This window comes from Gordonia sp. CPCC 205515 (assembly GCF_048537925.1).
Classification (GTDB): Bacteria; Actinomycetota; Actinomycetes; order Mycobacteriales; family Mycobacteriaceae; genus Gordonia.
Genome location: NZ_JBCLVJ010000011.1, coordinates 114,781 through 171,573, shown reverse-complemented (window position 1 = coordinate 171,573; position 56,793 = coordinate 114,781). Strand labels below are relative to the sequence as shown.

Here is a 56,793-nt window from a genome sequence, read left to right as displayed (position 1 = left end):
GTCTGGTCCTCGCGGCAGGTGACGAACCTCGTCACGCCGTCTTCGAAAGCCAGTGCTATCTGGTGGGTTTGGGCATCGGCGCCGGTCGAGGCCGACGCATTCCGATCGGTGGTGACAGTCATCACCCCGCCTCCTTTAGAAGTGGTAGACGTCGACGACGTGGTGGATGTAGTCGTTCTTGAGCACCACCGTCTTCCGTCGGATCAGCGGGGCGTCACCGGAGAAGTCGATGGTGTAGAACGAGGTGCCGTAGTACGGGTCGACGGTGTTGTACCGGAAATACATGGTGTGCCAGTTGAATCGGACGTCCACGAGATCGCCGCGTCGTTCGATCACCTCGACGTTGGAGATGTTGTGGCTGGTCCGCGGTTCCGGCAGTGACGTCGCGGACGACCGCTCGGTGCGGATACGGAACACCCGGTCCTCCAAGCCGCCCTTGTTGCCGTAGTAGATCAGCGAGATCTCGCGTTGCGGGTCCTCGGTGAGGCGGTCGCGGTCGTCCCACGACGGCATCCAGTAGACGACGTCGTCGGCGTAGCACTCGAGCCACTTCTCGAACTCGCGGTCGTCGAGGTAGCGCGCCTCACGGTAGAGGAACTGCTCGATCATGTTCTGGGTGATGAGTTTTGCGCCGGTCTCGGTCGTGGCGGGTGTGGGTTCTGTGGTGGTCATCAGTGGATCCCCTTGGTCGCTGCGGCGGCTTCTTCGGCGTCGGCGGCCTTGCGCATGACCTCGAGCCAGTAGCCGTGCTGGATCGGGTAGAGGCCCTCGTCCTCGTTCTTCACGCCGGCGGAGATGACGCCCTCCATGTCAAGGCTTTTCGCGACCGGGTCGGGCCCGGTGAGCCAGTGCTCGGCGCCGCGGCTCATGTCGTTCCACGGGGCGGCCTCGGCGCGAAAGGTCAGCTGGCAGGAGCGGAACTCTTCGAGGTCGTCGGGGGTGGCCATACCGGAGGCGTTGAAGAAGTCCTCGTACTGTCGGATGCGGTGTGCGCGTGCGGCATCGCTCTCGCCCTTGGGGGCAATGCAGTAGATGGTGACCTCGGTCTTGTCCGGGGCGATCGGCCGGAAGTGGCGGATCTGCGTCGAGAACTGGTCCATCAGATAGACATTCGGGTAGAGGCACAGGTTGCGCGAGCCCTTGACCATGAACTCGCCCTTGGCGTCGCCGAACTGCTTCTTGAGGTCGTCCATCTTGTCCCACAGTGGACGGTCCTGGGGGTTGGCGGCCCAGGTCCACAGGCACAGATGGCCGTTGGGGTAGGACCAGTAGCCGCCGCCGGACTTGCCCCAGCCGCCGGCGTCGAGGGCCTTGGTGTCGTTCTTGGACTCACCGGTGTTGCGGCGGGAGGTGGTGGCCGCGTAGTTCCAGTGGGTCGCGGTGACGTGGTAACCGTCGGCGCCGTTCTCCGCCTGCACCTTCCAGTTGCCGTCGTAGGTATAGGTCGACGCGCCGCGGACCACTTCGAGGCCCTCGGGGGACTGGTCGACGAGCATGTCGATGACCTTGGTGGTGTCACCGAGGTGGTCCTCGAGCGACTGCACGTCGGGGTTGAGGCTGCCGAACAGGAAACCGCGGTAGTTGCCGAACTGCGCGACCTTGGTCAGGTTGTGCGAGCCGTTGACGTTGAACGTCTCCGGATAGCCGGCATCGTCGGGGTCCTTCACCTTGAGAAGGGTGCCGTCGTTGCGGAAGGTCCAGCCGTGGAACGGGCACGTGAGGGTCATGCGGTTGTCGGTCTTGCGGCGGCAGATCATCGCACCGCGGTGCGCGCACGCGTTGATGAGGCAGTGCAGTTCGCCGTCTTTGTCGCGGGTGATGACCACCGGCTGGCGACCGATGTAGGTGGTGAAGTAGTCGCCGGGATTGGCGATCTGGCTTTCATGTGCGAGGTAGAGCCAGTTGCCCTCGAAGATGTGGCGCATCTCGAGCTCGAAGATCTCCTCGTCGGTGAAGATCCGGCGGTTGGCCCGATAGATTCCGGCGTCGCGATCGTCGATGACGGCATCCGCCAGGACGGACTGGACGTGGTGCAGGTTGTCGCTGATCGACGCGGTCATGGACGTACCTCCTGTATGTGGGCTGTATCTGCACTCTTCCACCACGTGGCGGTCATCACACCGGGTTTGTTGCTAGTCCTGACCTAGCATCAGATTCATAAATACCGGCGATTAATCACGGGAATACGTGTCCTTGTCTCGTATGTATCGACGGCTTACGGTGGATACCGACGTGGTGACGATCACAAGAGCGCACCATGGGTGAACAGAGACGGGAAGCGTTCTGACATGGAGCTACGGCACCTTCGCTACTTTGCGGCCGTCGCCGACACCTGCCATTTCGGGCAGGCGGCGGCGGTCCTGCACGTGGCGCAGCCCGCGCTCTCCTACGCAATCCGACAGCTCGAAGCCGAACTCGAGGTCACCCTGTTCACCCGCACCACTCGGCAGGTCGCACTCACTCCTGCCGGTGAGTACCTGCAGGGCGAGGCCGAACGAATTCTCGCCAGTGTCGACGACGCGGTCCACGGTGTGCAACGCATCGCGGCCGGCCGCAGCGGACTGATCCGGCTCGGCCTGACCGGTATCGCCGCCTTCTCTCACCTGCCCCGCATCGCCCGCGTGGTCAAGCGGGAACTGCCCGACGTCGACCTCGAGATCCGGTCCGACATGCTGACCCCACCGCAGTGCGACGGACTGCGGGCCGGATCGCTCGATCTCGGGGTGCTGCGCCCGCCGGCGGTGGGCGAGGACATCGAGATGCGCACCATCGACGTCGACCCGCTCGTTCTGGTGGTGGCCGCCGATCACCGGCTCGCCGTCGAACCGGTGGTGTCGATGGAGGATCTGCGCAACGAGCCGTTCGTCATGTACGACGCTCGTGACTCCGCAGTCAACGACGCCGCGATACGCAGCTGTCGGGCAGCCGGATTCGTGCCGCAGCGGGCACACCACGCACCCGGTACCGCCGTCCTGCTGGCGCTGGTTGCTGCTGGTCTCGGGGTGGCGGTGCTGCCGGGTTCGGTGCGCTCTCTGCCGCTCGAGGGGCTGGTGATCCGTGACCTCGTCAATGCCGAAACCACCGAAATCGCACTTGCCTGGCGAGCGGGGAACGACAATCCCGTCGTCGGCGCCGTTGCCGACGTCATCGCCCGGGCGTTCGCACTCGTGAATGTTGGAGAAGAACTGTGAAGATCACCCAGATCGAAGCGATCCCTTTCGCCATCCCGTACACCAAGCCCCTGAAGTTCGCGTCCGGCGAAGTCCATGCGGCAGAGCATGTTCTGGTGCGGGTGCACACCGACGACGGAGTGGTCGGCGTCGCCGAGGCGCCGCCTCGGCCGTTCACCTACGGCGAGACCCAGGACGGGATCATCGCCGTGATCACCAAGGTGTTCGCCCCGCAGGTGATCGGCTTGACACTGCTCGAGCGTGAGGTCGTCGCCGGTCGGTTGGCCCGCACCGTTGGCAACCCGACCGCCAAAGCCGCTGTCGACATGGCGATCTGGGATGCGCTGGGCAAGACCCTGGAGTTGCCGGTCAGCGAACTGCTCGGCGGTTTCACCGACCGCATGCGGGTCAGCCACATGCTCGGTTTCGACGAGCCCGCCACCATGGTCGCCGAAGCGGAAAAGATGGTGGAACGCTACGGCATTCGCACCTTCAAGGTGAAGGTCGGACGACGACCGGTCACCCTCGACACCGCCGTCGTCCGCGCGCTGCGGGAGCGGTTCGGTGGCGAGATCGAACTCTACGTCGACGGTAACCGCGGGTGGACCGCCGCAGAGTCGTTGCGCGCCATGAAGGAAATGGCCGACCTGGACCTACTGTTCGCCGAAGAGCTCTGTCCCGCAGACGATGTCCTCGGCCGCCGATGGCTCGTCGGGCAACTCGACATCCCGTTCATCGCCGACGAATCCGTCCCGACAGCGGCCGACGTGACACGCGAGATCCTGGGCGGGTCGGCCACCGCGCTGAGCATCAAGACCGCCCGCACCGGATTCACCGCCTCGCGGCGGGTGCATCACCTCGCCGAAGGTCTCGGCCTGGAAGTGGTGATGGGCAACCAGATCGACGGTCAGGTCGGCACGGCCTGCACGCTCGCCTTCGGTACGGCGTTCGAATCGACGTCGCGTTATGCCGGTGAGCTGTCGAACTTCCTGGACATGAGCGACGACCTGCTGGCCCATCCACTGCAGATCCGCGACGGCCACCTGCACCGGTCCGCGGCGTCCGGGATCGGGGTGGAGATCGATCCCGAAAAGCTCACCAAGTATCGGCTCGACAAGTAACAGTAAGTAGTCGGAGAGGAGTACGACACGACCATGCTTTTCCACGTACGGATGGATGTCAACATCCCGAACGACCTGGACCCCGACACGCGGGCCGACACCGTCGCGCGGGAGAAGGCGTATTCGCAGGATCTGCAACGTTCCGGCAAGTGGCCGCACATCTGGCGGATCGTCGGCGAATACTCCAACTTTTCGATCTTCGACGTCGAGGACAACGACGAACTCCACACCATCCTGTCCGGTCTACCGCTGTTTCCCTACATGACCATCAAGGTGACCCCCCTGGCCACCCACCCATCGGATATCGCTGCGGGCTGACGGCCCTCACCCACAGTGTCAGCCCCACAAGGGCCAACGAAGAAGGAGTACCCAATCATGACCAACACCACCAGCTTTGACAGCGAAGTCACTGCGAAGCCCGCCGAATCCGGCGCCAACGCGTCGCCCCAGTTCGCCGAGCGCATGGCGGCGGCCGGCGCCCGCTCCGGCGTCGTCGACACCGCCCGCGTCAATTACCTTGCCTCGAAGGTGATCAAGGGCCTCAACGACATCGTGCTCGAGGACAAGGTCAGCTACGAGGAGTACAACGCGCTCAAGGCATGGCTGATCAAGGTCGGCACCGACGGCGAGTGGCCGCTGTTCCTCGACGTGTGGCTCGAGCACTCGGTGGAAGAGGTTGCCAACGCGCACCGCGAGGGCAGCAAGGGCACCATCGAGGGGCCGTACTACATCCCGGATTCGCCGGAACTGGAGTGGAACGGCACCATTCCGATGCGCGATGACGAGCCGGGCAACCCGCTCGTGTTCTCCGGTCAGGTGCGCGCCGTCGACGGCATCCCGCTCTCGGGCGCCAAGATCGAACTGTGGCACGCCGACGACCTCGGCTTCTACTCCCAGTTCGCGCCCGGCCTGCCCGAGTGGAACCTGCGTGCCACCTGGATTGCCAACGAGGATGGCCGTTTTGAGATCAACACCCTGCGTCCCGCCCCGTACATGATCCCGACCGACGGTGCCTGCGGACAGCTCATCTCGGCGGCCGGCTGGCACGCGTGGCGTCCGGCCCACCTGCACTTCAAGGTGAGCGCGCCCGGCCACCAGCTGATCACCTCGCAGCTGTACTTCCCGGGTGACCCGCACAACGAGGACGACATCGCCTCGGCCGTCAAGCCGGAACTGATGCTCGACCCGCACGACAACCCGAACGGCGAAGGATTCGTCGTCGAGTACGACTTCGTGCTCGATCCCGAGGCCTGATCCTCCGCACACGACAAGAGCGGGTCCCTTCACTTGTGAAGTGGCCCCGCTCTTGTGGTTTCGTGGTTTCGTGGTTTCGTGGTTTCGTGGTTTCGAGGTTTCGACTCGCGTCGGTCTCCCTTCGGTCGCTCGTCGCGGCTCAACCGGCGGTGGAGCCACGACGAACGGGCTCATCCGGAGGTGGAGCGTTGATTCGGCGGAAGATAGTGCAGCCCACGGAAAGCCGCGCTGCTGGCGAACACCGACGGGTCGAGGTCGGTGCCCCGATGCTTGGCCATCCGCAGCGCGAGGCGCAGCAGCATCTTGATGTCGCGGGGGGTGATCTCCGGGAAACCGCCGACCAGGTCGTCGAGGAGAGCCTCGTCGAGGGTGACATCGTTGCCGGCGGCGAGGATCTGCCACACCTGGCGGGCATCCTTGGGGCCGGGCGGCTGGTACTCGATGACGGCGGCACAGCGGGCGAGGATCGCCTCGTCGACACCGTCGATCCGGTTGGTGGTGAGGAACAGTAGGCCGTCGAAATACTCAAGAGTGCGCAGGAATTCGGCGACGATCGCGTTCTGTCCGAGGTCGAGTCCGCGTTCCATGACGAAGACGTCGGCCTCGTCGAGCAGCAGGACGGCGTCCCAGCGCTTGGCCCGGTCGAAGATCACCTCGAGGTTCTTGCGCACCAACTCCGCAGTGATACCCAGGGATCCGGAGTGGATCGAATAGAGCGGGCGGCCGGTGACTTCCGCGTAGACCTCGGCGGTCAGCGTCTTGCCGACGCCGGGGCGACCCATGGCGAGGATGACGTTGCCCGCCGACTTGCCATCGATGATGTCTCCGGTGAACACGGAGATGTCGGTGGTCAGGATGTTCAGCAGTTCGCGCTGATCGTCGGGCAGCACCAACTTGTCCTGCAGATGCGGGTCGTAGACGTACGGGGTGAGGTCGCCGGTGTTCACGTCGAGGAAGTCCTGCGCCCCGAGGTCGAAGACGCGGACCGCGGTGATCACCGGAACCGAACCGTAGGAGTCGCCGTCGAACAGGATCGATGCGGCGACCATGCGCAGCGCTGCGATCTCGCTCGGCGCCACATCGTGGACGACCTTGCGGTTCTCCCGCTTGTTCGGTGAGCGGTAGTCGTCGGTGCGGATCGCGCGGCCGGTGAACCGGTACTGCCGGCCGAAGCCGTCGTCGATGATCCGCTGGTACTCGTCGCGGCGAGCCTGGTACTCGGCCTTGAGTTCCGGGGTTTCCTTGTAGGCGCCGCCGGCGATCAAGACGTCGGCCGGACTCTTGCCGACAATCTCGGTCTCCTCGAAGTACAGGACCCGGGGCTTGCGGGACGGCCGCTTGACCGTCGCGTTGTCGGCCTCCATGGTGAACTTGATGCGCGGGCCGTGGGTGCGGTCGGCGTGTTCCATCACGACGTCCATCACGAGATACGGGTGCAGGTAGCCGTCGGATTCGCGGACGTAGAGCCAGCCGTCGATGAGGTCCTGGCGCAGAAAGCTGCGGAAGATCTCGGTGGCCGCATCGACGTGCGGGATCGTCGGGAACTGCCCGGCGCGCGCCGACTGAATGGCGGTGACCGCGCGGGCGAAGGATTCGTCGGCGGTCGCGTCGGCGGTGGCGACCAGGTCGGCGAGGGCGGCATCGGTGAGGTCGCGGTCCACGATCGCGATCTCCGGGGAACGCCACGACTGGGCTTGTCGGCGCGCTGCCGCAAGGTCGTCCGAGGAGGTGGCAGCGACGAGTTCGGTTGGTGCGACAAGCATACTTACCAGGCTATCGACGGCATTTGACCTGCGCCAGTACCCAATTTGCTCTCATTGAGAACTGCTGTTTATGAATGGTTTGCACCGTTACGCTGGCCCGGTGGAGTACCGCTTCGAAGTCGTGTCGTTCGTGGTCTCGCCGGCGCACGCGTACTTCGGGCGGCCCAAGGACGGTCCCGCCGACGACGTCGTGACGGCGACGCCGGAGACGGTGGAGGTCGTGGCCGACAAGGGGATTCGTGGTGACCGGTTCTTCGGCGTGCGCGCGCACACCGAGGCGGCGGTGACCTTTCTCGCGATCGAGGCGTGGGAGGCGGCCGCGGGTGGCGCGGACCCCGTGGTGGCACGACGCAATGTGGTGGTGCGCGGGCTCGAACTCGATCCGCTGCGTGGCCGCGAGTTCGAGATCGATACCGGCGACGGTGCGGTGGTGTTCCGCGGTGGCCGCCCCGCCCACCCGTGCTCGTGGATGGACACGATGGCCGGCGACGGAGTGCGCAAAGCGCTCATCGGGCGCGGCGGTCTGCGGGCACAACCGCTGACGTCCGGGACGCTGCGGCTGGGGCCTGCGGTCATTCGGGTTGACGCGGACCTCGATGCGGCGCGTGCTGCCGAGCAGGTGCGGCGCGCGCAGCCGTTGTCCGATCAGACAACCTGCGGGGGACATATTTGACCTAACGAACATAGTGGACGGCTACCTGCCGTGATGCACTGCTCACATGGATGCCATCACCACCCCGCCGCGCCCGGCCAATGAACCCGTCCACACCTACGCCCCCGGCACACCCGAACGCGCGCGAATCCGCGCCGAACTCTCCGCCCAGACTGACGCCGCACCCCGCGAGTTCCCGCACATCATCGGCGGTGCACCGCATCTCGGAGACGGAGAGCGGATCGACGTCGTCCAACCCCACGCACACCGCGAGGTGTTGGGCACCATGACCAATGCCACGCACGACGACGCCCGAGCCGCCGTCGACGCGGCGCTCGCCGCCCGAAACGACTGGGCTGCCACCTCCTTCGACGACCGGGCTGCGGTCATCCTGCGGGCCGCCGATCTGCTCAGTGGCCCGTGGCGTGAACGCATCGCGGCGGCCACCATGCTCGGGCAGTCGAAGACGATTCAGCAAGCCGAAATCGACGCGCCGTGCGAACTCATCGACTTCTGGCGGTTCAACGTCGCATTCGCCCGCGAGATCCTCGCCGAACAACCGATTTCGTCGTCCGGAGTGTGGAATCGCCTCGACCACCGACCGCTCGACGGGTTCGTCTACGCGATCACCCCGTTCAACTTCACCGCGATTGCCGCCAACCTGCCCACCGCGCCGATCCTGATGGGTAACACCGTGGTGTGGAAACCATCACCGACACAGGCATTCTCGGCGCACCTCACGATGCAGCTGCTGCAGGCGGCCGGCCTACCCGACGGCGTGATCAATCTCGTCCACGGCGACGGACTCGCCATGTCCGACGTCGCGCTGTCCGATGAGAACCTTGCCGGCATTCATTTCACCGGCTCCACCAAGACCTTTCAGCATCTGTGGCAGGAGGTGGGCACACACATCGATCGCTACCGGAACTATCCACGACTCGTCGGTGAGACGGGCGGTAAGGATTTCGTCGTCGCCCACGCGTCCGCCGATCCGGATGTATTGCGCACCGCGCTGATTCGCGGTGCCTTCGAGTATCAAGGGCAGAAGTGTTCGGCCGCGTCCCGCGCCTACGTCGCCCGGTCGGTGTGGGACCGGATGGGCGATGACTTCCTCAGCGAGGCAGCCGAACTGACGTACGGCGATGTGCGCGATCTCGGCAACTTCGGCGGCGCTCTCATCGACCGCCGAGCATTCGACAAGCAGGTCGCCGCGATCGACCGCGCCAAGACCGTGGCGTCGCTGACGGTGGCCGTCGGTGGGGAGTGCGACGACAGCGACGGCTACTTCGTCCGGCCCACGGTGCTGCTCTCCGACGATCCGGGAGACGAGGCGTTCTCCACCGAATACTTCGGACCCATCCTGAGCGTCCACGTCTACGACGACAGCGAGTTCGAATCAGTATTGACGCTGGTGGATTCCACCGCCAAATATGCGCTGACCGGGTCGATCATCGCCACCGACGTCGCGGCAGTCGACACCGCGCAGGCCGGCCTTCGCCAGGCCGCGGGCAACTTCTACATCAACGACAAGCCGACGGGAGCTGTTGTCGGGCAGCAGCCATTCGGCGGCGCCCGCGCGTCGGGCACCAACGACAAGGCAGGCTCCAAGGCCAACCTGATGCGCTGGACCTCTACCCGAACCATCAAGGAAACCTTCGTTCCGCCAACCGCATCCGGCTACCCGCACATGGCACAGGAGACCCCATGAGCAAGATCTTCGACGCCACGCTCCGTCCGGCAATAATGGCGGCCGCAGCCAACGAACGGATCAAGGAGTCCTCCCAACGCCTTCCGGTGACACGACGCGTCGTCGAACGATTCGTGCCCGGTGAAACCGAGAGCGATGTCCTTGCGGCGATCGCCGCATCGCTACGAGACGGTTTGTCGGTGACCATCGATCATCTCGGTGAGGACACCACCGACGAGGCCCAAGCGGCGTCGACCGTGGAGGCGTATCTGTCTCTGCTGCAATCCATGTCGGTAGCGACCACGACGATGCCCGGGCAACTCGAGGTCTCACTCAAGCTGACCGCGCTCGGACAGACCCTGCCGCGCCACGGCCGCAAGATCGCCGAGGAGAACGCCCACACGATCTGCACCGCGGCCCGCAACGCCGGCGTGCTGGTGACCGTCGACGCCGAAGATCATCGCACGGTCGAAGAACGACTCGACATCGTCGGGTCGCTGCGCCGCGAGTTCGACGACCTCGGTACCGTGCTGCAGGCGTATCTGCGTCGAACCGAGGACGACTGCCGGGATGCGGCCGCCAATGGCGCGCGCATCCGGCTGTGCAAAGGCGCCTATGCCGAACCGGCCACCGTCGCCTTCGCCGATCGCACCCAGATCGACGAAGCCTACCTGCGATGCCTGCGAATCCTGTTCAAGGGCAACGGCTATCCGATGGTCGCCAGTCACGATCCGATGATCATCGGCGCCGCAGGAGAACTGGCGACCGAGTTCCACCGGCTCCCTGACTCGTGGGAACACCAGATGCTGTACGGCATTCGGGCCGACGAGCAGCGTCGCCTTGCAGCGGACGGACGACGTGTGCGTGTGTACATTCCGTACGGCACCGAATGGTACGGCTACTTCGTTCGCCGTCTTGCCGAGAAGCCCGCCAACCTACGGTTCTTCCTGCGGTCGTTGGTTCCTGATCGGGGGTGAGATTGCTGCTCAGCTGACAGTGGCGCGGGTGCGGACCCGGCTGAGCAGCGCCAACGCGATCAGGGTAGCGGCCAGCAGTACCGAGGTGCACGCGGCAGCGGAGAAGACCTGACCACGGTCGGAGAGCCCGAAGATGGTGACCGGCAGGGTCTTCCACGTCGCTGGATACACCATGACCGTCGCACCGAGTTCACCCATGGACAGCGCGAAGGCCAAGCCGGCGGCGGCGCCGAGCGCGGGCAGCAATAGCGGGAGCGTCACCCGGGTCAGCACGCGGAACGGACTGGCGCCCAACGATTCCGCAGCCTGACGATAGGCCGGATCGAGTCGGGCCAGGGCCGCCGAGACCGCGCTGAACGCGAACGCCAACACCAACACCGTGTGCGCGACGATGACGATCCATTTCGTGCCACCGAGCAGTAACGGCTTCTCGTTGAACGAGATCAGCAGACCGAGTCCGATGGCCACCGACGGCACGGCGATCGGCAGGTGAAAGACCCCGTCGACCACCCGGCGCAGCGGTCCGACCGCGTCCTGCGCGGCCAACGCCGCCCACGTCCCCACGATCAGGGCGGCCACGCCGGCGATGAACGCGGTCTGCAGGCTCACCGACAGGCTGGCCATATTGTCGCCGGAGAGCGCCTCACCGAAGTGCGCCAGACCAAGATCCGACGGCAGGGGACCGGTCCACGAACCGGCGAAGCCGGCCAGCACCACCGTCGCGATGGGCGCCACGAACACCACCAGCACGACCACCGCGAACACCGACCACACGACGGCCCGGCCGCCTCGAGTCCAGCACAACATCAGACGTCCCCTCCTCGGATCGCGCCGCTGCCCATCCGCGCGAAGATCAATCGGTACGACGAATACAGCACCAGCGACAACACGACCTGCACCGTCGCGATGACCGCGGCACCCGGCAGGTCGAACGTGACGATGCCCCGGGTGTAGATCAGCACCGGCAGCGTGACGACGTCCTTGGCGCCGGTGAACAACACGATCCCGAACTCGTTGAGCGTCAACAACAACACGAGACTGCCACCGGCCATCAGGGCCGGCAGTGCGTCCGGCAGGACCACCGAACGGAAGATCCGCCACGGCGAGGCACCCAGGCTCGCGGCGACGTTGAGCTGGTCACGGGAGAACACGGAGAACGCGGCCAGCAGCGGACGTACGACGAACGGCGTGAAGAAGGTGATCTCCGCGGCCACGACACCGGCCGGCGTCGTCACGAAATCGATGGGGCGACTGCCGGTCATCTCGAAGATCGCCGCATTGACCGCACCCGCCGAGCCGTAGAGAAAGGTGAACGCGAGCGTGATGAGGAACGACGGCAACGCCAGCACGGTGTCGATCATCCGGGCCACGATCGTCGATCCGGGAAACGGCACGAAGGCCAACACGACCGAGATGAAGGTGCCGAGGACGACGCAGCCGATCGTGGCGCACACGGCGATCCCGATCGTGGTCACGAATGCCCGCTGGAAGCCCTCGCTGCCCAGGACGGCACCCCACGTGCTGTCGCCGCTGCCGGCAGTGGAGTCGGTCAGCACCCGCACGAGCGGGTACACGGCGATGACCGTGATGATCAGCAGCGGCGGGAGCACCCAGGCGGTGGAGCGCCAGATGCGGCGTGGGGGATTCGGCTCCGGCGATGACTCGTCGGACGACGGAATGAGCGGCGTCAGGACCGCGCCGGTGCTCACCGCGGCGTCCTAGGGGTCTCCACCAGCACACCCACGGGATCGGGCAACCGGATGCCGACCCGCTCGCCGGCCGGATGGTCGACGTGCCCGGGGACGTCGGCCTCGAGGAGTTGATCGGGCAGGCCGTCGACGGCGAGCGTCAGCCGCGTCGAGGGGCCGCGCCAGACCGACGCGGTCACGCGGCCAGCGAGGGTGCCTGCCGCCCACAATGCCGTCACCTCGATCTCGTGGGGCCGCAGGCAGATTGCCGCCTTGGCGCCGGGTGCCCACCGCCGGATCGGGGCCGGTGCGGTGGCGGTGAGCATGCGTTCGCCCACGGCGACCAGCGCGGTGGTGCCGGACACGCGACCGACGACACAGTCGATGAGGTTGGCGCCGCCGAGGAAGTTGGCGGTGAAGGTACTCGGCGGCCGTGACCAGAGCTCCGACGCCGTACCGATGTCGACGAGTCGCGCATCACGCATCACCCCGACCCGGCTGGCCAACGCGAGCGCCTCGGACTGATCGTGGGTGACATAAAGCATCGTGGTGTCGGGCAATGCATCCCGCAGTCGCTGCAATTCCATCACCATCGACTGCCGCAACGCAGCGTCGAGGGCGGCGAGCGGTTCGTCGAGGAGCAGGACGTCCGGGGCGATCGCCAACGCCCGGGCGATCGCCACCCGCTGCTGTTGCCCACCTGAGAGTTCACGCGGCAGCCGGTGCGCATAGTCGGACATGCTCACCATCGCCAGGGCGTCGGAAACCCGTTGGGTGATCGCATCTTTGCCCAGGCGACGTGCCTTGAGTCCGAACGCGACGTTGTCGCGCACCCGCATGTGCGGGAACAGGGCGTAGGACTGCACGACCACCCCGATACCGCGCTTGGCGGGTGGGAGGTCGGTGACGTCGTTGCCCGACAGGCGAACCCGACCGGAGCTGGGGCGGACGAAGCCGGCGAGTGCCTTGAGCGCGGTGGATTTGCCGGAACCGCTGGGGCCGAGCAGGGCGATGGTCTCGCCCCGCTCGGCGCGCAACGTGAAGTCCACCAACGCATCCGTGGACTTCTTGCCGCGCCCGTAGGTGACCGTCACCCGGTCGAAGGCGATGCTTGGCTGCTCGCCAGCAGTGGTCGTGGTGCCGGTGGACGTGCGATTCCTCGCGGAGGTCAGCGGATTGGACATGTCAGCTCCCGGTGGCCTTCTGGTAGGCGGCGACATCGGCATCGAGGGTGGTCAGGACAGCATTCCAGTCCGGACGCCAAATGGTGACGCCATTGAGCACCGACGCCGGAGTCGGTGTGCCACCCGTTGCGGCGGTCGGGGTGATGTCGCTGCGCACCGAGACTCCGAGTGCGTCGGATCCGACCGTCTGCTGAACGTCCTTGGACAGCAGGAACTCGAGCAGCTTCGTGGCGTTCTCGGCGTGCGGTGCGCCCTTGGTGACACCAGCCACGTACGGCAGTGCGACGGTGGTGCGTGAACCGTCGGGCATCGCCGGGAAGAACAGGTTGAACTTGGAGCCGTCGTCGCGGATCGAGGCGAGGTTCATCTGTACGTCGCCGTTGGCCACGAGCAGTTCGCCGTTGCTGACCTTGGGTTGCAGTTTGCCGGTGGAACTCGACGGTCCGACGTTGTTCGCCTCCAACTGGGAGAGGTAGTCGAGCGCGCCCGCATCGCCCATGAGGTGTTGCAGGAGAAGGAGAACCGCGGTGCCGTCACCGGCCTGGCCGGGTGTCGAGTACTGGATCTTGTCTTTGAAGCGGGGTGCGAGCAGGTCGTCCCACGTTGTCGGTGCGGGGGTCGTCGACGGGTTGGCGATGAACGACAGATAGTTGTCGACGATCGCCACGTACTTGCCCGCGGCGTCCTTGTTGCCCGGTCGGACGGCCGCGGTGTCCACGCCGCTCTCCACGAGCAGTCCTTCGCCGTCGGCTTTCTGGATGAACGGTGGCAGCGTCACCAGGAGATCGGCCTGCGGATTCGACTGTTCCTTCTGCACCCGCGAAACCACCTCTCCCGAACCGGCTTCCACGATGTTGACGGAGATCCCGGTTTGTTGCTTGAAGGTGTCGAACTCGCTCTTGTACCAACTGCCGAGGCCGTCGGCGGTGTAGAGGGTGACGGTCTGGTCGCCGGAGTCCGAAGATCCGGTGCCGCCGCAGGCAGCCGTCGCCAGAACGGTGGCGGCGGTGACGGCGAGAACTGCGGCCCGCAGCGATCGGTGTCGAAAGGTGTTCATACGCATGATGTTCTCCTTGTTGTCGAGTCGAGGTGTCGAGAGAGTGGTGGTGATTCAGTGGGTGAGAAGGTCGCCGAACTCGGTCACCGAGGACACGATGTGCGTGGCCCCGGCGGCCCGGAGTGCGGTGTCGTCGTGGGCGCCGGTCAAGGTGCCGGCGACGATGCCGGCTCCCGCCCGCACGCCGCTGGTGATGTCGTTGGCGGTGTCGCCGAGGACCGCGACCTCGCGGACGTCGTCGATCTGCAACGCCATCAGGGCGGTCAGAATCATGTCCGGGTACGGGCGACCGCGGACCTGCGTCGACGGGGCGACGACGAGATCGGCAATGTCGTTCCACCCCAGCGCATTGAGCAGCCGATCGCGGGTTGCTGCGCTGAAGCCGGTGGTCAATGCGACCTTGATGCCCGCGCGACGCAATCGGCCGATGGTCTCGGCGGCCCCGGCGATCTCGGTGGCACCGCCGTCGGCCACGGCTGCGCCGTAGGCGTTCTCGAACGCGGCGTTGGCCTGCTGTGCGCGGTCTTCGTCGCCGCCGGTGAGGGCACGGAACACGACGATCTTGGATTGGCCCATGGTGTCGAGGACGTACTGGCGGGCCCGGTCGTGCTCGGGGCCGGTGGCGGGAATGCCTGCGGCGGCGGTGGCGGCCTCGAAGGCATGCATGACCAGGCCGTCGTCGGCGACGGTCGTGCCGGCCATGTCGAGGACGGCGAGTCGGAGGGTGAGATCGGACATGGGAATGCCTTTCGGTGCGAAAAGTGTTGTGCTGGTCAGAGGTTCATGAGATCGGCGGTGTCCTGGCCGATTTGCGGGCCGAGGGTCATCCCGCGACCGCCCGGGCCGGTCACGATCCAGATGTTGTCGGCGACCTCCCGGCGGAAGGCGAGTGCGTCGGGGGCGAGGCACTGGGAGTAGACCCCGGCCCATCGCCGCACGACGCGGGGGAGCGGCCGCCCGAGCAGTTCGGCGACGACGCCGGTGAGGTGATCGTAGGGGTCCTCGGTGACGTCGAAGGCAAAGGCCTCGTCGTGCTCGGCGAGTTCGTCGTCGTATTCGTGGGTGTCGCCGATGGTCAGTCCGCCGTGCAGTCGCTGGACGCAGAGCAGCTGCATGCGATGGGTGGCGGCGGTATCCGGTTGGGGCTGTGCGGAGTTGAGATTGGTCAGGGATTCACCTGCGAAGGCCGGGTAGTAGCGGAAGCTGTCGGCGTCGGCGATTGCGGTGGTGAGCTGTTCGTCGAGCGGTGCGGTCTGCATCATCTGCAGTCGCACCCGGCGAACGGGCAGCGCGTCGCCGGCGAGTTCGCGGGTCAGACCCCCGTGGACGGCGCCGGGGCAGTGGATGACGGCGTCGCCGTGATAGGTGACGCCGTGATCGTCGGCGACGGTCACGCCTGACGCCGAGAAGATCGCGCGAACCTCATGTCCGGCAACGAATTCGTAGCGGCCAGTGGAGGCGAGGTGTGCCCGGATCGCCGGCAGTGCGACACGCGATTCGACGGCTCCGTCGCGACTGCAGTGCAGCCCCGCGAGGAACTCTCCACGCAGTGCGGGATTCACCGAGCGGACGGCGTCCGGATCGAGGAGGGTGAAACCGCGGTCCGCGGCGTCGGGGCGAGCACAGACTTCTTCGGCGACCGCGAGTTCAGCAGCGGTGCGGACGAGCGTCATCGATCCGCAGGCCCGGAATCCGATGTCGGGGACTACGGCGCCGATCTTCTCCCAGAGGTCGCGAGAACGTTGCGCGGCAGGCAATTCCGGGCCGGACCGGCCGGAGACCCACACGAGGCCGAAGTTGCGGACGGTCGCGCCCCGGGCCTGGCGTTCGCGTTCGAGGTGCACGACGTGGTGGCCGCGTTCGACGGCGGCCCATGCGTGGGCGGTGCCGAGAATGCCACCGCCGATGATGATCAGTTGCATGGTTCTTAGCGTGACATTTGGTCTAGACCAATGCGTGCCACCCGCGTAAACCCTGGATGAACAATTGGTATAGACCAAATGCGGCTATGCTGCACTCATGGATGCCCAATGCGCGGACATGAATTCGGTGCTCGCCGATGTCGAGTCGATCCTGCGGTCGCTGAGGGGTGTATGGGACGAGGAGGCCGTCGACGAACTCGACCATGCACTCCAATGCGGCCACCAGGCGTCTCGCGACGGTGCCGACGATGAATTGATCCTTGCGGCAGCCTTGCACGACCTCGGTCACAGCCCGAACGTCGATCGACACCGTCACCATGACGTGGCTGCGCGTGACTGGCTGACGCCGAGATTCGGCGCACGGGTGGGATGGCTCGCCGGCGCACACGTTGCGGCCAAGCGGTTTCTCGCGGCGACCGAGCCCGGTTACGCGGCCGATCTCTCCGAGACGTCGGTGATGTCGATGAATCAGCAGGGTGGACCGGGCGTCGACGTGGACTGGACCACGCATGAGTGGTGGGCTGACGCGGTGCGACTCCGACGTTTCGACGATGCCGCAAAAATGCCTGGAGCTCCGGCGCTGTCGGTCGACGACGTGCTGGTGGTGGCCCGACGAGTGCTCGAGCACGAGACGGGCGCGCGCTGATGGCGACCGCCGATCTCCCCAAGTATTACCGGGTGCGTACCGAACTCGACACCATACTCGACACCCTCGACATCGGCGACACCGTTCCGCCCGAACGGACACTCTCCGAGCGATTCGGGGTGTCGCGGGAGACGGTACGCCAGGCTCTGCACGACCTGCTCGTCGAAGGCCGGATCGAGAGACGCGGTCGCGGGACCGTGGTATCGTCGCCGAAGTTGTTGCAGCCGTTGTCGTTACGGTCCTACACCGAGGGCGCCAAGGAGCAGGGGCGGGTGCCCGGCCGTGTCCTCGTCACCTTTGAGGAGATCGTCGCGAGCGAAACACTCTGTACCGAACTCGATCTCGAAGCGGGCGGGACAGTGCTGCACCTCGAACGCGTACTGCTCGCCGACGGCGAGAAGCTCGGCCTGGAGAGCACCTACCTGCCGACGCATCGGTTCGCCGGCTTCCTCGAGAGCTTCGACCCGGAGACATCGCTGTATGCCGCCATCCGGGCGACCGGTGTCACGTTCGGCGTCGCCGAGGAGCGCATCGAGACCGTGCTCGCCGCGCCGCGTGAGGCGGGACTGCTCGAGACCACCACGGCGATGCCGATGATCCTGCTCAACCGGCGGTCACTCGACGTCCACGGCGATCCAATCGAGCGGGTGCGGTCGCTCTATCGCGGCGACCGGATGGCGTTTCGGGCGATTCTGCGCGAGTGACCCCCGCACGACGACCGCGCCGGTGAGCAGTTTCGTCTGATCAGACAAGTTCGTCGGCCATACTTGTCCTTGTGACCACATCGGCAGGCGTGACGCTCGGTCGCCTCCTGCTGGCCCTGGACCGTACGGTGGCCACGCTCGTCACCGCGCCCGGTGGACTCGACGCCCGCGTCTCGTCAGTCGCGTTGCTCGATGTCGACGACGTGCACCTCGGGATGGGTCGCGCCGCGCGGGGCGCCGAACTGTTTCTGCTGGTCGGGATTCCCGAGGACGCCATCCTCACCTGGCTCGGCGGCCTGGGTACGCATGTGCCGGTGGCGATTCTCGACAAGTCACCGTCCGAACGAGTGGTGGCGCGCGCCGAGGCTGCGGGCATCGCGGTGGTCGCCGTCGACCCGCACGCCCGGTGGGAACGCATCTATCACCTGGTCACGCGGGTACTCGACCGGTCGGTCGGCGACCTCGACGCCGACGGAGAGTCCATGCGGTCCGGGGCGACCGGCGACCTGTTCGACCTCGCCGCCGAGGTCGCTCGGCGCACCAACGGGTTGGTGAGCATCGAGGACGAGCGATCGCACGTACTGGCCTACAGCAGCGCCGGCGACGAGGCCGACGAACTGCGGCGTCTGTCCATCTTGGGGCGAGAAGGACCGACCGAGATGATGGTGTGGCTGCGGCAGTGGGGTGTCATGGACGTGCTGCGAAGTACTGCCAAGGTGGTCGCGGTGGAGGAGCGGCCAGATCTCGGGGTGCGACCCCGCCGGGCCGTTGCCATCCGCGCGCCGGCAATCGGTGAGCGGGTCGGCGAGTTCCTCGGTGCGATCTGGATTCAGCAGGGCAGCGCCGCGCTCGCGCCGGACACCGATGAGGTGATCGTCGGTGCGGCCGCCGTTGCGGCGCGGATGATCTCGCGACGACGATCGGTGAGCACCGCACACGACGAGGTGGTGCGTCGGCTCCTGGGGGCCCGTGGCGAGGTGATCGACGCCGAGTATCTGGGCACCCAGCTCGGCATCCCGGTGACCATGCCGGTACTGGTAGTGGGATTCGCGGCGACAGAGGGATCTTCGGCGTTCCGCGGCCAGGGTGAGGTGTCCGCGCTGACTCTGCACGCCAGCGCATTTTCACCGTTGTCGGTGACCGCCACGATCGGCGGCCGTGCGTATGTGGTGCTGCCACAGGTCAGTATCGAGGCGACGGTGTCGTGGGCAAAGGTGACCATCGAATCCGCGGCCCGTCAGTTCACTGTCGGGCTGCGCGCCGTGGTAGCCGGTCCCGGCGCCGACCTGAGTGCAGTGCCCGACCTACGAGCTCAGGTCGACCGAGTGCTGGACGCCGCCGAACGGGAAGGTGAACTCATCGCCGATGTGACGACGGTCGGGGAGTCGCAGACCGGTGTGCTGCTCGGCGAGATCGTCGCACACCTTGCGGCGAACCCCGAACTCGTCGACACTCGCGTCGTCGAACTCGCCGACCTCGATCGCGACACCGGCAGCGAGTTCACCAGCTCGCTGCGCGCCTACCTTGATCATTTCGGTGACGTCCGTTCGGCAGCAACCGAACTGCACGTGCACCCGAACACCCTGCGCTACCGGATTCGTCGGGTCCAGGCCCTCACGGGCATGGACCTCGACGATCCGGCAACCAGGTTGGTGGTCGCGTTGAGCCTGCGCGTCTAGAGAATGGTCAGCATCTCGTTGTAGGTCGCCAGCGGCCAGAGGTCGTCGGCGACAACACCTTCGAGCTTGTCCGCGATGGTCCGGACATCGGTCATCGCGGGGATGAGCGCCTTGAGGGCGTACTCCGATTCGGCTTCCACGGTGTCGCCGTGGAACTCGTCGATCGCCTCCTCGAGCGTCAGCAGTGCCGAGTAGAGATCCTTGATGCTCTTGGTCAGCGACATGAGGACCGGGTGGTCGGTCTCGATGCCGGCCGCGCGCAGGCTGGCGACCGTGCTCGCGAGTTCACCCTGGTAGCGGTTGGCCGCGGGCAGGATCATCGTCTTGGCGATCTCGAGGGTTTCCTTGGCCTCCACCAGCAACGCCAGTGCGTACTGCTCGAGCACAACCTCCTTGCGGGCCTTGAGTTCCCGGTTGCTGAGGATGCCGTAGGTGCTGAGCACCTCCATGATCGCGGGCTCGTCGTACTGCGCCATCGCATCGACCGTGGTGCGCAGGTTCAGCAGGCCGCGCGCGGCGGCCTCCTCCTGCCATTCGTCGGAATAGCCGTTGCCGTTGAACACGACCTTGCCGTGTTCGACGATGATGTCCTGCAACAGTTTCGCGACCGCCGCGTTGAACTCGGTGCCGGCCTCGATCTCCTTGTCCAGGAACGTCGCAACGTAATCCAGCGAGTCGGCCATCATCGCGTTGATGGCGATCATCGGATCGGCGATCGACTGGTTGGAACCGGGTGCGCGGAACTCGAATCGGTTGCCGGTGAAGGCGAATGGGCTGGTGCGGTTGCGGTCGCCGGCGTCGGCCTTGAGCGGCGGCAGGGTGTCCACACCGAGTTCGAGGACACCGGTCTCCTTGCTCGACTTCGCGCCACCGCCCTTGGCGATCTGATCGAACACATCCATCAGCTGTTCGCCGAGGAAGATCGAGATGATCGCGGGCGGAGCCTCATTGGCGCCGAGGCGATGATCGTTGGAGGCCGACGCGATCGAGGCGCGCAGCAGCCCGCCGTACTTGTGTACGCCGCGAATGATGGCGGCACAGAAGACCAGGAACTGCTCGTTCTCGTGCGGGGTGTCGCCCGGATTGAGGAGATTGCCCTGATTGTTGTTGCCCAGCGAGAAGTTCACGTGCTTGCCCGAACCGTTGACGCCGGCGAACGGCTTCTCGTGCAGCAGACAGACCATGCCGTAGCGCTCGGCCACCTTCTTCATGGTGGTCATCATCAGCTGCTGATGGTCGTGGGCGAGGTTGGACTTCTCGAAGATCGGCGCGAGTTCGAATTGTCCTGGTGCGACCTCATTGTGCCGGGTCTTGGCCGGGATGCCCTGCTTGAACAGCTCGCGGTCGAGCTCGATCATGAAGGCCAGCACTCGATCCGGGATCGCACCGAAGTAGTGGTCGTCGAACTCCTGGCCCTTGGACGGCTTGGCGCCGAACAACGTCCGGTTGGCCGTCATCAGGTCAGGCCGGGCGAAGAAGAAGTGCCGGTCGATGAGGAAGTACTCCTGCTCGGCGCCGGCGTAGGAGACGACGGTGTCGATGTCCTTGTGCCCGAACAGCGACAGCACACGCATTGCCTGCTTGCTCATCGCCTGTTGGCTGCGCAGCAGCGGAGTCTTCTTGTCGAGTGCCTCACCGGTCCACGAGATGAAGATGGTGGGGATGCACAGCGTGTTGCCGTTGGGGTTCTCCAAGATGTACGCCGGACTGGTGACATCCCAGCCGGTATAGCCGCGGGCCTCGAAGGTGCCGCGCAGACCACCGTTGGGGAAGCTCGACGCGTCGGGTTCGCCCTGCAGCAGCGTCTTTCCGGCGAACTCCGCCAGCGACGCACCGCTGCCGTCGGGCTCGAGGAACGAGTCGTGCTTCTCCGCGGTGAAGCCGGTCAGCGGGTAGAACACGTGGGCGTAGTGGGTTGCGCCCTTCTCGATCGCCCAATCCTTCATCGCCGACGCGACGTAATCGGCGAGTGTCGGGTCCAGCGGCGCGCCCTTGTCGATGGTCGCGGACACGGCTTTGAACACGTGCTTGGGCAACCGGGACTTCATCACCGATGTGGTGAACACGTTGCGGCCGAAGGTGTCCGCCAACGGTTCGGGGAACCCGTCGGTCTCCACCGAGTAGGTTGTCACGGCTTCGATCGCCTGACGGCGGGACATGCTGCCACTCATTGCTTCTCCTGGGTTCGCGAGGTGTTACAAGCGATACGACGCTATGGGCGAGAGGTACCCGCGTCGTTTCCCTTGTGTGACGGCCGTGCTAACAGGCGTCGCCCAGGTGAATTCTGCGCCGCGAACTCTTACGCGGTGCGTACGGAGGTCAGGGCACGCAGGTCGCCTCGGGTGATGGTGAGTGCGGCGACGACAATGCCGATGACCACTCCGATCAGCGTGTCGGCGATCCGATCGACGGCGGCCGCGGGCGTCAGACCCGCGCTCAGCGCGGTGAGCAGCAGCGCCATCGGCGTGACCGCCATCGAACAGAGCGCGTAATTCACCGTCGACATGATCTCGGCGACCACCTGGAAGATCACGATCGCGATCACCGCACCCCAGTAGCCGAGACCGATTCCCAGGAGGATCGCGGCGAGCGCAGCACCGGCTATGTTGCCGAGCAGCCGTTGTACCCCGCGCTGCACGGTCACGTGATAAGCGATGCCCTGCAGGGCGGTCATGGCGCCCATCGCTGCCCACATCGGGTGCGAGAGTCCGAGTGCGGTGGCGGCCGCAGCGCTGGCCGCACTGGCGACGACAATGCGTACGCAATTCGACACCAGTTCCTTCTGCGGGGCCCGCGTCAACATCCGCCACACGGATTCGTACTTCGTGTGCTCGGACCTGGCCCGACCGAGCAGCCACGGTGCGAGCGAGGCGATCGCTCCGACGATGGCGCCGAGCGCGGTGGCGATGACCGCGCGCCGCAGCATGTCTGTATCGTGCACCGAGCCGACCGCGGCCGCCGCGGCGAAGACGAAGATCACCGCGCCCGGCCCGACGATGCGAAGCATGCCCACCAGCAGCGCCGCGAGGCCCGCGAGCACCGCAACGGCGATGATTTGCACCGAAGCCGGTGCATGGAGAGTCCCCAGGACGCCACCGGCGGCGGTGGCCGCCACGATCCCGACGCCGATCGCGAACAGTCGTCCGGCGCGTACCCGATAGGGGTCGGGCCGGCAGAACGCGGCTATCACCGCACCGAGGGCGGCGAACCCCGCGATGTCGCGGTGCCCGGTCAGTCCACCGACGATCAGCACCACGGCGATGGCGATGCCGACCCGGATCGGCGCGGCCACCGCGGCCCGGCTCATGTCGATCGTCAGCGCCGCCCGCCATGTCGTCGGGCGCACACTGTGTGCGAGTGCGCTGCTCCGGCCGCGGACATGGGAGGTGAGAGAGGCGGTGGTCATATGACTACTTTATCACTATTTTACTAGTGAAATAAATATGAGGGGCATTACCATGACTGGGTGAGCATCCCCGCCGTGCCCGACATCGTCGACCGGATACAGCAGGAGTGGGCGCAGGCGTATCCCCAACTCGATGCTCAACCGATCGGGGTGCTCGGCCGGATTCAGCGCATCGCCACAGTGGCCAGTCAGCGCCTCGATCGGAACCTGGAAGTCCATGGGGTGACGCGATCGGAGTTCGACGTCCTCGGGGCACTGGCGCGCGCGGACCGCCCCCTGCGAGCCAGCGAAGTGGTCTCCACGACGATGCTCAGCGGTGCCTCGATCACCAAGCTGACCGAGGGCCTGTCACGGCGCGGCTTGCTCGAACGTCGGAAGTCCGAACGCGATGGCCGGGTTGTGCTGCTGGCGGTCACCGATGAGGGCCGCGCTCTGGTCGATGCCGAGATCCCGCGACGACTCGCCGACGACGAACGCATCCTGGCAGACCTTGCGCCCGACGAACGCGAGCTGCTCGCCAGCCTGCTCCGCCGGATCTCGGTTTCGATGGGCGAGTAGCGCACTCATGCGAATCCGGTTCGCGCGGCTACGCGATGCCTTCTGGTTTGTGCCCCTGCTCCTCGTGATCGCCGGCATCGTGCTGGCCGAGGTGCTGGTAGCTGTCGACCGCCATCTCAACCGGCACCTGAGTGGCGGCTGGGGACTGCTGACCTTCCACGTCGGCGTCAGTGGCGGACGCGACATCCTCGGCACGATCGGCGGCTCGATGCTGGCCGTGGCCGCCACATCGTTCTCCATCACCATCTCGGTGCTGGCCACCGCCAGCTCCACCTATGGGCCTCGGCTCGTCCGCAACTTCATGAACGACCGGGGCAACCAGGTCGTGCTGGGCATGTTCGGTGCCACCTTCGTCTATTCACTGATGGTGCTGCGGTCCATTCGTGGCGGCGCATCCGTCGAAGCCGATTTCGTTCCCGACCTCGCGATCAACGTCGCGGTGCTGTTGGCGGTCATCGACGTCCTCGTGCTCGTGTACTTCATCAACCACATCGCGGCGTCGATCCAGGTATCGACCCTGTCGGCGCGCGTGCGTTCAGAACTCGACGCGGTGGTGACCAATCTGTATCCGGCCGAACAGCCCGACAACGCGCAAGCGGCACCGACGCCGGCAGGTGGCCGGGCGATCATCGCAAAGGCCTCCGGCTTCGTCGTCGGCATCGACGAGACAAGGTTGCTGCGGACGGCCGGCCGCTGCGACGCGATCCTCGCCGTGCGGGTCCGACCGGGAGATCACGTGGTGAGCGGTGACGTGATCGCGAGCGTCCACCCGTCGGATCCGCACACCGGAAACGTCGACGACGACACCTTCGAATCCGTGGAAACCACCACGTGCCGCACCATCGAGCTCGGGGACACCCGCACCCCCCATCAGGACATCCAGTTCGCCGTGCAGCAGCTGACGGAGATGGCGGTGCGGGCAGTCTCGCCGGGGACCAACGACCCGTACACCGCGCACAACGCGCTCAACGAGTTGGCGGCCGGGCTGGTGCCCCTCGTGCGTCGGCCGACACCGGACCTGGGCCGGGTGGATTCCGACGGCACGGTGCGGCTCATCGTGACCCGACTGCCGGCGACCGAGTTGATCGACGACGTCTTCAACGCGATGCGGACCTACGCCCTGGATGCACCCATCGCGATGACGGCGGCAATCCTGCTGGCCCGACGGCTCGGGCAGGCTGCGCACGACGACGTGGTTCGTGATCGCGTGATGCACCATCTGGAGCTCATCGATGCGAGTCTGAGCCGCGTCGAGGACCGCGAGAACGCCGAGTTCATGCACGGCGAGATCGTCGAGGCACGACAGGCTGTCATCGCGGCGGCTTCGTCGGACTGACGTCGAGCCGGTCGCCCCGGCGCATGTCTGCGTGCGGGGTACGGCGGTTACCTACTGTGGAGACATGGAACTCTCCGACGTCATGCGCGCGACGTTCGCCGCGCGCGAGTTCACCGACGACCCGCTGCCCGACGACGTGCTCTACCGCATCCTCGACAACGCGCGATTCGCGCCCAGCGGCGGTAATCGGCAGGGCGCGCACATCGTCGTCGTCCGCGACGACGCCACCAAGGAGCGCATCGCCGAACTCGGCAAGCCGTGTGTGCGGCACTATGTCGCGCAACGGAATGCGGGGGAGAAGCCGTGGAACCCGGTGCATCCCACGGCAGTTCCGCAGGAGGTGATCGATACCACCGAGGTGCCCGCCAGTTTCGTCGAACCGATCCGCACCGCGCCGGTCGTGCTCGTCGTCTCGGTGGATCTCGCGGTGGTCGCCGCCGTCGATCAGAATCTCGACCGCGTCGGTGTCGCCAGTGGCGCGTCGATCTATCCGTTGGTCTGGAACATCCTGCTCGGCGCGCGGGAGGCGGACTTCGGCGGCACGGTCACCACCATGGCCGTCCCGGAGGAGCCGGCGGTCAAAGAGCTGTTGGGCCTGCCGGATACGCACGCGTTGGCGGCGGTCATCCCGCTCGGGAAACCGGTGCGGCAGCTGACCAAACTACGCCGCCAGCCCGTCGAGGAGTTCGTGACGGTCGGTACATTTGGCGGGCCGGCGTTTCAACGCTGACGCCAACGAGGGGGAGAGCAATGAGGGGGAGAGTTACGTGACGAGCATTCACCGAACGTCCGTGGTCGCCGCGCCGCGGGATGCCGCGTTCGCCTATGTCAACGAGCACGGCAACGTACCGAAGTTCTTTTTCGGCATCAGCAAGTTCGAGCCGGTGACCGAGAAAACGGAGGGACTGGGCTCGCGGTTCGCCGTCGAGATGACGATTGGGCCGAAGGCGATCAAGGCGACCGTCGAGACCACGAAGTGGGTGGCGAACGAGCTGATCGAGATCACGGCGATCGACGGCTTCCGCGCCGACACCACTTGGACGTTCAGCGACGTCGACGGGGGGACCGAGATCGACGTCACCTTCGACTACCACCTCCCCGGTGGCCTCGCCGGCCGGGCACTGGGGCTGGTCATCGAACCTGTTGTGGGACAAGCGGTTCGGCACACGGAATCGAGTCTGACGGAACAGATCGTCGCCTCGCTGTGAGACGCTAACCGACGTGCGCGCGCAGTAGTCTGAGGAAGTCTTCGACCGCGGGTTCGGGGTCCTGCCCGACGGCCCGCAATACCCCGACCGGCTCTTCGGTGCCCGCGCTCGAGATCGGGAGGCGGGTGAGGATGCCGCGGGCCACGTCGTCGGCGATGGTGCGCTCCGGAATGACCCACACCGCGTCCGAATCCAGCGTGACCTGCCGAGCCACCGACACCGAGAGCGTCTCGAGCCGGCCGTGCGGCATCTCCACGCCATGACTCCGGAAGAGGGCCTCGGCGTGCGCGCGCGGCACCGTGGCCGCGGGCGAGACGATCATCGGATGCGTGACCACGCCGGCCATGGCGACGTCACGGTTGCCGGCCAGGGGATGGCCGGTGCGGACCGCCAGCGCCAGCGATTCCGCGTAGAGCAACTCGAAGGTGAGCCCCCCGCGTGAGCCCACCACCTGCGGATCCGGGATGCGGCCGACGACGCAGTGGTGATCACCGTTGAGCAGTGCCTGACAGAGCGCGGCGTTGGTGTCGGTCACCACGACGACGTCGGTGTCGGGGTGGATGCGCCGGAACTCGGCCAACGTGCCGGGCAGGATGCCGGTGGCCACCGTCGGCAGCGCACCCACACGCAGTGTCGCGCGCGGCGTGATGCCCCCGGCGAGCTGCTGGGCCGAGACGTCGAGCTGCGTCAGCGCGTCGGATACCTCGAGAGCATGGCGGAGGAACTGCTCGCCCGCGCCGGTCAGCGTGGCGCCGTGCCGCCCGCGATCGAAGAGCCGTGCGCCGACGAGATTGTCCAGCTCGGAGAGGGTTTTGGAGACCGCGGGCTGGGTGAGGTGCAGCTCGTCGGCGGCGCGCCCGATGTGCCGGTGGCGGGCGACGGCGAGAAAGCACGTCACGTGCCGCAGCTTGAGGTTGTCGAGCAGCCGAGATTGCATGACAGAAAGTTATGGAAAATGCGTTGAAAGGTCAATATACATAACCTGGGATCGCCAATACGCTGTGTGTCAGCCCACAGTTTGGAGGACGACCGACATGAGCGTCGACAACACCCTGATCACCCCGCAGACGGTCGGGTTCGGCCCCGTGACCCGCCGCGTCAGCGAGGTGCACCCGCCGGCCTACACGCCCGGATACAAAACGAGCGTGCTGCGCTCCCCGAAGAACGCGCTGATCTCGACCGCGCCGACTCTCTCGGAGATCACCGGCCCGGTGTTCGGCGAGAACGAACTCGGTGAACTCGACAACGACCTGATCCTCAACTACTCCAAGTCCGGTCTGCCGATCGGCGAGCGGATGGTCATCCACGGCTACGTCCGCGACGAGTTCGGGAATCCCGTGTCGGGCGCATTGGTGGAGGCGTGGCAGGCCAACGCCGGCGGACGCTACCGCCACAAGAAGGATCAGTACCTCGCGCCGATCGACCCCAACTTCGGCGGCTGTGGCCGGATGATCACCGACTCCAACGGCTACTACATGTTCCGCACCATCAAGCCGGGCCCCTACCCGTGGAAGAACCGCCACAACGAATGGCGTCCCGCCCACATCCACTTCTCCATCAACGGCGACGCCTGGGCGCAACGCCTGATCACCCAGATGTACTTCGAGGGCGACCCGTTGATCGACCGCTGCCCGATCGTGGCGACGATCCCGAATCGCGACCAGGTGCAAGGCCTGATCGCTCGCGAGGACGTGGCGAACTTCATCGGAATGGACTCACGGACTTACCGTTTCGACATGACCCTGCGCGGCCGCGCCGCAACCTTCTTCGAAGATCACATCCCGGGAGCCCGCCGATGACCTCGCAATTCACCCGCCAGCAGCAATCCTTTGCACCCACACCGGGATTCGACTTCCAACCGGTGTCCTACGCACCTGCCGCCCAATTCAACAAGCCGCAGAACTTCCCGGAGACGGCGTCGCAGACCGGTGGCCCGTACGTCCACATCGGTCTCGCCCCCAAGCAGGCCGGGTTCGACATCTTCGAGAACAACTTCGACAACGTGCTCGTCACCGACGAGACCCGCGGCGAACGAATCACTCTGGAAGGCAGGATCTTCGACGGAAGTGGCACGCTCGTCCGCGACGGCCTGATCGAGATCTGGCAGGCCAACGCCGACGGCAAGTACTCCCATCCGGCCGACGGACAGGATCGTCAGCTCGACCCGACGTTCCGCGGCTGGGGCCGCACCGGCGCCGACTTCGATTCCGGTGTCTGGTCATTCGAGACGATCAAGCCGGGAGCCGTTGCCGGACAGGGGCGCTCGCAGGCACCGCACATCCTGATGGTGATCTTCGCCCGCGGCATCAACATCGGCCTCAACACCCGGATCTACTTCGACGACGAGGCCGACGCCAACGCCGGCGACCAGATCCTCAATGCCATCGAGTGGGAGGTCCGTCGGGAGACGCTGATCGCCAAGCGGTCCGAACGCGACGGCAAGGTCGTCTACACCTTCGACATTCGTATCCAGGACACGCCGGACGGCGGCAAGGAGACGGTGTTCTTCGACGTGTGAGCGGCGCGGAATCGGGTGGGCACTAATGGTGTGTCTCGGAAATACGTGACTAGTCTCCGTCGGCTCGATCGGCGCCTGGCTGCGTTGTCGTCGGTCACGATCACCTATTTCCGAGACACACCACTAGTCTCTTCGGTATGGCGAAGACCAGTGCCTCCGTTTCTGTCGACCTGAGCCCCGACGACGTTTTTGCGGCCGTGTCGGATCTGTCGCGGTTCGACGAGTGGCTGATCCTGCACGGCGGTTGGGGCGACGAGGTTCCGGTTTCCGACGAATTGGTCGCGGGCACGCGGGCCAGTTCCGTGGTCAGCGCCAAGGGCACGCCGATCGGGTTCGACTGGGTGATCGACACGTTCGATCGTCCCCGTCGAATCCGGTTCTCCGGAAAGGCGAAGGGCGGCGTGAAGGCGAAGATCGACCTGACCATCGAATCCGTGCGTGACGGTTCCACGCTCACCTTCGTACTGGATCTGGGCGGTCTGCCGCTGATCGGACCGGCGGGAAAGCTCGCCGTCAAAACCCTCCATCCGGATGTCGAGGAGTCGCTGAAGCAGTTTGCCGAAGTGTTCGGCTGACGTCAGCGATGCCGCGGCCGCAGGCTATTACCGGCTCGAACGCCCACCCGCCCCGGAACCCTCCCGAACGCGGACGGAACCCGCCGTGACGTAGACTTTCCACCGTCCAACCGGCTGCCCAGCAGCAGATTGGACGCCGACTGGGGTGAGAATCGAGCCGGAAACTCACAAGCTTGTGGTTTCCTCCACGACTTCACCCAGTCCCCGCTCTCGTAGCTCAGGGGATAGAGCACGGCTCTCCTAAAGCCGGTGTCGCAGGTTCGAATCCTGCCGGGAGCACACCTGATCACACCGACATCTGGTCGGCGTGCCCTCCTGGCGGGTTCTACACGGCCGATGTCTGTCAATTGCCGAGATTCTCAAATCAACAAGGTCCGAGCTTTTCTTACATGCGCGCCACGCATATTCGTGATCGTTCACCGCCATGTTGGTGTACTGATTATTCGATTACCGCGGTGTGCTGGAAATAATTCGAGCGAAGCGCATTCCGGACACGATTTGGACACCACTTTGGCGGAACGCGGCGTGGCCTCCGTCTCATTGCGGCACATTGTTTGGTTGGCGGGTCCTCCGCCGTTCCAACATGACGAGGTCGAGGTGGAATGACTACTTCAATGACACGACGACGTGTTCGGGCCCGTGGCCTGGCACTCGGCTTCATCGCGGCGGCAGGTACAGCGCTGCTGATGGCGCCACACGCATCAGCTGATCCGCAGAGTGACGCCACGAGCGCGATCAATCAGTTGGCCGGACAGATTCAAAGTGGTGACGCGGACACTGGTCACAACGATTCTGGACTCGGCCAAAAAGAAGGCACCGTCACACCCGTAGGCGACGGCTTCCAACAAAAGTACAGCGGCGGCACCATTTATTGGTCCGAAGACGACGGCGCCAAGGTGCTATATGGCGCAATCGACGCCAAATACGGTGATGAGGGCGGCCCGACCGGCAGCCTCGGATTCCCGAGCGAGAGCGAAGGCCCGGCGGAATACAAGCCGAGCAGTCGCGTCGCTTCGTTCGCCGCACAGGATGATCCCAAGATCTACTGGACGTCGGCCGACGGAGCGTGGGTGGTCCGCGGACCGTTCACGGCAGCCACGGACAAACTCGGTGCCACCTTGGGGGCGCCGACCGCGGACATGACGACCAACGGTGACGTCATGACCCAAGAGTTCGCCAACGGCACTCTCACCTACAACAAGGCGACCGGTGCGTGGACCAGTGCCCCGGACGCTGCGCTGGCGGCCGGACTCACCGGCCTTGCCATTCCGGGCATGCCGAACGCGAGTATGCCGAACATGAGCGCCCCGAATATGAGCGCGAACGTGAGTGCACCCAACATGAGTGCGCCGAACATGAGCGCACCCGACATGAGTGCCCCGGCGGTCAGTGCGCCCGATGCCGACACCGGTGGCTTCAACTGGTGGTGGCTGATCATCCCGATTCTGCTGATCCTCGCAGGTCTGTTGCTCGCGTGGCTGCTGCGTCGTCGGAAGCCGACCGTGAGCACGCCGGATGCGAACCTGCGTCGCCCGGCCGCGGCCGCCCCGACAGCTCCCAAGCCGGATCTGAAGATGACCGCAGCCGGAACCGCTGCCGCTGCTGCGGCCGGTGCCGCGGCCGCGGGTGCGGCCATGAAGGCACGTCGCGACGCCAACGTGGTGCCGGATGCGGACGACAAGACCGCGCACTACGGCGAGCACAGCCCCGATCCGTCGCCCGAGGCGTATCACACGGTGTCCGGTGGTGACACGACGAATGTCGTGCCCGATCAGGATCCGAACACGCCGAGTGGTTACGGCGAGCACAGTCCGGACCCGTCTCCCGAGGCCTATCACGGTGCCGGTGGTGCGGCGGCCGGTGCCGGCGCCGCAGCAGCAGGTGCGGCCGCGGCGGCATCCGGCGGCAAGGGCGACGGTGTCGGCAACTACCTGAAGGGCGGCGTCGAGACGCCGGTACCGGTCGGCGGACATCTGCCGCTCGACGACCCGAGCAAGGCACCCGAGGGCTATCCGATCAAGGGTGACGCCAACTCCGGCGTCTATCTCACGCCGGATCTCGACGCCTATCACACCACCACCGCGGAGATCTGGTTCGCGACCGAGTCGGCCGCCGAGGCCGCCGGCTTCAAGCGCGGTTCCTAGAGAGGAGTTGATCACCGCTGCGCGGTGACCGGTGAGGGGCTCGGCAGCACATGCCGGGCCCCTCGTCGCTGTCGGAGGCGCAGGCTACGGTGTGTGCGTGACTGCAACCGGAGCGAGTACCCCGAAGGTCGTCCTGGTCACCGGGGCGTCGAGCGGCATCGGTGCGGAGGTCGCGCGGCTGTTCGCCCAGCGCGGCCACACCGTCTACGGCACCAGCCGTCACCCCGACAAGGTCGCCGACCCGATCCCCGCGGTGCGCTACGTCCGCCTCGACAACGCCGACTACGCCGTCGCGGCAGAATGCGCCGCCGAGGTCGGCCCGATCGACATCCTGGTCAACAACGCCGGGGAAAGCCAGGCCGGCGCGCTCGAAGACACCCCGATGGACGCCATCGAGCATCTGTTCGCGGTCAACGTGTTCGGCCCGATCGCCCTGACCAAAGCCGTGCTGCCCGGCATGCGGGAGCGTCGTCGGGGGACCGTGGTGATGGTCGGCTCGATGCTCTCGAGTTTTCCCGTCGCCTTCCGGTCGAACTACGCCGCAACCAAATCCGCGCTCAAGGCCTACGCGCTGGCCACCCGCCGCGAGGTCGCGCCGTACGGGATCCGGATGATCGCCGTCGAGCCGGGCACCATCGCGACCGGTATCGGCGACCGCCGCAGCGTGTATGTGGCCGACGAGTCGGTCTATCGCGGCGAATACGAGACGCTGGCCGCCGCGACCCGCCGCAACGAGGACGACGGCATCAGCGCGTCGGCGATGGCGCAGGTCATCGTCGACGCAGCGCTCGCGGAGCATCCGAAACCCTTCTACGCCAAGGGAAATCGAGCCGAGATCGTCTTCCTCCTGCGTCGGCTGGTGCCGCGGCAACTGATCCTGGACCTGACCGCCCGCACACACGGACTCCGCCGGATCAAGTTCTGACCACCATGCGGATCACCCTGCGCGTCATCGGAATCGGCCCCGGCAATCCGCGCCAGATCACCCTCGAGGCGATCGACGCGATGGCGGGGGTGGACGCCTTCCTCGTGCTCGACAAGGGTGCGGACAAGCAGTCGCTGGCGGCGGCACGACGCGAGATCCTCGACCGCTACGCACCCGACGGGCATCGCGTGATCGAGATCGTCGACCCGCCGCGCGACCGGCATCCCGCCGACTACGACGCCGAGGTACGACGATGGCATGCCGCCCGCGCAACGCTTTTCGCCGAGGCGCTGACCGCGACGGTGCCCGACGGGGGAGTCGCGGCGTTCCTGGTCTGGGGCGATCCGGCGCTCTACGACAGCACCCTGCGCATCGTCGAGGACATCACCACCCACACCGACCTCGACATCGCGCTCGAGGTGATCCCCGGTGTCACCAGCGCCAGCGCGCTGACCGCAGCCCACCAGATCCTGGCCAATCGGATCGGCGAATCGATCCACATCACCACCGGGCGCAGGCTTGCCGACACCCCGGCCGGTGCCGACACCAACCAGATCGTCATGCTCGACGGCGACCTCGCCTTCCGCCACACCGCCGACCCAGCCGACCACATCTGGTGGGGCGCCTACGTCGGCACCGACGACGAAATCCTCGTCGCCGGCACCGTCGGGGAGGTCGGCGACACGATCGCCGAGGTCCGGGCCGCCGCGCGTCAACGTCTGGGCTGGATCATGGACATCTATCTGCTGCGCAAAGCTGTCGACTGATCGTCCGCGGCTACCAGACCTCACCGAGCGCGGCCATCAGTTCGTCACGAATCTCGGTGCGGCAGATGACGAAATCCGGCATGTAGGGCTGCGGCCGGTTGTAGACGATGGGGGAGCCGTCGAGCCGGCTGCAATGCAGGCCCGCGGCGAGCGCGACACCGACCGGGGCGCAGTTGTCCCACTCGTACTGTCCGCCGGCATGCACGTAGGCGTCGACGTCGCCGCGCACGACGGCCATCGCCTTGGCGCCGGCAGATCCGATCGCGATCATGTTCAGCGACAACTGTCGTGACACCCACGCGGCTTCGTAGGACCCGCCGTAACGGGATGCCGCCATTCGTCGGGTGAGGTCACCGGTCGGCGGCTTGACCGTGTCGGAGCGGAACACCTCGTCGACGGCCGGCAGCGCGACCGCCGCGGACGTGACCTCGCCACCTTCGGTGAGCGCCACATGCACCGCCCAATCGGCGGTGCCCGAAGCGAACTCGCGGGTGCCGTCGAGCGGATCGATGATCCACACCCGATCGGCCGACGCCCGATCGCCGACGTCGTCGGCCTCCTCGGAGAGCACCGCGTCGTTCGGGCGATGGCGGTGCAGGACATTCGCGATCCACGCCTGGGCCATCGCATCGCCCACATCACCCAGGTGGCGGCCGGTCAGCAGGTTCCCGTGGCGGACCCCCACCAGGATCTCCCCGGCGCCGGTGGCCATGTGTGCCGCCAGGTCGGCGTCGGAAAGACGGGAGATCATCCTCCTACTAGAGCACACTGGAGGTATGCCTGAGCTTCCTGAGGTGGCTGCGATCGCGGATTTCGTGGATGGGCGTGCCGCCGGGTTTCCGATCCGCCGCGTCGACATCGCGTCGCTGTCGGTCCTCAAGACCGCCGACCCGCCGTACACCGCCCTGACCGGACGCATCGTGGAGTCGGTCGGTCGGATCGGCAAGTATCTCGTCATCCACACCATCCCCGGCGCCGAATCCGACCCCGAACCGTCGATCAATCTGGTCATCCATCTCTCCCGCGCGGGCTGGCTGCGCTGGAGTGATCAGTTGTCGCAGACCCCGCCCCGGCCCGGCGGTAAGGGTCCCATCGCCATCCGGGTGCACTGCGGGATGCCGGGCGAGGGGTTCGACGTCACCGAGGCCGGCACGCAGAAACGGCTCGCGGTGTGGATCGTGCGCGAGGTCGGTGCGGTGGACAAGATCGCCTCGCTGGGTCCGGATGCGTTGGCGCTGTCGCGGGCCGACCTCGCCGAGATCCTGTCGGCGACGACCGGACGCATCAAGAACGTCCTCACCGACCAACGGGTACTCGCCGGGGTTGGCAACGCCTACTCCGACGAGATCCTGCACACCGCGAAACTCTCGCCCTTCGCGTCGTCGAAGACCCTCACCGCCGAGCAACTCGATGCGCTGTACGACGCGATGCACTCGGTGCTGTACGACGCGATCGGTCGGCTCGACGGTCAGGAGGTGGCAAAACTCAAGTCGGAGAAGCGAACCGGGCTGCGGGTGCACGCCCGCACCGGTATGCCCTGTCCGGTCTGTGGGGACACTGTGCGCGAGGTGTCGTTCACCGACCGCTCCTTCCAATACTGTCCGACGTGTCAGACCGGCGGAAAAGTGTTGGCCGACCGCCGAATGTCGCGACTGCTGAAGTAGGTCACGGAGTGCACGCACTGGTGGTCGACGACGACATCCGCGTGGCGGAGACGGTGCGGCGGATGCTGGTCAGCGACGGGTGGGCGGTCACCGTCGCCCATGACGGCGTCGACGGACTCTGGCAGGCCACCGAGGGACACTTCGACGTCATAGTCCTCGACATCATGATGCCCGGTCTCAACGGCTACGACGTGCTGCGGCAATTGCGGGCGCGCGCGGTGTGGACGCCGGTGCTGATGCTCACCGCCAAGGACGGCGAGTACGACGAGGCCGAGGCACTCGACTTCGGCGCCGATGACTATCTGATCAAACCGTTCTCGGTGGTGGTGCTCAAGGCTCGGTTGCGGGCGCTGCTCCGGCGGGGGGCACCCGAGCGGCCGGCCCAGCTCGTCGCCGGTGATCTGGTTCTCGACCCGGCCGAACACCGGGTCCGCCGCGGTGACACCCCGATCACGTTGACGCCGCGTGAGTTCGCGGTCCTCGAGTTCCTCATCCGGCACCGTGGGACCGTGGTCTCCAAGACCGAGATCCTGCGATCGGTATGGGATGACAACTTCGACGGCGACCCCAACATCGTCGAGGTGTACATCGGATATCTGCGCAAACGCATCGATGCGCCGTTCGGTATCCGGTCGATCGACACGGTGCGCGGCGCGGGCTATCGGATCGGGTGAACGAGCCGGTCGCCGGCGCCCTCGGCGGCTCGCGCGGTGGGTCGGGCGGTCACCGGCAGGGTCACCACAAAAGTCGTGCCGTGGGGGAATCCGGCTGGCGGATCGTCGATCCGCACCGACCCGCCGTGGGCGCGGACGATCTCGTGCACGATCGACAACCCGAGCCCGGAGCCGCCGCGGTTGCGTCGGTCGACGTCGAGGCGGGTGAATCGTTCGAAGACCTGGGCACGCTGGTCGGCAGGGATGCCCGGGCCGTCGTCGGTCACCGCCATCGTCGCGATCTCCCCGTCGGTGGACATGTCCAGCACGATCTGTGTGGTGGTGTGGCGGGCGGCGTTCTCGGTCAGGTTCCGCAGGACGCGGGCCAGTTTCTCCCGGTCGCCGGATATCCGGATCGGCCGGATGGTCGTCTCCACCCGGGCCAGCCCGAGTGACCTCAGGCGGTGTGCTTCGGCGGCGACGAGGTCGTCGAGATCGACGTCGGTGATGCGCAGCGGTACGCCGTGTTCATCGGCGCGGGCGAGTAGGAGCAGGTCGTCGACCATGTCCTGCATCCGCTGCGCTTCGGGCAGCAGGATGGTCCGCACGGTCGGCAGATCCACTTCGGAGTCGGTGTCGTCGGCGAGGTCGAGGATGCCGACGATCGTGGTCAGCGGACTGCGCATCTCATGGGAGGCGTTCCCGACGAACCGCAATTGCGCCTCGTGACTGTGGTCGAGCCGCGACAGCATCGCGTTCATCGTGCCGGCCAGCCGGGTCACCTCGTCGTCGGTGCTCGGCACCGGAACCCGCCGGGACAGATCCGAACTGGTGATCGCGTTGACCTCCTCGGTGATCCGGGCGACCGGCCGCATCGCCCGCCCCGCGAAGTAGTAGATGGCGACCGCGGAGAAGATCACCAGGATCGGCAGCTCGACCGCGAGTACCAGTCCGGTGTTGAGCAGGCTCTGCCGATAGGGATTCGACGACACGGCCGAGAAGATCGTGTAGTGGTCGGCCTGGTAGGCCGCGCCGACGATCATGCCGCAGTACTCGTCGTGGCTGCCCGGGATCAGGGTGCCCTCGATCCGCTCGGTATCCCACGGCAGCGGCCGAAGATCGGTGAGCGGTGTCGTCGGGGCGCCGGGAGATGCGGCCACGACGTTCCCCTGCGCGTCGATCACCTGGATGACGCTGACGCCCGATCCGACGAGCAGGTCCTCGGGCAGGATGGCTGTCACTCCGCCGTCGTGGATGAGATCGGCCAACTCGTAGGCGCGATAGCTGGTGGCGTCGTACATCGTGCGACTGTCGGCCCGATGGAGCATGAACAACATCACGACCGCGCCGATGATGAGAGCGATTGCGACAAGACAGGTTCCGACGACGGTCGACCGCATGCGCACACCCTGGTCGCGGCGGAAGGCCGCCCGCCACCAACTGTGTCTCGCGTCCGAGGCTCCAGACATCACCACTCCCGACTTTGCTGGTGAAATCATCGTAGGCGGTCATTCGAAGAGCCGATAGATGCACGGACAGGCCGGTTTTCAGCGGTCCTTCAGGTTGGCCGTCGCACAGTGGAGCCATGACGATCACTTTGAGCGGCAAACGACACGCGCGACCGGCGTCGCCGCATGCGACGAACACTACCTCGGTCTCCGAATACGTTGTTGCGCAACTGGTGTCGATCGGTATCGAGGTGGTGTACGGCGTCCACGGGGCCAACGTGGAGGACCTCTACGACGCGGCGGTGCGAGCGGAGTCGCTGACCCCCGTTGTCGCCAAACACGAGTTCGCGGCCGGCGCGATGGCCGACGGCGTCGCCCGCATCACCGGGCGGCCCGCAGCGGTGATGACGACCTCCGGTGGCGGGGCGATGAATGTGGTGCCCGCCTTGGCGGAGGCATACGACAGTCGCGTGCCCGTGCTCGCGTTGATCGGCACCGCGCCCACCGCACTGGTGGGGTGCGGCGCGTTCCAGGACATGCTGTCGCCGCCGGACACGATCGACATCGCGGGGCTGCTGTCCTCGGTGGTCGGATCTTGCTCGGTGGTGTCGCACGCCGACGACGTGCCCGCGGCGCTCGCCACTGCGTTCGTCACGCTGCACCGAGGGCTGCCCGCAGCGGTGTTGCTGCCCAAAGACATTCAATCCGCGGAGCTGGGTGATCCGCATCTGGTGGCGCACGCGAATGCTTTCGAGGAGGCGACCGCTGAGGTGCATTCGGGCATGCGGCGCATCGCCGACGAACTCTGCGAGACCGTGCGTTCCGGTGGGCGGGTGTGCTTCTGGGTGGGTGAGGAGGCGTCGATCGCGCGCGTCGGTGCCGGGGTCGACCGGCTCGCCAACGCCGTGGGAGCCACCGTCGTCGCGTCGCCTGGTGGGCGGGACATTCTCTCCCACAACACATATTCCGCCGGTGTCACCGGCGTGATGGGACACCCGTCCGCGCACCGCGCGCTGGCCGACGCCGACCTGTGCCTGGTGCTGGGCTGTCGGATGACGATGACCGACCGCGCCGGTCTCGAGGATGTACTGCGCGACCGACGGGTCCATCACGTCGGGACCGAACCGCCACGGGCACCGGGGCTGGCTGAGCACGTGCCGGTGACCGACCTGTCCGACTCCATCACCTGGTTGGTGGAATATGTTTATCAGCAGGGACTTTCGCCCGCACAGCACAGTCTGCCGAGGGTGGAGTATCTACCGGTGGCACCGTCGGCGGTACCTCTCGACCTGCGTGCCGCGATCGACGAGATCGGTGCGGTCCTCCCTGCCGGCACCGCAGTGTTCGCTGACGCCGGGAACGCGGGTGCCGCGGCCATCCACTATCTGCCATGGGGGAGCGGGAGATTCGTGGTGGCCCTCGGTATGGGCGGTATGGGTTACGGGATCGCCGCCGGAGTGGGCAACGCGATCCGCACCGCCGCGCGCGGCGATCCCGGACGCACCGTCGTCGTTGCCGGCGACGGCTCGTTCTTCATGCACGGCATGGAACTGCACACCGCCGTCGAGCATCAAGCTCCGGTGACAGTAGTCATCCTCAACAACAACGCCCACGGCATGTGCGTCACCCGTGAGCATCTGTTCTTCCCGAACACCCCCAGTGTCAACCGATTTGCCTACAGCGACATCGCGGCGGGCCTGGCGGCGATGTTCGATGGGCTCACCGTCGCCCATGCCGCCGATCGTGCCACGCTGCGGCGTGCCGCCCGCGACCTGATGACGGTGCCCGGCCCAGCCTGCCTCGTCGTCGACGTCGATCCCGACGAAGTCCCCCCGTTTGCCCCATTTCTCCCGAAAGGTACATCATGACAACACTTCTGCCCGCCCTCGCCGATCTCGGCGACGAGGCCGCCACGCTGCCGGGCCTCACCCGCATCGAATCCCATCCACGGCCGGTGGCCACACCGATCATCTTGGATATGCTTCGCTCGGTCTACCCGCACGACAAGGTCTTCGGCGACTTCTGTCCGGTGCAGGGCTACGTCGACGCCCCGCCACGCGAACTCTACGAGTGGCTCGCCGACACCCGATCCCTCGAGGAGTGGACCTACAGTCTGCGCGGCTTCACCGAGACCGACGAGCCGGGACTGTGGGAGGCGCAGGATCGCTTGGGCGACAACACGATGATCTACACCCGCACCATCGCCAACCCCGACGCGATGACCGTCGACTACCACTGCGCCTGGGACCAGGGCCGGCACCTGTGGATGATCTACCTGATGCGGGTGGTCGACGCCCAGGCGGTCCTGGACAAGCCGGGGTCGGTGGTGCTCTGGACCAACTGCCGGCACCCCTTCTACGACGCCAACCCGTACCCGGAAACCGCGCCGCCGGAACGTCCGGTGTGGGTCGGCGACTTCTGGGACATGTTCTCCGCCGGACACCAACTCGAACTCGACAACCTTAAAGCCATCGCCGAATACCGGCACCACAACGACCTGCCGCTCACCCCCGATTGGATGCGCTCATGACCACCACCGCCCCACTGAGCCTGCTCGACCTGGCCTCCTACCTACCCGAGAGACGCGTCCCAGCAGAGTATTTCGCCGAGTATGCGGAGAATGACGACCTCGCCGGCAGTGTGATGTTCCGTGCCCCCGCCTTCCGGCACCACGCCGCCGACGGGGAGACCTCGGCGGACATGATCTGTAGTTCCGCGCGAATCCTCTTGCAGCGACACGGCGATGACTTTCTCGACGACGTCGATGTGGTGCTCACCCACAGTCAGCTCCCCGAGGTACCCATCCGAGGGTGCGGGGGAGAGGTGGCGCACCGACTCGGCTTGCGCCCCACCAAGGTGCTCGACGTCCACAACGGTGGCTGCGCCGCATTCATCCACCTGATCGACCTCGCCCGCGGACTGCTTGCCGCCGGCGGCGGACGGACCGCGTTGATCGCCCTCGCGCAGAACAGCGCGTCGCAGATCTTCACGCAGGAACAGGTGCGGGGCAAGCCGCAGGCGGCCATCCCCGGTGATGGGGCGGCTGTCGCGGTGGTGACACTCGCGGACGAGGGCGGCAGCCCGATCCTCGGCAGTGCCTGCCATTCCTACGGCGAATACTCCGGCGACATGACGGGGGTGTCGTATCCGCCCCGCAAATACTGGGAGGCCGGATCCGGACAGATCCACATCGGTTTCACCGAGGCGAAGATCGCCAAGGTGCTGGCGCGCGGCAACCGGATGGTGCCCGAGGTGGCGATGGAGGTCGCCGACGCCGTCGGCATCGCCCCGCCCGATCTCGACTGGTTCATCACGAACCAGCCCAATCGCATCTTCCTCCGGAATTGGCGTGAGGCCCTGGAACTTCCGGAGTCACGTCATCCCGACACCTTCGACGAATGCGGCAACCTCTTCGCCGTCGGCATCCCCGTCACCCTCGACACCGCGATCACCGACGGCCGCATCGGGACCGGCGATGTGGTGATGACTGCCGCCTTCGCCCACGCCGGTGACTTCGCGGGTGCCGCCGCGCTGCGCTGGGCAGGCCGGCCGTGAGTCCCCCGTTGCAGCCGGGCGCTGCCCCGCTCGCACGGGTGGTGGAGGGTGCGCGCCTCGACCTCAACGAGTCCGCCTATCCGCCGCTGCCCGCGGTGGCCGCGGTGCTGCGCGCCGGAATCCCCGACACCAACCGGTATCCGGACTTCCTGCCCGACCGCACGCGCCGACACATCGCCGAGCATCTCGGACTTCCGGACGAGCAGATCACCGTGGGTGCTGGCGCCACCGGCGTCGCGGTGTCGGCGCTGCAGGCCGTCGCCCGTCGCGCCGCTGCCCGCGGGATCGCCGCGCCGGCGATGGTGACCGCCCTCCCGACCTTCGACGGATACCCGATCCTGGCCGAGATGGTCGGGCTGCGGGTCGACGCGGTCGGGCTGAACGCCGACGGTGGCGTGGATCCGGCCGCGATGCTCGCCGCGATCACCGCGGAAACTGTTGTCGCCGTGTTGTGCTCACCGCACAATCCGACGGGATCGGTGATCGGGGAGCGGGCACTACGCGACTTCCTCGACGCGGTGCCCCGGCACGTGACGGTGCTGCTCGATCAGGCCTACATCGAGTTCTGCGACAGCCCACCGGATCTGCACCGGATCCTCGGCGGCCGGGACAACGTGCTGATCCTGCGCACCTTCTCCAAGGCGTACGGTTTGGCGGCGCTGCGGGTCGGGTACGGCATCGGAGGTGCCGTCGCCGCCGATGTCCGTCGATTCGAGGTGCCGTTCGCCGTCGGGCCGGCCGCGATGGCTGCGGTGCCGGTGGCGCTCGCCGCGAACAACCAACTGGCCGAACGTGTTGCGTCGACCCGCACGGAACGGGCTCGGATGGCTGCGCTGCTCGAGGACATCGGTGCTCCGGTACTGCCGAGCCAGGGCAACTTCCTGTTCCTGCCCGGTCCGGACGGTATCGCCATCGGACGGCTCCTGCGCAGCTGCGGCGTCGCCACCAAGGAGTGCGGGATGGCCGGGACCCGGATCACCATCGGTGACCGATCCGCCACCGACCGTGTCCTCGCTTCCCTGCGGACGACGGCCCTCACCGCGTAAGGCGTAACTTGGACAGCCGTGACCGCGACGACACGGCAGAAGATCCTCATCACCGGCGCGAGTGCGGGCCTCGGCGAAGGCATGGCCCGCCGCTTCGCCGACCGGGGTCGTGCGCTGGCGCTGTGCGCGCGGCGTCTCGACCGGCTCGACGATCTCGCCGAGGAGCTGCGTCCGTCCGCGGCGCAGGTGGCCACCGCGGAACTCGACGTCACCGACACCGACGCGGTGCCACGCGTCTTCGCGCGTCTCGCCGACGAACTCGGCGGCCTCGACCGGGTCATCGTCAACGCCGGGTTGGGCAAAGGGGCACCGGTGGGTAGCGGGAAGGCGGCCGCCAACATCGAGACGGTGCAGACCAACCTCGTCGGCGCGCTCGCCCAGGCCGAGGCCGCACTCGAGATCTTCCGCGCCCAGAACGCCGGACATCTCGTGCTGATCAGCTCGATGAGTGCCGTCCGGGGCCTACCGAAGGCGCAGGCCGCGTACTCGGCGTCGAAGGCCGGTCTGGCGACCCTCGGGCAAGGGCTGCAGGCCGAGTTCGCCGGTTCGCCGATCTCCGTGTCGGTGCTGTTGCCCGGCTACATCGAGACCGACATCAACCGCGGGGTGAAGACCGCGATGATGACCGACACCGACACGGGGGTCGATGCCATGGTCGCGGCGATCGAACGGGAGGCCGCATGGGCGCCCGTGCCGCGGTGGCCGTGGCTGCCGATCGCGCTGGCATTGCGGCATCTCCCGGGTTCGGTCACGCGTCATCTGATCTGACTGCCATCCGATCGAATGACTTTTCCGTCCGGGGCGGAACACAACTCGTTGCGCGAGCGTCCCGGATGCGACGATCAGTCGACGGTTTCGGTCAGGGTGAAAGTGCAGGCGACGTGAGATTTCGATGGACCCGCGTGTACCTCGCGGTCGTGGCGGGCCTGTGTGCAGTTGTCGCGTCCCATCCGGTGGCCTCGGCCGAGCCGGCGAAGGTGTCGATCGCCGATCGGGTCGGCCCGTCGCTGGTATTCATCTCGACCGAATACAAGGGTCGTGTGGAGATCCCGTTCACCTCGGGCGCCACCTGGACCGATGAGCTGACACTCAAATCCTCCTGCACCGGCTACATCGTTGATCCCACCGGCTACATCGCCACCGCCGGACACTGCGTCAACGCCGCCGACCCCGAGATCGCCGACGCCTTCCGCCAGGAGGCCGTGGTGGCGGTCGCCAAGGCGCAGAACCGCGACCTCAACTGGGCCCGCGACACCTACGCGATCGCCAAGAACAATCAGTGGCCGGTGCGCGGCGATGCCCAGAGCAGCAACCAGCCCGACCGCAGTGTGAGCATCAAGCAGCCCGCCGGACCGCACCGCACCTTCGACGACTGGACGACGGCACAGGTCATCGACTACCAGCAGTTCAAGGACGGCGACAATGCAGTCCTGAAGGTGAACAACACCTCCGGACCGCTGCCCGCCCTGGTGATCTCGGCGGTCGTGCCGGCTCCCGGCGACCCGGTCACCAGCATCGGTTTCCCGGCCGCGGTGCAGGGCACCAATGACACGTCGACGATCGCGCAGCCGTCGTACAAGACCGGCACGGTGTCGTCGCGGCAGACCGGTGATTCCGGGATCGCGCGCACCGAGGTGTCGGCCGAGATGGGCAAGGGCATGTCGGGTGGTCCGACCGTCGACGCCAATGCCCTGGTCGTCGGCACCAACTCGTCGGGGTCGTCGTTGGCCGACGACAATGCGACGTTCAACTTCATCACCGACAACATCGCGCTACGCTCCTATCTGCAGTCGCACGGGGTGACGCTGCAGGCCGCGCCGGTGGAGAAGTCGTCGTCGAATCTCTGGCTGTGGCTCGGACCGCTGATCGGCGTGCTCGTGGCGATGCTCGCCGGTCTCGTTGTCTTCCTGCTCCGACGCGGTACGAAGAAGACGCCTGCTGTGCCGTTCGGTCCGCCCGGATACGCCGGACCCGGCCCGCAGTTCGGTCCCGCGCAGTTCCCCCGACCGGGTGGCCCACCACCGCCGCGTCGTCCGGGTCCGCCGCCTCAGACGACGATGATGCCGGCACCGCCGCCGACACGCCGGGCGCCGAACCCACCGCAACCGCACTACCAGCAGCGGTCACCGCAACCTGCTCCGCCGCGGCAACCGCCGCCCAGTCGGCAGTTCTCGCAGCACAATCCGTATCCTCCGAATCCGAACCGGCCGGTGCCTGGTCCTCCTCCGGGTGGACCGTTGCGTTAGCCCGTGGCCGGAGTGCTCGCCGAGGTCGGCGGCGCCGGCGGTGCCCACACCACTGGACCGGACTTGTAATCGAAGCGCGGATCGCCGCTGGTGTCGGCCCAATAGATCACCTGGCGGAGCTTGGTGCCCTCATCGGCCACCGCCACCAGGCACAGCGCGTAGGAGTCACCGCGCCGCATCTTCTCCGGCGGTGCCGCCACCGGGCACTTCGCCAGACCGGGCGTGGGGGCGAGGGTCAGGGCCGGCGTCTTGCCGTCGGCGCTGCCGGCCAATCCCGTTGCGGTGGGGGCCGCGGCCGGGCGGGCCGCCAACGACGTCACCGTGACATAGAGGAAGTAGGGCACACCGCCCTTGGTCGTGGAGTCGGGCACGCCCTCGGCCGGGGTGATGCCGGTGACCGTGAACATCGCTGACGGACCTTGCGCGGCAAAGGCGTTCGCGGGTAACACCGCGCTCTGCCCGAAGAGCAGTGCGGTTCCGGGTGCGGTCCGCACCGGGGCGCCCGGCGCGGGCGTGACCGCCGCGGAGGTCGGCACCGAGGTGGGGGTTTCGGTCTCGGACGCCGTCGAGGACGTGCATGCGGTCGCGGTCACCGCGGCTGCTGCGATGACACACCACGCGACACTTGTCCGACCCCGCTTGACCGACCGCCAGAAGCTCACGTGCGTAAGGTAACCCATGTGTCGGCAAAGCAAGGGCAAGTGGTCGCCAATGGCGCGTTCGCGTTATTCGGTCAACGACGACGAGACGAGGTCACCGAAGTGTTGACCGACGTCTTCGGTCGCGACGATGTCAGCGCATTGGCGTGCGACTGGCGGGGCATCGTCTACTTCACGCTGTCCGACGACGAGGAGGTCGACGCCGACACGGTGATCGGGTTCGACCCGTCCAGCGGCAGCTCCGGACCACTCACCTCTGTCGGCGACGTCCTCGCCGCGGTGCGTTCCGGTGACATCGCCGAGGCCGTCGACGTGGCGAGTTTCGATGCCTGGCGCACCGCGACCGGCACCCGGTCGTTGGACATGGGGGATTGCGTCCCACCCGCGACCTTCGAGTTCCTGGGTGGCGATCCGGCCGAACGCGCCTCGGAGCCGCAGGATCTCGTCACCCACATCGCGGTCGCGGCAGCGTTGATGGGGCGACTGGAAGCGCTCGGTGTCGAACCGGGCGACGAGATCCCCGACGAGGTGTTCGACGCCGAACGGTGGCAGTAGAGCTGGTGCGCGCCAGTGTTACTCGGCGCGACCGCGGTGTGAACGGTACCAGCGCACCAATTCGTCGGTCGACGAATCACCCTGCGGGGCAGGCGGTTGCGCGTCGACGATGGCGCCGAGCAGCTCCTTGGCCTGGGTCTTGCCGAGCTCGACACCCCACTGGTCGAAGGGGTTGATGCCCCAGATGGTGCCCTCGACGAAGACCTGATGCTCGTAGAGCGCGACGAGCTGGCCGATCACCGACGGGGTGAGTCGGGGCGCGAGGATCGACGTGGACGGACGGTTACCCGGCATCACCTTGTGCGACACGATCTTTGCCGGCACGCCTTCGGCGGCGATCTCGTCGGCGGTCTTGCCGAAGGCCAGCACCTTGGTCTGGGCGAAGTAGTTGCTCATCAGCAGGTCGTGCATGGAGCCGGTGCCGTCGGCAGTGGGCAGATCGTCGGTGGGCTCGGCGAAGCCGATGAAGTCGGCCGGCACCATCCGGGTGCCCTGATGGAGCAGTTGGTAGAAGGCGTGCTGACCGTTGGTCCCCGGCTCGCCCCAGAAGATCTCGCCGGTGTCGGTGGTGACGTGATGACCACTCGCGGTCACCGACTTGCCGTTCGACTCCATCGTCAGCTGCTGCAGGTACGCCGCAAACCGGGCCATGTCGTTGGAGTAGGGGAGCACCGTGCGGGTCTGCGCATCCCAGAAGTTGGCGTACCAGAGGCCGATCATGCCCAGGAGGACCGGCGCGTTCTGCTCGAGCGGTGCAGTGCGGAAGTGTTCGTCGACGATGTGGAAGCCGTCGAGGAACTCGCCGAAGCGCTCCTTGCCGATCGCCGCCATCACCGACAGTCCGATCGCGGAGTCGACGGAGTAGCGGCCGCCGACCCAATCCCAGAAGCCGAACATGTTGGCGGTGTCGATACCGAACTCGGAAACCGCGTCGCCGTTGGTGGACACCGCGACAAAGTGTTTGGCGACCGCGTCGGTGGACGCCCCGAGTTCTTTGAGGAGCCAGGTACGCGCGGCGGCCGCGTTGGTCAGCGTCTCCAACGTGGTGAAGGTCTTGGACGCGATGATGAACAGCGTGGTCTCGGCGTCGAGGTCGGCGAGCGTGCCGACCATGTCGGCGGGGTCGACGTTGGAGACGAAGTGACAGCGGATGTCGGTGTCCACGTAGTGGCGCAGCGCCTGATAGACCATCACCGGTCCCAGGTCCGAGCCGCCGATGCCGATGTTGACGACGTCGGTGATCGCCTTGCCGGTGTGGCCCTTCCACTCGCCGCTGCGCAGTTTGTCGGTGAACGCGCCCATCGCGTCGAGGACCTCGTGCACGTCGGCGACCACGTCCTGGCCGTCGACGTGCAAGGTTGCGCTCTTGGGCAGGCGCAGCGCGGTGTGCAGGACGGCGCGGTCCTCGGAGGTGTTGATGTGGGCGCCGGCGAACATGTCGTCGCGCCGATCCTCGAGGCCAGCCTCGCGGGCGAGGCTGAGCAGCAATTCCAGTGTCTCCCGCAGCACGCGCTGCTTGGAGTAGTCGATGTGCAGATCGCCGACGTCGATCGTGAGTTCGTGTCCGCGGTCGGGGTCGACGGCGAACACCTCCCGCAGGTGCATCGCGAACACGTGCGGCTGGTGGGCGGCCAACGCCTGCCACGACTGGGTTGCGGTGATGTCGTGGTGGTCGCTGGTGTCGAAGTCGCTGCCGGAGACGTCGCTCATGGTTCTCACCCTATGTGGTTGCCGACGCGCGTGCGTCGGCAACCAACGGGTCGGCTCCTAAGTCGATCCGGCTATTTGATGCAGTAGCCGGCGTCCACCTTGAGTTCGGTGCCCGTCACGTATCGCGCCTCGTCGGAGGCGAGGAACAGGATGGCATTGCTGATGTCGACCGGGTCGACCCACGGGACCGGAAGGGCGTTGGTGGTTTCGAAGATCGGCGCGGCATCCTCCATGGTCGGGTGCTCGGCGTCGGGCATGAACAGCTTGTACGTTGCCTCGTTGAGGATCATGTTGGTGGCCACGCCGGTCGGGTGCACGGAGTTGACCCGGATCGAGTGCGGTGCGAGCTCGAGGGCCAGGGTCTTCATCAGGCCGACGACGGCGTGCTTGCTGGCGGTGTAGGGCGCGACGTTCGGGGTGCCCTTGATGCCGGCGGTGGAGCTCGTGATGATGATGGACCCGCCGTTGCCCGCGTCGATCATCGCCGGGATTGCGGCCTTGCAGGTCTGCCACACGCCGGTCAGGTTGATGTCGATGACGTCGCGCCAATCGCTCTCGGTCACCAGGTGGGTTTCCTCGCCGAAGATGAAGATGCCGGCGTTGGCGCTGACGATGTCGAGCCGGCCGAACTCGGCCACGCCGGCCTGCAGTGCCGCGGTGACAGCTTCGGCGTCGCGGACGTCGGCCTTGCGGGCCACGATCCGCCGGTCGAGCTTCTCGACGGCGGCCACCGTCTCGGCCAGATCGTCCTCGGTGGCGCCGGGATAGAACCGCGTGACGCTCGGTACCTCGGCGCACAGGTCGAGTGCGATGATGTCGGCGCCCTCCTGCGCGAGTCGGATGGCGTGACTGCGGCCCTGCCCGCGTGCAGCTCCGGTGATGAATGCGACCTTGCCCGACAACCTGCCCATGACTGACGTCCCGTCTGCTCGAGGGGCGTCGCCTCGTCGCGGCGCCCCCTGCCGTGCTATCAGCGGGAGGCGGGTGTGTCAAGCATCACAGCCGCGCCTACTTGGCATGAGTGGCTGCAACGCAACATCTTTGGCGACTTCAGGAGCCGCCATGCAGCCAGCGGTGATGGGCGTCGAGGTACTGCGCGGTGACCTCGGGTCGGTCCGTGCCCGGGATGTCGTCGTCGACGGTGTACCCACGCTCGGCGAGGACCGCGGCGAGGTACTTGAAGGGTCGTGCGGTCGGGAACTCGTAGCCCGCCAGCGGTGACGGATCGTCGGCGGGATTGGTGAGCCCGACGATGTCCTGGTAGTACAGCATCGTCAATCCGGCGATGCGCCAACCGCTTTCCGTGCGGATCAGCCGTTGGTAGAGGCGGCCGTGCGAAGTGAGCGTGATCGCGACGCCGGCCAGCGATCCCTGGGCGTGCACGGCGCACGGTTCGTGGGCCAGCGCGCGGTCGCCCACGATATCGACGCTGACCGCGCCGATGTCGTGGAAACTGCGACTGCCCGCGTCGTACATGCGCTGCGAGGCGTCGGTGAACTCCGGACCGGTGCCGGTGAACCAGCTCAGCTGGACGTGGGAGTCCGGCGTGAAGCACGACCGCATCGCCTCCCACTGGGCGGTGTCGCGGCTGGCGCGTTCGCGCAGCACCACATTCGTGATGGCGGTGATGTCGTCGGTGGTGGTCATTGCTGGTTCTCCGGTCGGTTCGCGGGGTTCCGGTTCACATCTGGGGGATCGGGTCGCCCACGGAAACCGCTGTGCTGGTGCTGCGTTCGGCGAGCAGTGCGGCGACGAGGGCGATCGCCGCGAACCCGGCGAAGTTGGCGAATGCCGGGAGGCCGGCCAGGAACCCGCCGAGAATCGGCCCGCACACGCCGCCGATTCGGCCGACACCACCGATGACACCGATGGTCGTGCCGCGTGCCTGCGCCGGAAGTTGCTGCGCGGCATACCCGTACACGACCGGCTGCATGCCGATCGTGCCGGCGCCGGCGAGCAGCAGGGCGAGGTACAGAATCGGCTGCGGCGGGTTGATCGCCAGAGTCAGAATACCCAGGGCCCCAAGGGCGAAACCGGCGATGGTCACACTGCGCGGGCCGATGCGGTCGGCGATCCGGGCGCCGCCGGCAGTGCCGACGACGGCGCCGAGGCTGAACACACTGAGGAACACCAGCGAGGAGCCGAGCGAGAAGCCCGCCGACTTCATGATCTGCGGCAGCCAGGTCAGCAGGCCGAAGGACAGCAGTTGGCAACAGAAGGTGATCGCGACGAAGGCGGTCAGCATCCGAGCGTTGCGACCGTGCAGCAAGACCCGCGGACCCGACTCTGATGTGTTGGCCGCCAACGCTTCTGCACCGCGCGGCGCGTCGGGTGCCCACTTCTTGAGCTTGACCATGCCGATCGGGACGATGAGTAGCAGTGGCACGACACCGCCGATGAAAAAGACGCCGCGCCAACCGGTGTCGGCGAGGAGCGCCAGCGCCGTCAGGGCGGCGATCAGGGTACCGATGGGCAGGCCGGTGAGCATCACGCCGTTGATGAAGTTCCGCCGCAACTCCGGGGCGACGCCGAAGGTCAGAGCGATCGCCGCGGGTGCGAGACCACCGAGACCGAAACCTGTTGCCAGACGAGCGAATGCGAGGATGGCCGGATTGGGGGCGAGAGCGCAGGCGATCATACCCACCGAGAACCAGATGATGGCGGCGAGGAACAGTCGGCGCGCGCCGAACCGGTCGGTGAGGACGCCGGCGGCGATCGAGCCCACGCAGGCGCCGAGCAGCGCGGTGCTGGCGATGACGCCGACCGCGCCGGTGGTCAGTCCCCAGCCGGGCTCGGTGAGCAGGTCGGGAACGGCGGCACCGAAGATGCCCAGGTCGTAGCCGTCGGCGGCGATCGCCACAAAGGACAGGATCGCGACGCTGACGTATGCGGGTATGCGGAAACGCTGAGCTTCGGTCATGGGAAAGCAGGCCCTTCGGGGTGCTGGCGGCGGTGGCAAACCGTCTATCCGCGAGACGAATGGGAGGTCCAGAGCGGTTCGAAATCGATCATGATTAATTGCCTGGATCATACTGTGCCGGTGACTCGGATCACTTGTCAAGGGTTCCGGGAAAATTAACCATGATTAATTAAGCGTCGTCGAAGAGGTGCGTCGACACACGTGGGTCGCAGCGCACACGACAATGGCCGCCGCGGGAAACCCGCAGGCGGCCAATCGATCAATCGATCAGGGGAGGGTCAGCGGCCGAGCGGCCCTCGACCCAACCGCAGCAGCAGCATGGCCAATGTGTGGCCTTCCTGCCCGAGCTCGGCGAAGCGGTCGAGGACCTTGACCTCGCGGCTGTGCACCAGGCGCGGGCCGCCCGACGCCATGCGGGCGGCACCGATCTTCTTCGAGACCGCGGACCGGCGTTTGATCGCGGCGAGGATCATCGCGTCCATACGGTCGATCTCGAGGCGCAGCACGTCGATGTCGTCGGGGAGGGCGCCGACTTCGGACGACAGGTTGTAGGCATCCACGTCGAACGGGAGTGCGGTGCCTTGGGTGGCGGCCTGTTCGTCGGGGGTCTGCTCGTCGGAGGTCTGGGCGTCGGTCACCCGACCGATTTTGCCACGCGGTTCTCCGCCCCTGAGACTGGAGGCCATGCTGAGCAGGCGGACGGTGTCGTCGGTGGCCATCGCGTTGATCGTTGCGCAACTCGTGCTGCGTGGATGGCTGGCCCTGACCGGCAATTTCTACTGGGACGATCTGATCCTCATCGGGCGGGCGTCGTCGCATCCGATCCTCAGTTGGGACTACCTCGGGCACAGCCACGACGGACACTTCATGCCCGGCGCGTTTCTGGTCGCCGGGATCACCACGGTGCTCGCGCCGGTGCAGTGGCTGCCGCCCGCCCTCACCCTGCTGCTACTGCAGGCCCTGGCGTCGGTGTGCGTGTGGCGCCTCGTGCGGTTGCTGGCCGGTCCGGCCGCCGGTGTGGGAGCACTTGCCGCCCTTGCCTTTTACCTGTTCAGCCCGATGACGGTGCCGGCGTTCGCGTGGTGGGCGGCGGCGCTGAACTCGCTGCCGATGCAGGCGGCGATGGCGTGGATCGTCGCCGACGCCGTGCTCCTGGTGCGCTCCGGCCGGGGCGCGGCCGGAGCGACAACGATCATGGTCCGGTCGTCGATAGTGTTCGTGATCGCGCTGGCATTCTTCGAGAAATCATTGTTCATCCTGCCGGTCGCGTTCGTCACCGCGGTGCTGGTCTGCCGTCGCCCCGCCGACGACTCTGACCGCCCCGACACCGCTGTCGACTCCGCGTTGACCCGCGCGTTTCTCGGTGCCCGCACCCTGTGGGCATCGCTGGGTGTGATCTTCGTGGTGTGGATGCTGCTGTACTTCTCGGTCGCCGATGCCACCGCCGGCCAACACTCACTGCCTCAGACCTTCCGCCTGGTGTGGCGCTCGATCAACGAGGCGGTCATCCCGTCGCTCGTCGGTGGACCCTGGCACTGGGATCGCTGGGTGCCGAGTCCGCCCATGGGTTTTCCGTCGGTGTGGATGATCGCGGCCGGCTGGGTGGTGCTGGCCGCGGCGGTCGCGTGGGCGCTGATCCGACGCCGCGGGTGTCTGCCGGTGATCGTGTGCGCGGCGCTCTACGTCGTGGCTGCGCAGATTCCCGTCATGTGGAACCGGTCGAGCGCCAACACCGCGCTGGAACTGGCGCAGACCATGCGCTATCTGCCCGACGCCGCGCTGGTGATCGCCATCGCCATCGCGCTGATCGCCGCGGCACCGAAGCCTGCCGAGGCACCCACCGACGCCGCCCGCCACGCCCGCGACGAGCCGGACGCGGCGTCGCGCACCGCCGCGGTCGCGGTGCTGGTCGGCGCGTTGGTCATCGTGTCGGCGTCGATCTCGTTGGTGTCGTTCTCCCGGTCGTGGCGCGACGACCCCACCGGCGACTACCTGGCCAACGCGAAGGCATCGCTGGCGGCCAATCAGGATCACGCGATGTTCGACCAGTCGCTACCGCTCGAGGTGCTGCTGCCCGTCGCCTATCCCGACAACCAGATCAGCCACACCTTCGGGCGGGTGGCCGAACGCCCCGAGTTCGCGTCGAGCACCGACCGACTCACCGTGCTCGACACCACCGGCGCGATGGTGCCCGGCGCGGTGACCCAGGCCCGTCGCATCCCGGCCGGGCGCGGCGCCTGTGACCGGCCAGAGGTGACCGGACCGACCCGGCTGCGGCTCGACGGCCCGCTGATTCAGTGGCGGTGGACCCTCGCCCTCGGCTACTGCGCCGATCGCGACGGCGAGATCAGCATGGAACTTGACGGGGGGATGCCGGTCCGGGTGCCGGTGCGCGCGGGTCTGCATGTCGTCTACGTGCAGCTCGGCGGCCACGGCACGGCCGTTGCGCTGACCCCGCGTACGCCCGGATTGTCGCTGCACACCGGTGAAGGCCGGGTGGGTGAGGTCGTCGACGCGCGCCTGATCGGCTGATCGGCTGAGGGTCAGTCGGTGGTGGGTGCCTGCGGGTAGACGCGCAGTTTCTCGAAGTCGGCTCCCTGCGACAACGCCAGCGCACGCAGCGCGTCGGCGAACCTGGTCTCGGCGACGAAGTAGGTGATCTCGCGGTCCCCGGACGCGGCGAGCTGTTTCTTGAGCTGATCGGTCAGCAGCGTGGTGCCCGACCAGTTGGGGTCGAGCGTCGTACCGGTGACGTGCTCGTCGTAGCCGGGGGCGAAGGCGACGAAGAGGTTCCCGTCCGGTCCGAGCCCGTCGAACATGTAGTCGCCGACCTGGACACCGTAACTGCTGGGCAGGCCGGTGATCTGGTCGTTGTACTTCGCCGCATCCTCTTTCTTCGAGCCGGTCCGGACCATCGCGATCTGCGACTTCGACGACTTCTCCTGGTTGTCGATGTAGTCGGTCAGCGTGTCCGCGGTGAGCTCCCGGAACGGCAGATACTGATACTTCGTCGTCGGTTTGACGACGTTGCCCGACGGCAGATTGGTCGCGGTGCAGGTGGCGGTGGCCTTGGCTCCGTAGGCGACGGCGACAACCCGGGTGCAGGTTCCGCCGCTCGAGCCCGGCGGCTGGTTGTCGACGGCAAAGGTGACCGTCAGCCCGAAGTTGACGTGCCCGTTGAGCCCCTTCAGTGAGTCGGCGAAGGTGGGCAGGATGGCGCCGCTGACGGTGGTGACGAAGTCGCAGGACGCGGGTGTACAGGCACCCGGTCCGGGGCCGGTCGACACCCGGTTGCCGGCGAGCGGAATCCCCGGAGCGGGGGTGCTGAGGACCTCGGGGACCAATGCGCGTTCATCGGTGAACAACTGGGTGAGATCGTCGGTCGACAGCGGCGTGACGTCGGTGTCGAGGTTGTACTGGGTGGCGCCGTCGGTGAACTCACCCTTGATGTGGGTGACGGTCCCGTTCTCCGGGTCGAAGGCGGTCTCCATACTGCCGACCTGCACCTTGTCAGTGCCGTTCATGGTGATCACGGGGTCGCTGGTCGGCCAGTACCGCGCGTCGGGGAGATCCTTGTTCGGTGCAGCCAACTCGAGGCCGGGCTCGGGGGCCTTGACCCGTTCGGTGTTGCCGATGCGGCCGGACAGCGCGATCGGCGACAGCAGTTGTCCGAAGTCGGGCATGCCGGAGAACGACAGTTCCGACCAGGTGTTGTTGGTCGGCGCGAGGTCCAGGTACTGCAGCACCGAGGTGCCCTTGAAGAGTTCGGTCCACAGCTGCGACGGGCCGTTGATCCACCGGTAGTTGCCGATCTGCCGGTACTTCGCGGTGTTGTTCGCGTACGTCACATCGCCGGCGGCGTTCTTGGTGGAGGTGACCGTGAGGTCTTTGAAGTCGAAGGTCCGCGCCGACGAGCCACTCGACGTGCTCGTCAGCTTTCCGGTGTACCGGGCGCCCGGGCTCGTACCCAGCTTGAACGCCACGGTGTCGAGGCGTTGTTGCGCGGCGAACGCAGCGGTGGGCGTCGGTGATCCGGTGTGCGGAAACGGGATGAAACTGACCACCACCGCGGCGACCAGTGCGACGAGTCCGACGGCCAATACGACCGCCGGGACGGTGTTGCTCTTCGGCTTCATCACGACTCCCCCCGATGTCGGCATATCCTAACCGGCGACAGTGACGATTCGGCGCCACGTCGGTCATCTCCGATGTCGGGGGCCTGCAGTAGCCTGAACCGTGATGACAAGCTCCACCCGGGAAACGGCCCGCACCTCGTCGGATGCCGGCGCCGACGATCGTTCCGCACACCTTCTCGACGGCCTGAATCCGCAGCAGCGCGCGGCGGTACTGCATGCCGGTTCGCCGCTGCTCATCGTCGCCGGCGCGGGTTCTGGCAAGACGGCGGTGCTCACCCGGCGGATCGCCTACCTGCTCGCCGAGCGCGACACCACGCCCGGGCAGATCCTCGCGATCACCTTCACCAACAAGGCTGCCGCCGAGATGCGGGAGCGGGTCATCGGCCTGGTCGGGCCGCGCGCGGCCTACATGTGGGTGTCGACCTTCCACTCGACGTGCGTGCGCATCCTGCGTGCCCAATCGGCTCTGCTCGGCACCCGGAACTCCAACTTCTCCATCTACGACTCCGACGACTCGAAGCGGCTGCTGGGGATGATCATTCGGGACCTCGAGCTGGACCCGAAGAAGTTCAGCCCACGGGGCGTCGCGGTCTCCATCTCGAACCTGAAGAACGAGCTGATCGGCCCGGACGAGGCGCGCGACGCGGCGTCGGAAGACGAGCCTTCGGTGCTCGTCGTCGCGCGGATCTACGCCGAGTATCAGCGTCGTCTGGCGGCCGCCAACGCCTTCGACTTCGACGACCTGATCGGCGAGACGGTGTCGCTGCTGCAACGCCATCCCGAAGTCGCCGAATACTACCGGCGCCGTTTCCGGCACGTGCTGGTCGACGAGTACCAGGACACCAACCACGCCCAGTACATGTTCATCCGGGAACTCGTCGGGGAGGACTCCGACGGGGCGGCGGTGCCGCCGTCGGAGCTGTGTGTGGTGGGCGACGCCGACCAGTCGATCTACGCCTTCCGCGGCGCGACCATCCGCAACATCGAGGAGTTCGAACGGGACTTCCCGAACGCGGAGACAATCCTGCTCGAACAGAACTACCGGTCGACCCAGACGATCCTGTCGGCGGCCAACGCGGTGATCGCGCAGAACTCGAATCGCCGCGACAAGAAACTGTGGACCGACTCCGGCGACGGCGACCTGATCGTCGGGTACGTCGCCGACTCCGATCGCGAAGAGTCGATGTTCATCGCGAAGGAGATCGAAGAACTCACCGACTACTCGATCGGCGGGTCGTCGAGCTTCTCCTACGCCGACATCGCGGTGTTCTACCGCACCAACACCGGCTCCCGCTCGCTGGAGGAGGTGTTCGTCCGCCACGGCATCCCGTACAAGGTCGTCGGCGGCACAAAGTTCTACGAGCGCAAGGAAGTTCGCGACGTCGTCGCCTACTTGCGGGTGGTCGCCAACCCCGACGACTCGGTCAGCCTGCGACGCATCCTCAACACTCCGCGCCGGGGCATCGGCGATCGGGCCGAGGCGTGCGTGGCGGTGCATTCGGAGAACCGCGGCATCAGCTTCTACGAGGCACTCGTCGAGGCGGCCGAGGGCAAGGTGTCGTTGCTGAACACGCGCGCCGTCAAGCAGATCGGCGGATTCGTCGAACTCATCGAAGGTCTGCGCAACGACTTCCTCGCGACCTTCGGTGCGGCCGGTGAGAGCACCGAGGACGTTGCTGTCGTCGACGCCACCGAGGAGGGCGCCGACATCGGCGAGTTGGTCGACGCGATCGTCGAACGCACCGGCTACCGCACGGAATTGGAGGATTCGCGCGATCCGCAGGACGGTGCACGCCTCGACAACATCAACGAATTGGTCGCAGTTGCACGGGAATTCAGTGCCGAGGCGGCTGGACTGGCGGCCTCCGACGACATCGATGATCTTGACGATCTTGACGAAATCCCGGTGAATGACGGTGAGCCCGAACCGGGTTCGCTGGCGGCGTTCCTGGAGAAGGTGTCGTTGGTCGCCGACGCCGACCAGGTGCCCGACGAGGGTGACGGTGTCGTCACGATGATGACGCTGCACACCGCGAAGGGGCTGGAGTTCCCGGTTGTGTTCGTAACCGGTTGGGAGGACGGGCATTTCCCGCATATGCGGGCACTCGGCGACCCGGCGGAGCTCAGCGAGGAACGTCGGCTGGCGTATGTGGGTATCACCCGCGCCAAGCAACGCCTGTACCTGAGTCGCGCGATGACCCGCGCGTCCTGGGGGCAACCCGTCTCGAACCCGGAATCGCGTTTCCTGCAAGAGATTCCGCAGCATCTGCTGGACTGGCGCCGCACCGAGCCGCGTCGGTCGGCGAGTCGCCACCGCGGATCGTCGGGCGGGGTGTTCGGCCGCGAGTCGGGATTCGGCAGCGATGTCCGCGGGCGGTCGTCGTACTCCTCGGACCCGGCCCGCGGACGCAACAAGCAGGTGAACTACGACGTCGGCGACCGGATCAATCACCCCAAGTATGGGATGGGCAAGGCGGTGGCGAAGGAGGGCAGCGGCCCGACCGAACGGATCGTCTTCGATTTCGGCGGCAGCGTCGGACGCGTCGCACTGATGACCCTCGGCGGGCTGCCGGGTGAGAAGCTGTAGATCCGCAGATCCCACACGCGACGCGTCGCGCTCCGTAGGATCGGGGCATGAAGCAGTCAGACGGCGAGTACTACGTCACCGGCGACGAGATCGCGGCATTCCGCGACTCGGGCAAGAAGCACTGGTACATGCGGGAGGACGGGTCGACCGACCTGTATTCCGACGAACTCGAGATCACCCACGGCTGGCCGATCTATCTCATGGCGCGCGACGACCAGTGGTTCGCCAAGTGGGACGGGAAGTTCGAGGAGGGCGCCGAGGCCGACCTCAACCCGCACCTGATCAAGACGTTCGAAGAGCTGATCCTGCAGGGGAACTGGCCGCACGATCAGGACTGAGGTACTGAGCCCCGGGCGCGTAGGTTCGCTCGGTGGTCAGCCGCCGACGTAAGCGGACATGTGCACGCCGTGCGCGGCGAGCCACGGCGCGGGATCGATCTTGACGGTGCCGTTCTTCCAGACCTCGAAGTGGCAGTGCGGGCCGGTGGAGAAGCCTTCGCTGCCGACCAGAGCGATGACGTCGCCTGCGGTGACGTGCTGGCCCTTCTGCACGAGGACGCCCGACGAGGCCATGTGGCCGTACATCGTGACGGTGCCGTCGTTGGCGCGGACCTGTACCCAGTTGCCGTAGCCGGACGCCGGTCCGGCCTCGATGACGACTCCGTCGGTGGCGG

Annotated in this window: 55 protein-coding genes and 1 tRNA gene (2 of these 56 cut by a window edge); 33 read left to right on the top strand and 23 right to left on the bottom strand. The window is 66.6% G+C overall.

Going from position 1 to position 56,793, the window contains the following annotated elements; genetic code table 11:
- The 3 genes in view from benC to benA are tightly spaced (at most 13 nt apart) and all read right to left on the bottom strand, a layout consistent with a single transcriptional unit that may run on beyond the window.
- On the bottom strand, positions 1–122 hold the 5' end (the start) of the coding sequence (gene benC / locus AAFP30_RS18315; RefSeq protein ID WP_419231414.1) for a benzoate 1,2-dioxygenase electron transfer component BenC. 2,668 nt of this gene lie to the left of the window's left edge; 122 of the gene's 2,790 nt are visible here — the first part of the coding sequence; its start codon is at positions 120–122; the stop codon falls past the left edge of the window.
- A gap of 13 nt (positions 123–135) precedes the next feature.
- Positions 136–672, bottom strand: coding sequence for a benzoate 1,2-dioxygenase small subunit (gene benB / locus AAFP30_RS18310; RefSeq protein ID WP_419231413.1), 537 nt, complete (start codon positions 670–672; stop codon positions 136–138).
- A complete protein-coding gene (benA, locus tag AAFP30_RS18305; RefSeq protein ID WP_419231412.1) occupies positions 672–2,060 on the bottom strand; it encodes a benzoate 1,2-dioxygenase large subunit in 1,389 nt (462 codons plus the stop codon). Before benA ends, benB begins: the two co-directional genes overlap by 1 nt.
- A gap of 228 nt (positions 2,061–2,288) precedes the next feature.
- Between benA and AAFP30_RS18300 the strand changes: the two genes are divergently transcribed.
- From AAFP30_RS18300 to catA, 4 genes are read left to right on the top strand one after another with little or no spacing between them, the layout of a single operon-like run.
- On the top strand, positions 2,289–3,191 hold the full coding sequence (locus AAFP30_RS18300) for a LysR family transcriptional regulator (RefSeq protein ID WP_419231411.1): 903 nt from the start codon (positions 2,289–2,291) through the stop codon (positions 3,189–3,191).
- Positions 3,188–4,291 (top strand): mandelate racemase/muconate lactonizing enzyme family protein, encoded by a 1,104-nt coding sequence (locus AAFP30_RS18295; RefSeq protein WP_419231410.1) that lies wholly within the window; start codon positions 3,188–3,190, stop codon positions 4,289–4,291. Before AAFP30_RS18300 ends, AAFP30_RS18295 begins: the two co-directional genes overlap by 4 nt.
- Before the next feature lie 33 nt (positions 4,292–4,324).
- On the top strand, positions 4,325–4,609 hold the full coding sequence (catC, locus tag AAFP30_RS18290) for a muconolactone Delta-isomerase (RefSeq protein ID WP_419231409.1): 285 nt from the start codon (positions 4,325–4,327) through the stop codon (positions 4,607–4,609).
- Between the two features lie 57 nt (positions 4,610–4,666).
- Positions 4,667–5,545, top strand: a complete 879-nt coding sequence (gene catA, locus AAFP30_RS18285) for a catechol 1,2-dioxygenase (protein WP_419231408.1) — start codon at positions 4,667–4,669, stop codon at positions 5,543–5,545.
- Between the two features lie 170 nt (positions 5,546–5,715).
- Here catA and AAFP30_RS18280 read toward each other — a convergent pair whose 3' ends face one another.
- On the bottom strand, positions 5,716–7,308 hold the full coding sequence (locus AAFP30_RS18280; RefSeq protein ID WP_419231407.1) for an AAA family ATPase: 1,593 nt from the start codon (positions 7,306–7,308) through the stop codon (positions 5,716–5,718).
- A gap of 100 nt (positions 7,309–7,408) precedes the next feature.
- On the opposite strand from AAFP30_RS18280, the gene AAFP30_RS18275 reads away from it, so the two are divergent.
- Genes AAFP30_RS18275 through AAFP30_RS18265 form a run of 3 tightly spaced genes read left to right on the top strand, consistent with a single transcriptional unit; the run spans position 7,409 to position 10,624 of the window.
- On the top strand, positions 7,409–7,981 hold the full coding sequence (locus AAFP30_RS18275; RefSeq protein WP_419231406.1) for a molybdenum cofactor biosysynthesis protein: 573 nt from the start codon (positions 7,409–7,411) through the stop codon (positions 7,979–7,981).
- Between the two features lie 46 nt (positions 7,982–8,027).
- Complete coding sequence (pruA, locus tag AAFP30_RS18270; protein WP_419231405.1) at positions 8,028–9,668, top strand: L-glutamate gamma-semialdehyde dehydrogenase; 1,641 nt, start codon at positions 8,028–8,030, stop codon at positions 9,666–9,668.
- On the top strand, positions 9,665–10,624 hold the full coding sequence (locus AAFP30_RS18265; protein WP_419231404.1) for a proline dehydrogenase family protein: 960 nt from the start codon (positions 9,665–9,667) through the stop codon (positions 10,622–10,624). Before pruA ends, AAFP30_RS18265 begins: the two co-directional genes overlap by 4 nt.
- 9 nt (positions 10,625–10,633) lie before the next feature.
- Here the strand turns inward: AAFP30_RS18265 and AAFP30_RS18260 are convergent, their stop codons facing one another.
- From AAFP30_RS18260 to AAFP30_RS18235, 6 genes are read right to left on the bottom strand one after another with little or no spacing between them, the layout of a single operon-like run.
- Positions 10,634–11,431, bottom strand: a complete 798-nt coding sequence (locus tag AAFP30_RS18260) for an ABC transporter permease (RefSeq protein ID WP_419231403.1) — start codon at positions 11,429–11,431, stop codon at positions 10,634–10,636.
- Positions 11,431–12,333, bottom strand: a complete 903-nt coding sequence (locus AAFP30_RS18255; protein WP_419231402.1) for a 2-aminoethylphosphonate ABC transporter permease subunit — start codon at positions 12,331–12,333, stop codon at positions 11,431–11,433. The genes AAFP30_RS18260 and AAFP30_RS18255 overlap by 1 nt, the downstream gene beginning before the upstream one ends.
- Positions 12,330–13,496: an ABC transporter ATP-binding protein gene (locus AAFP30_RS18250; protein ID WP_419231401.1), complete on the bottom strand. Its 1,167-nt coding sequence runs from the start codon at positions 13,494–13,496 to the stop codon at positions 12,330–12,332. The genes AAFP30_RS18255 and AAFP30_RS18250 overlap by 4 nt, the downstream gene beginning before the upstream one ends.
- 1 nt (position 13,497) lies before the next feature.
- Entirely contained in the window at positions 13,498–14,559 is a 1,062-nt protein-coding gene (locus AAFP30_RS18245; protein ID WP_419231400.1) for a 2-aminoethylphosphonate ABC transporter substrate-binding protein, read from the bottom strand.
- 48 nt (positions 14,560–14,607) lie between these two features.
- Positions 14,608–15,291 carry a phosphonatase-like hydrolase gene (locus AAFP30_RS18240; RefSeq protein ID WP_419231399.1) on the bottom strand — a complete coding sequence of 228 codons (684 nt, stop codon included), beginning with the start codon at positions 15,289–15,291 and terminating at the stop codon, positions 14,608–14,610.
- Between the two features lie 35 nt (positions 15,292–15,326).
- Complete coding sequence (locus AAFP30_RS18235; protein ID WP_419231398.1) at positions 15,327–16,475, bottom strand: TIGR03364 family FAD-dependent oxidoreductase; 1,149 nt, start codon at positions 16,473–16,475, stop codon at positions 15,327–15,329.
- Between the two features lie 97 nt (positions 16,476–16,572).
- On the opposite strand from AAFP30_RS18235, the gene AAFP30_RS18230 reads away from it, so the two are divergent.
- The 3 genes from AAFP30_RS18230 to AAFP30_RS18220 all read left to right on the top strand — a co-directional run bounded on the left by AAFP30_RS18230 (position 16,573) and on the right by AAFP30_RS18220 (position 19,504).
- Complete coding sequence (locus AAFP30_RS18230) at positions 16,573–17,121, top strand: HD family phosphohydrolase (RefSeq protein ID WP_419231397.1); 549 nt, start codon at positions 16,573–16,575, stop codon at positions 17,119–17,121.
- Complete coding sequence (locus AAFP30_RS18225) at positions 17,121–17,825, top strand: GntR family transcriptional regulator (RefSeq protein WP_419231396.1); 705 nt, start codon at positions 17,121–17,123, stop codon at positions 17,823–17,825. The genes AAFP30_RS18230 and AAFP30_RS18225 overlap by 1 nt, the downstream gene beginning before the upstream one ends.
- Before the next feature lie 71 nt (positions 17,826–17,896).
- Positions 17,897–19,504: a PucR family transcriptional regulator gene (locus AAFP30_RS18220; RefSeq protein ID WP_419231395.1), complete on the top strand. Its 1,608-nt coding sequence runs from the start codon at positions 17,897–17,899 to the stop codon at positions 19,502–19,504.
- Here the strand turns inward: AAFP30_RS18220 and AAFP30_RS18215 are convergent.
- Positions 19,501–21,675, bottom strand: coding sequence for a glutamine synthetase III (locus tag AAFP30_RS18215; RefSeq protein ID WP_419231394.1), 2,175 nt, complete (start codon positions 21,673–21,675; stop codon positions 19,501–19,503). The genes AAFP30_RS18220 and AAFP30_RS18215 overlap by 4 nt on opposite strands.
- Positions 21,676–21,803: 128 nt before the next feature.
- A complete protein-coding gene (locus tag AAFP30_RS18210) occupies positions 21,804–22,910 on the bottom strand; it encodes an FUSC family protein (protein ID WP_419231393.1) in 1,107 nt (368 codons plus the stop codon).
- Between the two features lie 60 nt (positions 22,911–22,970).
- Here AAFP30_RS18210 and AAFP30_RS18205 point away from each other — a divergent pair, with 60 nt between their 5' ends.
- From AAFP30_RS18205 to AAFP30_RS18190, 4 genes are all read left to right on the top strand, one after another.
- Positions 22,971–23,468: a MarR family winged helix-turn-helix transcriptional regulator gene (locus tag AAFP30_RS18205; protein WP_419231392.1), complete on the top strand. Its 498-nt coding sequence runs from the start codon at positions 22,971–22,973 to the stop codon at positions 23,466–23,468.
- Between the two features lie 7 nt (positions 23,469–23,475).
- Entirely contained in the window at positions 23,476–24,804 is a 1,329-nt protein-coding gene (locus AAFP30_RS18200; protein WP_419231391.1) for a DUF2254 domain-containing protein, read from the top strand.
- Between the two features lie 64 nt (positions 24,805–24,868).
- Complete coding sequence (locus AAFP30_RS18195) at positions 24,869–25,534, top strand: nitroreductase family protein (protein WP_419231390.1); 666 nt, start codon at positions 24,869–24,871, stop codon at positions 25,532–25,534.
- A 37-nt stretch (positions 25,535–25,571) separates the two neighbouring features.
- A complete protein-coding gene (locus AAFP30_RS18190; protein WP_419231389.1) occupies positions 25,572–26,012 on the top strand; it encodes an SRPBCC family protein in 441 nt (146 codons plus the stop codon).
- 4 nt (positions 26,013–26,016) lie between these two features.
- Here the strand turns inward: AAFP30_RS18190 and AAFP30_RS18185 are convergent, their stop codons facing one another.
- Positions 26,017–26,949, bottom strand: a complete 933-nt coding sequence (locus AAFP30_RS18185; protein ID WP_419231388.1) for a LysR substrate-binding domain-containing protein — start codon at positions 26,947–26,949, stop codon at positions 26,017–26,019.
- Positions 26,950–27,046: 97 nt separating this feature from the next.
- Between AAFP30_RS18185 and pcaH the strand changes: the two genes are divergently transcribed.
- From pcaH to cobF, 7 genes are all read left to right on the top strand, one after another.
- Positions 27,047–27,811, top strand: a complete 765-nt coding sequence (gene pcaH / locus AAFP30_RS18180) for a protocatechuate 3,4-dioxygenase subunit beta (RefSeq protein ID WP_419231387.1) — start codon at positions 27,047–27,049, stop codon at positions 27,809–27,811.
- Positions 27,808–28,530: a protocatechuate 3,4-dioxygenase subunit alpha gene (gene pcaG / locus AAFP30_RS18175; RefSeq protein ID WP_419231386.1), complete on the top strand. Its 723-nt coding sequence runs from the start codon at positions 27,808–27,810 to the stop codon at positions 28,528–28,530. The genes pcaH and pcaG overlap by 4 nt, the downstream gene beginning before the upstream one ends.
- 137 nt (positions 28,531–28,667) lie before the next feature.
- Positions 28,668–29,105 carry an SRPBCC family protein gene (locus tag AAFP30_RS18170; protein WP_419231385.1) on the top strand — a complete coding sequence of 146 codons (438 nt, stop codon included), beginning with the start codon at positions 28,668–28,670 and terminating at the stop codon, positions 29,103–29,105.
- Between the two features lie 206 nt (positions 29,106–29,311).
- Positions 29,312–29,384, top strand: a tRNA-Arg gene (locus tag AAFP30_RS18165).
- Positions 29,385–29,719: 335 nt separating this feature from the next.
- Positions 29,720–31,249, top strand: coding sequence for an LGFP repeat-containing protein (locus AAFP30_RS18160; RefSeq protein ID WP_419231384.1), 1,530 nt, complete (start codon positions 29,720–29,722; stop codon positions 31,247–31,249).
- Positions 31,250–31,346: 97 nt separating this feature from the next.
- Positions 31,347–32,174 (top strand): SDR family oxidoreductase, encoded by an 828-nt coding sequence (locus AAFP30_RS18155; RefSeq protein ID WP_419231383.1) that lies wholly within the window; start codon positions 31,347–31,349, stop codon positions 32,172–32,174.
- Positions 32,175–32,179: 5 nt separating this feature from the next.
- Entirely contained in the window at positions 32,180–32,941 is a 762-nt protein-coding gene (gene cobF, locus AAFP30_RS18150; protein ID WP_419231382.1) for a precorrin-6A synthase (deacetylating), read from the top strand.
- Between the two features lie 10 nt (positions 32,942–32,951).
- Here the strand turns inward: cobF and AAFP30_RS18145 are convergent, their stop codons facing one another.
- Entirely contained in the window at positions 32,952–33,692 is a 741-nt protein-coding gene (locus tag AAFP30_RS18145; RefSeq protein WP_419231381.1) for a 3'(2'),5'-bisphosphate nucleotidase CysQ, read from the bottom strand.
- 25 nt (positions 33,693–33,717) lie between these two features.
- Here AAFP30_RS18145 and AAFP30_RS18140 point away from each other — a divergent pair, with 25 nt between their 5' ends.
- Both AAFP30_RS18140 and AAFP30_RS18135 read left to right on the top strand, forming a co-directional pair.
- Complete coding sequence (locus AAFP30_RS18140) at positions 33,718–34,605, top strand: DNA-formamidopyrimidine glycosylase family protein (RefSeq protein WP_419231380.1); 888 nt, start codon at positions 33,718–33,720, stop codon at positions 34,603–34,605.
- 8 nt (positions 34,606–34,613) lie between these two features.
- Positions 34,614–35,279 carry a response regulator transcription factor gene (locus tag AAFP30_RS18135; protein ID WP_419231379.1) on the top strand — a complete coding sequence of 222 codons (666 nt, stop codon included), beginning with the start codon at positions 34,614–34,616 and terminating at the stop codon, positions 35,277–35,279.
- On the opposite strand, the gene AAFP30_RS18130 is transcribed toward AAFP30_RS18135, so the two are convergent.
- Positions 35,264–36,727 carry a sensor histidine kinase gene (locus AAFP30_RS18130; protein ID WP_419231378.1) on the bottom strand — a complete coding sequence of 488 codons (1,464 nt, stop codon included), beginning with the start codon at positions 36,725–36,727 and terminating at the stop codon, positions 35,264–35,266. The genes AAFP30_RS18135 and AAFP30_RS18130 overlap by 16 nt on opposite strands.
- 116 nt (positions 36,728–36,843) lie before the next feature.
- Here AAFP30_RS18130 and AAFP30_RS18125 point away from each other — a divergent pair, with 116 nt between their 5' ends.
- From AAFP30_RS18125 to AAFP30_RS18100, 6 genes are all read left to right on the top strand, one after another.
- Positions 36,844–38,574 (top strand): thiamine pyrophosphate-binding protein, encoded by a 1,731-nt coding sequence (locus AAFP30_RS18125; RefSeq protein ID WP_419231377.1) that lies wholly within the window; start codon positions 36,844–36,846, stop codon positions 38,572–38,574.
- Positions 38,571–39,236, top strand: a complete 666-nt coding sequence (locus AAFP30_RS18120) for an SRPBCC family protein (protein WP_419231376.1) — start codon at positions 38,571–38,573, stop codon at positions 39,234–39,236. Before AAFP30_RS18125 ends, AAFP30_RS18120 begins: the two co-directional genes overlap by 4 nt.
- Positions 39,233–40,261: a 3-oxoacyl-ACP synthase III family protein gene (locus AAFP30_RS18115; RefSeq protein ID WP_419231375.1), complete on the top strand. Its 1,029-nt coding sequence runs from the start codon at positions 39,233–39,235 to the stop codon at positions 40,259–40,261. The genes AAFP30_RS18120 and AAFP30_RS18115 overlap by 4 nt, the downstream gene beginning before the upstream one ends.
- Positions 40,258–41,307: a pyridoxal phosphate-dependent aminotransferase gene (locus tag AAFP30_RS18110; protein WP_419231374.1), complete on the top strand. Its 1,050-nt coding sequence runs from the start codon at positions 40,258–40,260 to the stop codon at positions 41,305–41,307. Before AAFP30_RS18115 ends, AAFP30_RS18110 begins: the two co-directional genes overlap by 4 nt.
- Positions 41,308–41,325: 18 nt before the next feature.
- Positions 41,326–42,075 (top strand): SDR family oxidoreductase, encoded by a 750-nt coding sequence (locus AAFP30_RS18105; protein ID WP_419231373.1) that lies wholly within the window; start codon positions 41,326–41,328, stop codon positions 42,073–42,075.
- A gap of 113 nt (positions 42,076–42,188) precedes the next feature.
- Positions 42,189–43,553, top strand: a complete 1,365-nt coding sequence (locus AAFP30_RS18100; protein WP_419231372.1) for a trypsin-like peptidase domain-containing protein — start codon at positions 42,189–42,191, stop codon at positions 43,551–43,553.
- Here the strand turns inward: AAFP30_RS18100 and AAFP30_RS18095 are convergent.
- Positions 43,550–44,146 carry a hypothetical protein gene (locus AAFP30_RS18095; protein WP_419231371.1) on the bottom strand — a complete coding sequence of 199 codons (597 nt, stop codon included), beginning with the start codon at positions 44,144–44,146 and terminating at the stop codon, positions 43,550–43,552. The genes AAFP30_RS18100 and AAFP30_RS18095 overlap by 4 nt on opposite strands.
- A gap of 87 nt (positions 44,147–44,233) precedes the next feature.
- On the opposite strand from AAFP30_RS18095, the gene AAFP30_RS18090 reads away from it, so the two are divergent.
- Positions 44,234–44,767, top strand: coding sequence for a hypothetical protein (locus tag AAFP30_RS18090; RefSeq protein ID WP_419231370.1), 534 nt, complete (start codon positions 44,234–44,236; stop codon positions 44,765–44,767).
- Positions 44,768–44,785: 18 nt separating this feature from the next.
- Here AAFP30_RS18090 and pgi read toward each other — a convergent pair whose 3' ends face one another.
- From pgi to AAFP30_RS18065, 5 genes are all read right to left on the bottom strand, one after another.
- On the bottom strand, positions 44,786–46,477 hold the full coding sequence (gene pgi / locus AAFP30_RS18085; RefSeq protein WP_419231369.1) for a glucose-6-phosphate isomerase: 1,692 nt from the start codon (positions 46,475–46,477) through the stop codon (positions 44,786–44,788).
- 71 nt (positions 46,478–46,548) lie between these two features.
- Positions 46,549–47,388, bottom strand: a complete 840-nt coding sequence (locus AAFP30_RS18080; protein ID WP_419231368.1) for a mycofactocin-coupled SDR family oxidoreductase — start codon at positions 47,386–47,388, stop codon at positions 46,549–46,551.
- Positions 47,389–47,527: 139 nt separating this feature from the next.
- Positions 47,528–48,124, bottom strand: coding sequence for a nuclear transport factor 2 family protein (locus AAFP30_RS18075; RefSeq protein ID WP_419231367.1), 597 nt, complete (start codon positions 48,122–48,124; stop codon positions 47,528–47,530).
- 34 nt (positions 48,125–48,158) lie between these two features.
- Positions 48,159–49,397, bottom strand: coding sequence for an MFS transporter (locus AAFP30_RS18070; RefSeq protein ID WP_419231366.1), 1,239 nt, complete (start codon positions 49,395–49,397; stop codon positions 48,159–48,161).
- 278 nt (positions 49,398–49,675) lie between these two features.
- Positions 49,676–50,035, bottom strand: a complete 360-nt coding sequence (locus AAFP30_RS18065) for a chorismate mutase (RefSeq protein WP_419231365.1) — start codon at positions 50,033–50,035, stop codon at positions 49,676–49,678.
- 46 nt (positions 50,036–50,081) lie between these two features.
- Between AAFP30_RS18065 and AAFP30_RS18060 the strand changes: the two genes are divergently transcribed.
- Complete coding sequence (locus AAFP30_RS18060) at positions 50,082–51,929, top strand: hypothetical protein (protein ID WP_419231364.1); 1,848 nt, start codon at positions 50,082–50,084, stop codon at positions 51,927–51,929.
- A gap of 11 nt (positions 51,930–51,940) precedes the next feature.
- On the opposite strand, the gene AAFP30_RS18055 is transcribed toward AAFP30_RS18060, so the two are convergent.
- The gene (locus AAFP30_RS18055) at positions 51,941–53,533 is read right to left on the bottom strand and encodes a hypothetical protein (protein ID WP_419231363.1); all 1,593 of its coding nucleotides are present in this window, start codon (positions 53,531–53,533) and stop codon (positions 51,941–51,943) included.
- 103 nt (positions 53,534–53,636) lie between these two features.
- On the opposite strand from AAFP30_RS18055, the gene AAFP30_RS18050 reads away from it, so the two are divergent.
- Both AAFP30_RS18050 and AAFP30_RS18045 read left to right on the top strand, forming a co-directional pair.
- On the top strand, positions 53,637–56,120 hold the full coding sequence (locus AAFP30_RS18050) for a UvrD-helicase domain-containing protein (protein WP_419231362.1): 2,484 nt from the start codon (positions 53,637–53,639) through the stop codon (positions 56,118–56,120).
- Positions 56,121–56,167: 47 nt separating this feature from the next.
- Positions 56,168–56,458, top strand: coding sequence for a hypothetical protein (locus tag AAFP30_RS18045; RefSeq protein WP_419231361.1), 291 nt, complete (start codon positions 56,168–56,170; stop codon positions 56,456–56,458).
- 36 nt (positions 56,459–56,494) lie between these two features.
- Here the strand turns inward: AAFP30_RS18045 and AAFP30_RS18040 are convergent, their stop codons facing one another.
- A protein-coding gene (locus tag AAFP30_RS18040) for a M23 family metallopeptidase (protein ID WP_419231360.1) crosses the window boundary here: on the bottom strand, positions 56,495–56,793 show its final stretch. The gene runs 808 nt beyond the window's last position; only the last 299 of its 1,107 coding nucleotides appear in the window; its start codon lies off the right edge, out of view — the gene reads right to left on this strand; it ends in the stop codon at positions 56,495–56,497.

Excerpts from the sequence above, each read along its gene's own strand:
- benB (WP_419231413.1), bottom strand. The coding sequence starts at position 672 with ATGACCACCACAGAACCCACACCCGCCACGACCGAGACCGGCGCAAAA.
- benA (WP_419231412.1), bottom strand. The coding sequence starts at position 2,060 with ATGACCGCGTCGATCAGCGACAACCTGCACCACGTCCAGTCCGTCCTG.
- AAFP30_RS18300 (WP_419231411.1), top strand. The coding sequence starts at position 2,289 with ATGGAGCTACGGCACCTTCGCTACTTTGCGGCCGTCGCCGACACCTGC.
- catC (WP_419231409.1), top strand. The coding sequence starts at position 4,325 with ATGCTTTTCCACGTACGGATGGATGTCAACATCCCGAACGACCTGGAC.
- catA (WP_419231408.1), top strand. The coding sequence starts at position 4,667 with ATGACCAACACCACCAGCTTTGACAGCGAAGTCACTGCGAAGCCCGCC.
- AAFP30_RS18280 (WP_419231407.1), bottom strand. The coding sequence starts at position 7,308 with ATGCTTGTCGCACCAACCGAACTCGTCGCTGCCACCTCCTCGGACGAC.
- pruA (WP_419231405.1), top strand. The coding sequence starts at position 8,028 with ATGGATGCCATCACCACCCCGCCGCGCCCGGCCAATGAACCCGTCCAC.
- AAFP30_RS18265 (WP_419231404.1), top strand. The coding sequence starts at position 9,665 with ATGAGCAAGATCTTCGACGCCACGCTCCGTCCGGCAATAATGGCGGCC.
- AAFP30_RS18260 (WP_419231403.1), bottom strand. The coding sequence starts at position 11,431 with ATGTTGTGCTGGACTCGAGGCGGCCGGGCCGTCGTGTGGTCGGTGTTC.
- AAFP30_RS18250 (WP_419231401.1), bottom strand. The coding sequence starts at position 13,496 with ATGTCCAATCCGCTGACCTCCGCGAGGAATCGCACGTCCACCGGCACC.
- AAFP30_RS18245 (WP_419231400.1), bottom strand. The coding sequence starts at position 14,559 with ATGCGTATGAACACCTTTCGACACCGATCGCTGCGGGCCGCAGTTCTC.
- AAFP30_RS18240 (WP_419231399.1), bottom strand. The coding sequence starts at position 15,291 with ATGTCCGATCTCACCCTCCGACTCGCCGTCCTCGACATGGCCGGCACG.
- AAFP30_RS18235 (WP_419231398.1), bottom strand. The coding sequence starts at position 16,475 with ATGCAACTGATCATCATCGGCGGTGGCATTCTCGGCACCGCCCACGCA.
- AAFP30_RS18230 (WP_419231397.1), top strand. The coding sequence starts at position 16,573 with ATGGATGCCCAATGCGCGGACATGAATTCGGTGCTCGCCGATGTCGAG.
- AAFP30_RS18225 (WP_419231396.1), top strand. The coding sequence starts at position 17,121 with ATGGCGACCGCCGATCTCCCCAAGTATTACCGGGTGCGTACCGAACTC.
- AAFP30_RS18215 (WP_419231394.1), bottom strand. The coding sequence starts at position 21,675 with ATGAGTGGCAGCATGTCCCGCCGTCAGGCGATCGAAGCCGTGACAACC.
- AAFP30_RS18210 (WP_419231393.1), bottom strand. The coding sequence starts at position 22,910 with ATGACCACCGCCTCTCTCACCTCCCATGTCCGCGGCCGGAGCAGCGCA.
- AAFP30_RS18200 (WP_419231391.1), top strand. The coding sequence starts at position 23,476 with ATGCGAATCCGGTTCGCGCGGCTACGCGATGCCTTCTGGTTTGTGCCC.
- AAFP30_RS18195 (WP_419231390.1), top strand. The coding sequence starts at position 24,869 with ATGGAACTCTCCGACGTCATGCGCGCGACGTTCGCCGCGCGCGAGTTC.
- AAFP30_RS18185 (WP_419231388.1), bottom strand. The coding sequence starts at position 26,949 with ATGCAATCTCGGCTGCTCGACAACCTCAAGCTGCGGCACGTGACGTGC.
- pcaH (WP_419231387.1), top strand. The coding sequence starts at position 27,047 with ATGAGCGTCGACAACACCCTGATCACCCCGCAGACGGTCGGGTTCGGC.
- pcaG (WP_419231386.1), top strand. The coding sequence starts at position 27,808 with ATGACCTCGCAATTCACCCGCCAGCAGCAATCCTTTGCACCCACACCG.
- AAFP30_RS18170 (WP_419231385.1), top strand. The coding sequence starts at position 28,668 with ATGGCGAAGACCAGTGCCTCCGTTTCTGTCGACCTGAGCCCCGACGAC.
- AAFP30_RS18160 (WP_419231384.1), top strand. The coding sequence starts at position 29,720 with ATGACACGACGACGTGTTCGGGCCCGTGGCCTGGCACTCGGCTTCATC.
- cobF (WP_419231382.1), top strand. The coding sequence starts at position 32,180 with ATGCGGATCACCCTGCGCGTCATCGGAATCGGCCCCGGCAATCCGCGC.
- AAFP30_RS18145 (WP_419231381.1), bottom strand. The coding sequence starts at position 33,692 with ATGATCTCCCGTCTTTCCGACGCCGACCTGGCGGCACACATGGCCACC.
- AAFP30_RS18140 (WP_419231380.1), top strand. The coding sequence starts at position 33,718 with ATGCCTGAGCTTCCTGAGGTGGCTGCGATCGCGGATTTCGTGGATGGG.
- AAFP30_RS18130 (WP_419231378.1), bottom strand. The coding sequence starts at position 36,727 with ATGTCTGGAGCCTCGGACGCGAGACACAGTTGGTGGCGGGCGGCCTTC.
- AAFP30_RS18125 (WP_419231377.1), top strand. The coding sequence starts at position 36,844 with ATGACGATCACTTTGAGCGGCAAACGACACGCGCGACCGGCGTCGCCG.
- AAFP30_RS18120 (WP_419231376.1), top strand. The coding sequence starts at position 38,571 with ATGACAACACTTCTGCCCGCCCTCGCCGATCTCGGCGACGAGGCCGCC.
- AAFP30_RS18115 (WP_419231375.1), top strand. The coding sequence starts at position 39,233 with ATGACCACCACCGCCCCACTGAGCCTGCTCGACCTGGCCTCCTACCTA.
- pgi (WP_419231369.1), bottom strand. The coding sequence starts at position 46,477 with ATGAGCGACGTCTCCGGCAGCGACTTCGACACCAGCGACCACCACGAC.
- AAFP30_RS18080 (WP_419231368.1), bottom strand. The coding sequence starts at position 47,388 with ATGGGCAGGTTGTCGGGCAAGGTCGCATTCATCACCGGAGCTGCACGC.
- AAFP30_RS18075 (WP_419231367.1), bottom strand. The coding sequence starts at position 48,124 with ATGACCACCACCGACGACATCACCGCCATCACGAATGTGGTGCTGCGC.
- AAFP30_RS18070 (WP_419231366.1), bottom strand. The coding sequence starts at position 49,397 with ATGACCGAAGCTCAGCGTTTCCGCATACCCGCATACGTCAGCGTCGCG.
- AAFP30_RS18060 (WP_419231364.1), top strand. The coding sequence starts at position 50,082 with ATGCTGAGCAGGCGGACGGTGTCGTCGGTGGCCATCGCGTTGATCGTT.
- AAFP30_RS18055 (WP_419231363.1), bottom strand. The coding sequence starts at position 53,533 with ATGAAGCCGAAGAGCAACACCGTCCCGGCGGTCGTATTGGCCGTCGGA.
- AAFP30_RS18050 (WP_419231362.1), top strand. The coding sequence starts at position 53,637 with ATGACAAGCTCCACCCGGGAAACGGCCCGCACCTCGTCGGATGCCGGC.
- AAFP30_RS18045 (WP_419231361.1), top strand. The coding sequence starts at position 56,168 with ATGAAGCAGTCAGACGGCGAGTACTACGTCACCGGCGACGAGATCGCG.